At 33.3% G+C, this 57,671-nt stretch carries 48 protein-coding genes and 2 tRNA genes (2 of these 50 cut by a window edge); 38 read left to right on the top strand and 12 right to left on the bottom strand.

The window, feature by feature from the left end:
* The 31 genes from ACVC43_RS14265 to ACVC43_RS14115 all read left to right on the top strand — a co-directional run.
* Nucleotides 1–1,343 carry the 3' portion of a multicopper oxidase domain-containing protein gene (locus ACVC43_RS14265; protein WP_452225206.1) on the top strand. It extends 1,036 nt beyond the left edge of the window, so 1,343 of the gene's 2,379 nt are visible here — the last part of the coding sequence; its start codon lies off the left edge, out of view; its stop codon occupies nt 1,341–1,343.
* Between the two features lie 30 nt (nt 1,344–1,373).
* Nucleotides 1,374–1,850, top strand: a complete 477-nt coding sequence (locus ACVC43_RS14260; RefSeq protein ID WP_452225205.1) for a DUF305 domain-containing protein — start codon at nt 1,374–1,376, stop codon at nt 1,848–1,850.
* 18 nt (nt 1,851–1,868) lie between these two features.
* Nucleotides 1,869–2,594, top strand: a complete 726-nt coding sequence (locus tag ACVC43_RS14255; RefSeq protein WP_452225204.1) for a heavy-metal-associated domain-containing protein — start codon at nt 1,869–1,871, stop codon at nt 2,592–2,594.
* Nucleotides 2,594–4,849, top strand: a complete 2,256-nt coding sequence (locus tag ACVC43_RS14250) for a TonB-dependent receptor (protein ID WP_452225203.1) — start codon at nt 2,594–2,596, stop codon at nt 4,847–4,849. Before ACVC43_RS14255 ends, ACVC43_RS14250 begins: the two co-directional genes overlap by 1 nt.
* A 46-nt stretch (nt 4,850–4,895) precedes the next feature.
* Nucleotides 4,896–5,267: a heavy-metal-associated domain-containing protein gene (locus ACVC43_RS14245; protein WP_452225202.1), complete on the top strand. Its 372-nt coding sequence runs from the start codon at nt 4,896–4,898 to the stop codon at nt 5,265–5,267.
* 171 nt (nt 5,268–5,438) lie between these two features.
* Nucleotides 5,439–5,780 (top strand): ribose-5-phosphate isomerase, encoded by a 342-nt coding sequence (locus tag ACVC43_RS14240; RefSeq protein ID WP_452225201.1) that lies wholly within the window; start codon nt 5,439–5,441, stop codon nt 5,778–5,780.
* A gap of 160 nt (nt 5,781–5,940) precedes the next feature.
* Nucleotides 5,941–6,882 (top strand): polysaccharide lyase family 7 protein, encoded by a 942-nt coding sequence (locus tag ACVC43_RS14235; protein WP_452225200.1) that lies wholly within the window; start codon nt 5,941–5,943, stop codon nt 6,880–6,882.
* A gap of 21 nt (nt 6,883–6,903) precedes the next feature.
* Nucleotides 6,904–8,739: a T9SS type A sorting domain-containing protein gene (locus ACVC43_RS14230; RefSeq protein WP_452225199.1), complete on the top strand. Its 1,836-nt coding sequence runs from the start codon at nt 6,904–6,906 to the stop codon at nt 8,737–8,739.
* Between the two features lie 106 nt (nt 8,740–8,845).
* Complete coding sequence (locus ACVC43_RS14225; RefSeq protein WP_452225198.1) at nt 8,846–11,170, top strand: chondroitinase-B domain-containing protein; 2,325 nt, start codon at nt 8,846–8,848, stop codon at nt 11,168–11,170.
* Nucleotides 11,171–11,220: 50 nt separating this feature from the next.
* Complete coding sequence (locus ACVC43_RS14220; RefSeq protein WP_452225197.1) at nt 11,221–12,240, top strand: polysaccharide lyase family 7 protein; 1,020 nt, start codon at nt 11,221–11,223, stop codon at nt 12,238–12,240.
* An 89-nt stretch (nt 12,241–12,329) separates the two neighbouring features.
* Entirely contained in the window at nt 12,330–14,216 is a 1,887-nt protein-coding gene (gndA, locus tag ACVC43_RS14215; RefSeq protein ID WP_452225196.1) for an NADP-dependent phosphogluconate dehydrogenase, read from the top strand.
* 27 nt (nt 14,217–14,243) lie between these two features.
* Nucleotides 14,244–15,518 (top strand): Nramp family divalent metal transporter, encoded by a 1,275-nt coding sequence (locus tag ACVC43_RS14210; RefSeq protein WP_452225195.1) that lies wholly within the window; start codon nt 14,244–14,246, stop codon nt 15,516–15,518.
* Between the two features lie 147 nt (nt 15,519–15,665).
* A complete protein-coding gene (locus ACVC43_RS14205; protein ID WP_452225194.1) occupies nt 15,666–16,880 on the top strand; it encodes a tRNA modification GTPase in 1,215 nt (404 codons plus the stop codon).
* An 11-nt stretch (nt 16,881–16,891) separates the two neighbouring features.
* The gene (locus ACVC43_RS14200) at nt 16,892–19,162 is read left to right on the top strand and encodes a heparinase II/III domain-containing protein (protein WP_452225193.1); all 2,271 of its coding nucleotides are present in this window, start codon (nt 16,892–16,894) and stop codon (nt 19,160–19,162) included.
* A gap of 78 nt (nt 19,163–19,240) precedes the next feature.
* Nucleotides 19,241–19,612 (top strand): cupin domain-containing protein, encoded by a 372-nt coding sequence (locus ACVC43_RS14195; protein ID WP_452225192.1) that lies wholly within the window; start codon nt 19,241–19,243, stop codon nt 19,610–19,612.
* 382 nt (nt 19,613–19,994) lie between these two features.
* Nucleotides 19,995–23,090 carry a SusC/RagA family TonB-linked outer membrane protein gene (locus tag ACVC43_RS14190; RefSeq protein ID WP_452225191.1) on the top strand — a complete coding sequence of 1,032 codons (3,096 nt, stop codon included), beginning with the start codon at nt 19,995–19,997 and terminating at the stop codon, nt 23,088–23,090.
* An 18-nt stretch (nt 23,091–23,108) separates the two neighbouring features.
* The gene (locus tag ACVC43_RS14185; RefSeq protein ID WP_452225190.1) at nt 23,109–24,563 is read left to right on the top strand and encodes a RagB/SusD family nutrient uptake outer membrane protein; all 1,455 of its coding nucleotides are present in this window, start codon (nt 23,109–23,111) and stop codon (nt 24,561–24,563) included.
* Nucleotides 24,564–24,581: 18 nt separating this feature from the next.
* Nucleotides 24,582–25,439: a PKD domain-containing protein gene (locus ACVC43_RS14180; RefSeq protein WP_452225189.1), complete on the top strand. Its 858-nt coding sequence runs from the start codon at nt 24,582–24,584 to the stop codon at nt 25,437–25,439.
* 18 nt (nt 25,440–25,457) lie between these two features.
* Entirely contained in the window at nt 25,458–26,348 is an 891-nt protein-coding gene (locus tag ACVC43_RS14175) for a polysaccharide lyase family 7 protein (RefSeq protein WP_452225188.1), read from the top strand.
* 160 nt (nt 26,349–26,508) lie between these two features.
* Nucleotides 26,509–27,210: a FadR/GntR family transcriptional regulator gene (locus ACVC43_RS14170; protein ID WP_452225187.1), complete on the top strand. Its 702-nt coding sequence runs from the start codon at nt 26,509–26,511 to the stop codon at nt 27,208–27,210.
* A gap of 204 nt (nt 27,211–27,414) precedes the next feature.
* The gene (locus ACVC43_RS14165; protein WP_452225186.1) at nt 27,415–28,689 is read left to right on the top strand and encodes an MFS transporter; all 1,275 of its coding nucleotides are present in this window, start codon (nt 27,415–27,417) and stop codon (nt 28,687–28,689) included.
* Between the two features lie 10 nt (nt 28,690–28,699).
* Nucleotides 28,700–29,464: an SDR family NAD(P)-dependent oxidoreductase gene (locus ACVC43_RS14160; RefSeq protein WP_452225185.1), complete on the top strand. Its 765-nt coding sequence runs from the start codon at nt 28,700–28,702 to the stop codon at nt 29,462–29,464.
* A gap of 163 nt (nt 29,465–29,627) precedes the next feature.
* Complete coding sequence (locus tag ACVC43_RS14155) at nt 29,628–30,383, top strand: SDR family NAD(P)-dependent oxidoreductase (protein WP_452225184.1); 756 nt, start codon at nt 29,628–29,630, stop codon at nt 30,381–30,383.
* Between the two features lie 73 nt (nt 30,384–30,456).
* Nucleotides 30,457–31,479 carry a PfkB family carbohydrate kinase gene (locus ACVC43_RS14150; protein ID WP_452225183.1) on the top strand — a complete coding sequence of 341 codons (1,023 nt, stop codon included), beginning with the start codon at nt 30,457–30,459 and terminating at the stop codon, nt 31,477–31,479.
* A gap of 12 nt (nt 31,480–31,491) precedes the next feature.
* Entirely contained in the window at nt 31,492–32,160 is a 669-nt protein-coding gene (locus ACVC43_RS14145) for a bifunctional 4-hydroxy-2-oxoglutarate aldolase/2-dehydro-3-deoxy-phosphogluconate aldolase (RefSeq protein WP_452225182.1), read from the top strand.
* A gap of 5 nt (nt 32,161–32,165) precedes the next feature.
* On the top strand, nt 32,166–32,678 hold the full coding sequence (locus ACVC43_RS14140; RefSeq protein ID WP_452225181.1) for a LacI family DNA-binding transcriptional regulator: 513 nt from the start codon (nt 32,166–32,168) through the stop codon (nt 32,676–32,678).
* A gap of 75 nt (nt 32,679–32,753) precedes the next feature.
* A complete protein-coding gene (locus ACVC43_RS14135) occupies nt 32,754–33,593 on the top strand; it encodes a DMT family transporter (RefSeq protein ID WP_452225180.1) in 840 nt (279 codons plus the stop codon).
* Nucleotides 33,594–33,770: 177 nt separating this feature from the next.
* Nucleotides 33,771–34,244, top strand: a complete 474-nt coding sequence (locus ACVC43_RS14130) for a nucleoside deaminase (protein ID WP_452225179.1) — start codon at nt 33,771–33,773, stop codon at nt 34,242–34,244.
* Between the two features lie 109 nt (nt 34,245–34,353).
* Entirely contained in the window at nt 34,354–35,769 is a 1,416-nt protein-coding gene (locus ACVC43_RS14125; RefSeq protein ID WP_452225178.1) for an FAD binding domain-containing protein, read from the top strand.
* On the top strand, nt 35,762–38,086 hold the full coding sequence (locus ACVC43_RS14120) for a xanthine dehydrogenase molybdopterin binding subunit (protein ID WP_452225177.1): 2,325 nt from the start codon (nt 35,762–35,764) through the stop codon (nt 38,084–38,086). Before ACVC43_RS14125 ends, ACVC43_RS14120 begins: the two co-directional genes overlap by 8 nt.
* Before the next feature lie 172 nt (nt 38,087–38,258).
* Nucleotides 38,259–38,630, top strand: a complete 372-nt coding sequence (locus tag ACVC43_RS14115; protein ID WP_452225176.1) for a hypothetical protein — start codon at nt 38,259–38,261, stop codon at nt 38,628–38,630.
* Between the two features lie 28 nt (nt 38,631–38,658).
* Here the strand turns inward: ACVC43_RS14115 and ACVC43_RS14110 are convergent, their stop codons facing one another.
* The 6 genes from ACVC43_RS14110 to mutS form a co-directional block, all read right to left on the bottom strand.
* Nucleotides 38,659–39,144 carry a nucleoside-triphosphatase gene (locus ACVC43_RS14110; protein ID WP_452225175.1) on the bottom strand — a complete coding sequence of 162 codons (486 nt, stop codon included), beginning with the start codon at nt 39,142–39,144 and terminating at the stop codon, nt 38,659–38,661.
* Nucleotides 39,141–40,148, bottom strand: coding sequence for a hypothetical protein (locus ACVC43_RS14105; protein WP_452225174.1), 1,008 nt, complete (start codon nt 40,146–40,148; stop codon nt 39,141–39,143). Before ACVC43_RS14105 ends, ACVC43_RS14110 begins: the two co-directional genes overlap by 4 nt.
* Nucleotides 40,149–40,175: 27 nt before the next feature.
* Nucleotides 40,176–40,952, bottom strand: a complete 777-nt coding sequence (gene xdhC / locus ACVC43_RS14100; RefSeq protein WP_452225173.1) for a xanthine dehydrogenase accessory protein XdhC — start codon at nt 40,950–40,952, stop codon at nt 40,176–40,178.
* 82 nt (nt 40,953–41,034) lie between these two features.
* Nucleotides 41,035–41,118, bottom strand: a tRNA-Leu gene (locus tag ACVC43_RS14095).
* Between the two features lie 30 nt (nt 41,119–41,148).
* Nucleotides 41,149–41,220 (bottom strand) — tRNA-Gly (locus ACVC43_RS14090).
* A gap of 98 nt (nt 41,221–41,318) precedes the next feature.
* A complete protein-coding gene (gene mutS / locus ACVC43_RS14085) occupies nt 41,319–43,931 on the bottom strand; it encodes a DNA mismatch repair protein MutS (RefSeq protein ID WP_452225172.1) in 2,613 nt (870 codons plus the stop codon).
* Between the two features lie 183 nt (nt 43,932–44,114).
* Between mutS and ACVC43_RS14080 the strand changes: the two genes are divergently transcribed.
* The gene (locus ACVC43_RS14080; RefSeq protein WP_452225171.1) at nt 44,115–44,645 is read left to right on the top strand and encodes an RNA methyltransferase; all 531 of its coding nucleotides are present in this window, start codon (nt 44,115–44,117) and stop codon (nt 44,643–44,645) included.
* Between the two features lie 19 nt (nt 44,646–44,664).
* Here the strand turns inward: ACVC43_RS14080 and folK are convergent, their stop codons facing one another.
* Nucleotides 44,665–45,795 carry a 2-amino-4-hydroxy-6-hydroxymethyldihydropteridine diphosphokinase gene (gene folK / locus ACVC43_RS14075; RefSeq protein ID WP_452225170.1) on the bottom strand — a complete coding sequence of 377 codons (1,131 nt, stop codon included), beginning with the start codon at nt 45,793–45,795 and terminating at the stop codon, nt 44,665–44,667.
* Between the two features lie 106 nt (nt 45,796–45,901).
* Here folK and ACVC43_RS14070 point away from each other — a divergent pair, with 106 nt between their 5' ends.
* From ACVC43_RS14070 to ACVC43_RS14055, 4 genes are all read left to right on the top strand, one after another.
* Nucleotides 45,902–46,606 (top strand): queuosine precursor transporter, encoded by a 705-nt coding sequence (locus ACVC43_RS14070; RefSeq protein ID WP_452225169.1) that lies wholly within the window; start codon nt 45,902–45,904, stop codon nt 46,604–46,606.
* Nucleotides 46,607–46,725: 119 nt separating this feature from the next.
* Complete coding sequence (locus ACVC43_RS14065) at nt 46,726–49,416, top strand: AsmA family protein (protein ID WP_452225168.1); 2,691 nt, start codon at nt 46,726–46,728, stop codon at nt 49,414–49,416.
* 102 nt (nt 49,417–49,518) lie between these two features.
* Nucleotides 49,519–49,713 (top strand): 30S ribosomal protein S21, encoded by a 195-nt coding sequence (gene rpsU / locus ACVC43_RS14060; protein WP_452225167.1) that lies wholly within the window; start codon nt 49,519–49,521, stop codon nt 49,711–49,713.
* A 91-nt stretch (nt 49,714–49,804) separates the two neighbouring features.
* A complete protein-coding gene (locus ACVC43_RS14055; RefSeq protein WP_452225166.1) occupies nt 49,805–50,254 on the top strand; it encodes a hypothetical protein in 450 nt (149 codons plus the stop codon).
* Here the strand turns inward: ACVC43_RS14055 and ACVC43_RS14050 are convergent.
* Nucleotides 50,251–51,045 carry a DUF2797 domain-containing protein gene (locus tag ACVC43_RS14050; protein ID WP_452225165.1) on the bottom strand — a complete coding sequence of 265 codons (795 nt, stop codon included), beginning with the start codon at nt 51,043–51,045 and terminating at the stop codon, nt 50,251–50,253. The two genes, ACVC43_RS14055 and ACVC43_RS14050, sit on opposite strands and share 4 nt — an antisense overlap.
* Before the next feature lie 43 nt (nt 51,046–51,088).
* Between ACVC43_RS14050 and ACVC43_RS14045 the strand changes: the two genes are divergently transcribed.
* The gene (locus ACVC43_RS14045; protein ID WP_452225164.1) at nt 51,089–52,603 is read left to right on the top strand and encodes a GH3 auxin-responsive promoter family protein; all 1,515 of its coding nucleotides are present in this window, start codon (nt 51,089–51,091) and stop codon (nt 52,601–52,603) included.
* A gap of 336 nt (nt 52,604–52,939) precedes the next feature.
* A complete protein-coding gene (locus ACVC43_RS14040; protein ID WP_452225163.1) occupies nt 52,940–54,544 on the top strand; it encodes an OmpA family protein in 1,605 nt (534 codons plus the stop codon).
* 137 nt (nt 54,545–54,681) lie between these two features.
* Here the strand turns inward: ACVC43_RS14040 and ACVC43_RS14035 are convergent, their stop codons facing one another.
* The 4 genes from ACVC43_RS14035 to tig form a co-directional block, all read right to left on the bottom strand.
* The gene (locus ACVC43_RS14035; protein WP_452225162.1) at nt 54,682–55,203 is read right to left on the bottom strand and encodes a GNAT family N-acetyltransferase; all 522 of its coding nucleotides are present in this window, start codon (nt 55,201–55,203) and stop codon (nt 54,682–54,684) included.
* A gap of 64 nt (nt 55,204–55,267) precedes the next feature.
* Complete coding sequence (clpX, locus tag ACVC43_RS14030) at nt 55,268–56,500, bottom strand: ATP-dependent Clp protease ATP-binding subunit ClpX (protein WP_452225161.1); 1,233 nt, start codon at nt 56,498–56,500, stop codon at nt 55,268–55,270.
* Between the two features lie 69 nt (nt 56,501–56,569).
* On the bottom strand, nt 56,570–57,244 hold the full coding sequence (clpP, locus tag ACVC43_RS14025; RefSeq protein ID WP_452225160.1) for an ATP-dependent Clp endopeptidase proteolytic subunit ClpP: 675 nt from the start codon (nt 57,242–57,244) through the stop codon (nt 56,570–56,572).
* 184 nt (nt 57,245–57,428) lie between these two features.
* Nucleotides 57,429–57,671, bottom strand: the end of a protein-coding gene (gene tig / locus ACVC43_RS14020; RefSeq protein ID WP_452225159.1) for a trigger factor. Its footprint extends 1,086 nt past the window's final position; the window shows 243 of its 1,329 coding nt (coding positions 1,087–1,329); its start codon lies beyond the right edge, outside the window — the gene reads right to left on this strand; the stop codon is at nt 57,429–57,431.

The raw sequence follows: 57,671 nt of genomic DNA, 5'->3' as shown, positions 1-57,671 counted from the left end.
TGAAACAAATGGCTAAAATGGATATGAAAATGGGAGCACACGCTTTAAAATTTCAGCCAAATAAAGATGAACGTTTTAAAATTAAAGCTGAATATGGCATGCAGATGGATCATAGAGAAATGAATCATGATGATATGAATCACGATAACATGGACCATTCTAAAATGAAGAAGAATCAAGATGGCATGGAAAAACCACACATGAAACATGATTCTATGAAAATGGAGAAGATGAATCATGATAACATGGACCATTCTAAAATGAAAATGGAGAATGATACAAATCATGCAGATAGTAAAGAAATGGATATGAACGACATGGATGGTATGCAAATGAATGCCGAATACAATTACGATTATTTAAAATCTCCAGAGAAAACAATATACGATGCTGACGCACCCGTAAACGAAATTCTATTAAACTTAACGGGAAATATGAATCGTTATATTTGGAGTTTTAATGGTGTGGTTTTATCTGAAACCGATAAAATAAAGATTAAAAGTAATGAGGTAACACGTATTACTTTTAATAATTTAACCATGATGCACCATCCTTTGCATTTACACGGTCACTTTTTTAGAGTATTAAATAAAAATGGAGATTATTCTCCTTTAAAACATACTGTAAATGTACCACCAATGAAAGAGGTAACCATCGAGTTTTATGGCGATGAGTATGGCGACTGGTTTTTTCACTGTCATATTTTGTACCATATGATGAGTGGCATGACACGAATTATTAGTTACGATACGCCAAGAGACGAAAGAATGAAAGCCTATCCAATCAATAATTTAATAAAAGAAAGCAATCTTTATTATTCTTGGGGAATGGTTGATGTTGCCTCTCATATGACAGAGTTAAACTTAGTGACTTCAAACTACAGGAATCAATTTAATGTCATGGCAGAATACGGCTGGAATAAAAATTTAGAAGCCGAAGCAACTTACGAGTATTATTTACACGATTATTTAAGAGTGTTCGGTGGTGTAAATATTGAAAATGAATTAGAAGATAGTTTAGAAGAAGTAAATACAACAGCTATTGTTGGTTTACGGTATTTAACACCTTATTTATTTAGTCTTGATGTTCGTTTAGATAATGAATTACGACCACAAGTAGGTTTAAGTCGTGAAATTATGGTGTTTCCAAGAACAGCTGTTTTTGGAGAAATTGAATACCAAGCCGATTTTGGTTTAGTAAATACACTACCACAAAATTCAAATTTTGAAAAAGAATTAGTTTGGAGTGCTGGTGTTGAATATTTACTGTCAAAAAACGCATCGTTAATGGCGAGTTACGATAATCGCTTTGGCGCTGGAGGCGGATTATCTTTAAGATTTTAAAAACAATATAATTACTAAAACCATTTTATTATGAAAAATCATGACATGAAAAAAAACAGTTACACAAAATTTATTTTAATGTTAGTGGCTTCATTTATAGCTATGTATATAACCATGTATTTAAATACTTATGCAATAGACCATGTTTACTTTAGTTTAACTCGTTTTTACATGAGTTGCTTAGGTATTGCAGCAATGGCTATAATTATGTTTGTTGCTATGCGCAACATGTACCAAAACAAGAAGAAAAACATTGCTATTGTTTTAGGTAGTATTATTCTGTTTTTTGGAGCCTTAACCTTAGTAAGAATACAAAAACCAATAGTTGGAGATATTTTATGGATGAAAGCCATGATACCTCATCATTCCATTGCCATCTTAACAAGCAGTAGAGCAGATATAAAAGATCCAGAGGTTAAAAAATTAGCTGAGGACATCATTAAAGCTCAAGAAAGAGAAATTGAAGAAATGAAAGCAATGATTGAGCGTTTACAAAACGCTAAATAATTTAAAAAAACAAATAAAATGAAACACACATATAAAATCGCAGGTATGACTTGTGGCAACTGTAAAGCATCAGTTGAAAAAATACTTAATGACATGGAGCATGTAATTCATGCTTCGGTAGATTTGGCTAATGAAGAAGCCACTGTAGAAATGTCTCAACATATAAAAATGGAAACATTTCAAAAGGCATTACCAGAAAAATATTCCATTTCTGAAAAGAAAGAACAAAACGTATTTTCTTCAGTAACCAATGAAGAAGAAAAAACAGACTTACAAAAACTAAAACCACTATTTCTAATTATAGGTTATATAACCATAGCTTCTATACTTTTACATTATAAAAATTGGGATTGGAGTGGTTTTATGCTCGATTTTATGGGTCTATTCTATATTGTATTTAGCTTCTTTAAAATTTTAGATTTAAAAGGTTTTCCAGAATCTTTTAAAATGTACGATCCATTGGCCAAAGCCATTCCTGCTTACGGAAAAGTGTATCCTTTTATTGAGGTTGCACTTGGTCTCATGTTTTTAATGCGTTTTCAAATTCCTTTCGCTTTAATAATTACCATAATAATTTTAGGAATAACAACAATTGGTGTCACTAAAACGCTGTTAGATAAAAAATCTATTCAATGTGCCTGTTTAGGTACAGCTTTAAACTTACCAATGACTAAAGCCACTTTTATAGAAAATACTATTATGATAGTAATGGCAGTAATTATGCTAATAAACATATATATTTAATGAGAAAGCTATTATTTATTATACTATTAGTTCCGTTTTTAACATGGTCGCAAACCCAGCTAAAAGGTGTGGTTTTTGAAGACAATGCAAACAGGACACCGCTTCCAGGCGCCAATGTGTTTTGGTTGGACACCAAAGTTGGGAATGTTACAGATTTTAACGGAAACTTTACCATTCCATACAAAAAAGAATATCGGAAATTAGTGATAAGTTATGTTGGTTTTAAAACAGATACTTTAACTATTATAGAGCCAAAGCCAATTAAACATTATTTAAAACCAACGAGTGAGTTGGATGAAATTAAAATAACTTCAAGGAATAAAGCTACGGCAACTTCTTATTTGTCTTCGCAAAATATTATGACGATTAGTAGTGATGAGTTACTTAAAGCTGCTTGTTGTAATTTATCTGAAAGCTTTGAAACCAATCCTTCCATCGATGTTAACTTTGCCGATGCCGTAACTGGTACGCGACAAATAAAAATGTTAGGTTTAACGAGTCCGTATATATTAATTGCTACCGAAAATATTCCTTCTATTCGTGGTGCCTCTCAAGCTTTTGGGCTTAGTTTTATTCCTGGTACTTGGGTAGAAAGTATTCAAATTACTAAAGGCGCAGGAAGTGTGGTTAATGGTTACGAAAGTATTGCTGGACAAATAAATACAGAGTTGGTTAAGCCCACAACCGACGATAAATTATTTGTAAATCTGTATGGAGCAAGTAGCACAAGATTAGAGCTCAATACCCATTTTAACACTAAAGTTAGTGATAGATGGGACACAGGTTTATACCTTCATGGTAATACTCATAATAAAAAACACGATGTCAATAATGATGGTTTTATAGATATGCCACTTTATAACCAAGTCAATGTTATGAACCGCTGGCAATACACAAATCCAGAAAAAGGCTTTGTTAGTTTTATTAATTTAAAATATTTAAACGATAATAAGGAATCTGGAGAAATAGATTTTAACCCAGATAACAATAGACTATCTCCTAATTCTGTGCTTAGTGGAGACGAGGTTTGGGGAAGTGAAATCGATACAGAACGCTATGAGATTTCAGCAAAATTGGGTTACGTAAATCCAGAATTGCCATGGCAAAGTGTTGGCGTACAAGCTGCTTATAGCGGACATAAACAAAACTCATATTTTGGCTTAAATGTCTACGATATAGAACATAACAGTTTATATGCAAATGTTATATATAACTCTATTATAAGCGACTCAAGACACAAAATAAAAACAGGATTGAGTTATACTTACGATCATTATAATGAACTTGTAAATCTTACCAATTATAATAGAAACGAAAATTCTATTGGCGCTTTTTTTGAGTATAATTATTTTAATTTAGACAAGCTAAATGTGACTGCTGGCTTAAGAATAGACAGGCATAATTTATTAGGTACTTTTATAACACCACGATTGCATTTTAAATACACTACCTGGGAAAAAGGTGTGTTTAGAGCCTCCGTAGGAAGAGGTAAACGTAGCGCTAATATTTTTGCGGAAAATCAAAAATTATTCTCTACATCAAGAGTTATAAATATTCTGGATAATTCTGGCAACATTTATGGTTTAGACCCAGAAATTGCATGGAATTATGGTGTGTCTTTTTTACAAGGATTTAGAGCATTGGGTAGAAAAGGAGAAGTAATATTTGATTTTTACAGAACAGACTTTAAAAATCAGGTAGTTGTAGATTATGAAAATGCTCAGGAAGTAAATTTCTACAACCTAAAAGGTAATAGCTATGCCAACAGTTTTCAGGTTGAAGTTAATTACGAGCCTTTTAATAGTTTTGATGTGCGTTTAGCATACAAAAATTACGATGTTAAAACGCAGTACAATTCTGGTGAGTTAGAAAAACCTTTAACACCTAAACATCGTTTTTTCGCTAATACTTCTTATGAAACACATTTAGCTGAAGGAGATTCAAAACAATGGAAATTTGATGCCACCTATAATTGGTTGGGAGCACAGCGTTTTTCATCAACACAAGATAATCCTGTGCAATATCAATTACCAGATTATTCACCTACTTTAGCAACGCTTAACGCTCAAGTAACAAGAGTATTTTCTCCAAAATTTGAAATTTATTTAGGAGGAGAAAACATAACCAATGTTAGACAAAATAATCCTATAATTTCTGCAGATAATCCTTTTGGCTCAAGTTTTGATACTACATTTGTATATGGCCCAATTTTTGGATCAAATTATTATGCAGGATTGAGATATAAAATTAAATAACTTATACTTTTAAAAATAAAAAAACTAATAATTAAAAATTATAAATATGAAATCTATTAAAATACTAAAGAACACCGTAATAGCTTTAGCCTTATTAGTAACATCTGTTACATTTGCGCAAAATAAAAACGCAAGAGCATCTATAGAAGTAGATGGTGTGTGCTTAATGTGTAAAAAGAGAATTGAAAAGGCAAGTTTAAACACCAAAGGTGTTAAGTCTGCCATTTGGGATGTACAAACACATGAACTAAAACTAATTTTCGACGAGCGTAAAACAAACCTTGAAACCATACAAGAAAGTATAGTTTCAGTAGGTCATGATACTAAAGAATTAAAGGCGACAGATGAGGCATATAATTCTGTACACCCATGTTGTAAATATCGTGATGAGGAAGTCATCGACGATCATAAAAAATAAACTTTCAAATTTAATGTTGTCACTGGTTGGCAACTCATTATAGAGTTAAAAGCCTATCTCCCGATAATTATCGGTGAGAGGGGCTTTTTTATTCTGTCTATTTTGAAATAACAGCAATTTAGTCTGTGCTCATACCTACTCTATCTCAAGTACTTTTTGTAGTTTTACTGCATGCCATATAGAATATATGTTATAGAATTATCTAAACGTGTGTTTACTGAAAACGCAAAATTTAGAAAAGCAAATCCGCAATTTAATGGCGTATTACAATGTTTATACGTAGGTATGACGAGTAAAACACCAAAAGAACGCTTTCTACAGCATAAAACAGGCTATCGAAACAAAAAGGGACATAAATTGTCGTCTAATATTGTGGAAAAATACGGTATGTATTTAAGGCCAAGTTTATACAATCATATAGACCCGATTTCTAACCGAACCGAAGCGCTTAAGGCCGAAGCAGCATTGGCTTTAACCTTAAAAAGACAACGCTATGCAGTGTGGTACAATTAAATGATAAATATTTCATTTTCTCATCCTTTTTAGATTACTATCATCAAAATTCTACGTCTATTTTTTATTAATTTAATAATAGAACTCCTAATTTTTTATGAAATTCAAAAAATTATAATATATTTGGTAAACCAATTTGGTTAACCAATTTATATTTAACATGATTAGTATCCTAAAACACACGTTTAAATTTGCTCTCATATTTTTAATGTTGGCTCCAATTACATCATGTTCTACAGATAATGAAGACACTCCAGTACCAATTACTCAGGAGGCTGATGACGAAGAAAACAATGACGATGATGACGACCAACCAATTGTTTATGCAGATATCGATTTTACAAATTGGAAAGTCACACTGCCTGTAGATGAGAATAATAATGGCAGTCCGGATGAATACCAACCATCACAGCTCATTAATTATGGTTATCAAACGCTAACTGCGGTACAGCCGTTTATGTATGACGATATACAAGACGCTTCTCTTGTGTTTTACACCTATCCAGAATCCTCAACCACAAACAGTTCGTTTTCACGAACGGAGTTAAGAGAATTAATTAACACCTCTAATTCTGGCGATAACTGGACATTGGCAACTGGAGGGGAAATGATTGGAAGACTAAAAGTTGAATCTGTTTCTGTAAATAATGAATCGTCCAGCGACGACTATCATAAGGTTATTGTTATGCAAATTCATGGTATTATATCTGAAGAAGATATGAACACGCACGGCTTTTCCTCGAATAATGGTCCTCCGTTAATTAAAATATACTGGAAAGATGGCTTTGTTTGGTGCCATAAAAAATCACTAGTTGACGAAAACACAACAGGAGATGCTTTATTAGATACTTCAAGCAATACATGGGAAGATATAAAAGTAAATTTAGGCTACGTTGGCTATCAGGCTTTCGACTTTAGAATTAAAGCTTCAACTGCCAGAATTGAAGTTCAGCTTAATGACCAAGATCCATTTATATATCAGGATGTTAGCTTAGACAAGTGGCCTTTCGAAAATTACTTCAAAGCTGGAAACTATTTAACATCAACACATCCAGAGGCCTTTTCTTATGTAAAATATTATCAATTATCCCTAACACACTAACAATAAATAAATTTAAAAATCATGAAAATAAAATTACTTCTACTAACAATTCTTTTCGCAAGTTTTGCTTATTCACAATCGACACTTACACTAGGTACAGATACCTCCTCATCTGCCACCAGAGGCCCTTTTCAACGTTCAGATAGCGGATCAAGTTCTGTATTTTCTCGCGCAAGTATTTTTTATTCTGCAACAGAATTAGCTCCTTTATCACCTTCTGCAACTATATCTCAAATCAATTTCGATTTGGGTTCTACAAATATCATAACAGCTTCAGGAGATGCTACAATGGTTGTTTATATGAGAAATTCCAGTGCAACAGAAGTCGTTGCTGTAGATAGTACCTGGGACGATGCTATAAATGGTGCTACAATAGTTGGCACATACACCTTTAACACATCCAACAATTTTCCTGGCGCCGAAGGGTTTATGAGTTTTGTATTGTCTACACCATTCAGTTACACAGGCGGTGCTTTAGAAATCGCTGTAGACTGGGATTGTTCTAACTTGGTAGCTGCAGATCCAGGACAACCAAACTTATTATTTTCTGGTAACGGTTCTTTAAACTGGCATTGGACTCCTACAGCTCACCAATCGCTTAATTACAGAGCTGGATCGTCTTCTGCACCAAGCACATTAACATCAAGAAAAGCTGAGCGCGTAAATACTGAAATTGTTTATTCTGGTGCCACTACTCCACCAACAGTTGGTCAGGTTATTGGACAATTTCCAGAAATGGATGGTGGCATGGAAGCACAAACTGCAGATGCTACCATGAATTCTGCAGGAAGTGGGCAAGTTGATACTGCACAAACCGAATGGACAGTTTCTTCAACAGGTAACTCATCGGTTTATGAAATGACCGATGACGCATCATTAGCAAGAACAGGCACCTTTTCTGCCGCTTGGGCTGTTGCTTCGGGAGCTAATAATGTTCGTATGCAATCACCATCACCAACAAGTCCTACAATTCAGCCTGATACAGAATATACAGTTCAATACTTTTATTCTGCACCAACAGATCCAGGAGATGATTTAGATGCTGGTATTTATTTAAATAATACTAATGGAGGTGTTGCAAGTAACACTACAGATGTTACTCCATTTGCAGCAAATACCTATACAAAAACATACAGAACTTTAACTACAGGCTCTGTTTTTAATGCCTCGAATTGGGCTGTAGCTCGACTTGATGGTGATGATAACGGATACACAGACACAGTACGTATTGATGATTTTGTGGTATATGCAGGACCTTATGATGACACTTTACCAAACGATCCAACGGCTGGAACCTATGCAAACAATGCCGGAACAGCTTCAATTGGTTGGACTGCACCTTCTGGCGGTGTTGATGGTGGTGGTTATGTAGTTGTTAAATATGCAACAATGCCAAATGCAGATAACGATCCTAATCAAAATGGTATTTACCAATTTGGTAGTACTACTACAAATGGAACTGGTGGTTTAACTGGAACGGTTGCTTATATTGGTACAGACACCAATTTTACAGATACATATGCAGCTGGTACTTATTATAAAATTTATGCTGTGGATAAAGCGTTTAATTATTCTAATGAAATAGTAGTTTCCGATGCTACTTTAAGCGTGGTTGAAAATACAATTGAAGGCATTAAAATATATCCTAATCCAGCAAGCGATATTCTTAATATTGAAATGATAAATGCTGAAAATATTTCTACAGTAGAAATATTTAATATTTTAGGTGAGCAGGTTTTAAAATCTGAATTAAACAATAATAAAATAAATGTCTCAGAATTATCAAAAGGAATGTACTTAGTTAAAATAATTTCTGAAAATGGGAATGAAGGCATTAGAAAAATAATAATAAAATAATATTTGAATTGTCTATTAAACCTAATGTTTACATTAAGTCTTTTAGTTTTTAAAAGACTTTTTGTTTTCATTATTACTTAGACAAAAATCCTCTAATTAAATTTTTATGAGAACAATAATCGTATTCTCCATTGCATTGCTATTTTTTGCTTGTGATAAACAATCAAAAACAAATAACGCTTTAATTTCAAATGTTGAAGCGCTAAACGATGCTTTAGAAAAGGCTAAACCAGGAGACGTATTAGTTTTAAAAGATGGTATTTACAAAGATGTTCAAATTAAATTTAGAGGAAAAGGTACAAAAGACAACCCTATTACATTAAAAGCAGAAACTCCAGGAAAAGTATCTATTGAAGGGCAATCGTATTTAAAATTTGGAGGTGAATATTTAACAGTTGAAGGGTTGCATTTTAAAAATGGCTATTCACCATCTAATGCAGTTATAGAATTTAAAATTAAAAACAAAGATTCTATAGATGATATAGCCAACAATTGTAAAGTCACTAACTGCGTTATCGAAGATTTTAACAAACCAAAGCGTGACGAAGACGATTTATGGGTGTTGTTTTGGGGAAGACACAATGAATTAAGCAATTGTTACATCGCAGGGAAAACCAACAGAGGACCAACCGTTAGAGTGAGTATTGCAGGTGTAGAAAGCATTAAAAACTATCATAAAATTGTAAATAATCATTTTGGACCAAGACCTGTAAAGGGTGGCCCAAGTGGTGAAACCATTCAGTTGGGAGATAGTTACACCTCTATGTCTCCAAGTCACACTTTAGTTGCCAATAACCTGTTTGAAGAATGTAATGGTGAAGTTGAAGTCATATCCAGTAAAACCAATTTTAACGAGTTTAGAAATAACGTATTTTATAAAAGTGAAGGCTCTTTGGTAACTCGTCATGGTAATTATTCATTAATAGACGGTAACTATTTTATAGGTGATGGTATAAATGAAAATATTGGCGGCATACGTATTATTAATACAGGACATTGGGTTACTAATAACTACTTCTACAACCTAAAAGGGAAAAGCTTTAGAAGTCCGTTGGCTGTAATGAATGGGATTCCAAAATCACCATTAAATCGTTACAATCAAGTGACTGACGTTGTGGTAGCCTATAACACCTATGTAAATTGTAGCTCGCCTTGGCAATTTGGTGTAGGTACAAATATTGCACAGGCAGATGTGTTACCTCCATCTGAAATTCGTTCCGCAAGAGCCATTAGAACAACGGTTGCCAATAACGTCGTTTATAATGAAAAAGGCTTAGAGCAAATAGTCGTTGAGAACGATAAAGCAGATGGTGTCATGTTTAAAAATAACATTGTAGATAATCAAGGTGTTCCTTTTAATAATTTTAATGGTGGTTTAATTGAAGCCTCTTTAGAATTAAATAAAGTTTCCGATAATATTTTTATCCCAACAGGAATTCCTAACGATTTTGAAGCTTATAACGGTTTCGATTTTAATACCATTGAAACCGATTTATTCGGAAATTCAAGAACAGACAGTAAGCATGTAGGTGCTGTTGTAGGTGTTGATTTCGAAAATCCAAATATTTTAGATAAATCTAAATACGGAACCTCATGGTTTTCAAATGAACTTGAAGATAAAGAACCGACAACGCATAATGTGACAAAAGCAGAAGAGCTTCAAACTAAAATAAATGAAGCGGAGAATGGTGACGTTATTGCTTTAGCGGAAGGTGTTTTTAATCTAAACAAATCTTTAGTTATAGATAAAACTATTACCATCCAATCGCAAGGCGACAATAAAGCGCAACTTGTTTTTTCCGGTGAAGCGAATACACCATTATTCTCTTTAGAATCTAAAGGAAAGCTTACTGTAAAAAACTTAGATTTAAAAGGTAACCATTCAAATTACGCCTTTGCCAGTTTAAATGAGAATATGTCTAACCATTTTGGTTTAACCGTTGTAACTACTGAAATAAGCGATTTTAATTATGTGCTAAAAGTATATAAAGAATCCTTTGCAGAGCGTATCACGTTTGAAAACACATCGATTTCCGATTGTGAAAACGGCATTGAACTTTCCGAAGAAACAAACGATAAAGGTGACTATAACACCGAATATTTAACTATAAATAACTGCAACTTCAATAACGTAAAACAAAATGTTGTGGATTACTACAGAGGTGGTTACGACGAATCTACTATTGGTGGAAATCTTCTAATTACCAACAGCACATTTACAAATTGTGGTGCAAAAGAGAAGAACAAAAGGTTATTTAACCATAACGGAATTGTAAATGTAAAAATCAATAACAACACCTTTAAAAATAACAACGTAAAGTTTGTGTCTATTCTTTGGGGTGCAAAAAACAACTCAGCATCAGATAATACACTAATCAATTCTGGACTAATTAAAACCGAAGAAAACTTAGTCATGACACTAATGTATTAAACATTCCTGCGAAAGCAGGAATCTCATAAACTGTAATAAAAACGACTAAAATGAAAAAATCGCTATTTACCTTAGTTATACTTGTTTCAATCTTTTCATGTAAAAACGAAACAAAAAAGACTGAAAACAAAGCTGAAGTTGAAAATCAAAAAACAGTAAAATACCCAAGCGACGTCATTCCATTTATGGACCAATGGAAAATTCTCTTAGGTGATGGAACCTATGTTGACGATTTGGTAAACTACCAAAAAGACGATTTCTTTTATGTTGAAAATGAAAACGGAATAGATTGGGTAGTTTATAAAACACCAAATTCTGGTATTACATCCAGAACATCAAAAAACACAAGAACGGAATTAGGCCAGAAGGCACATTGGATACCAGAAACGGGTGGAAAATTAACAGGAACGCTAAAAGTACAACACGTGTCAACCACAGGAGATGCGACGAGAGCATCTTCCTATTCTGTGGTTATCGGTCAAATTCATAGCGACGAAGGACACGAAAATGAGCCACTTAAAATCTTCTACAAAAAATTCCCAGGTCAAACCAAAGGATCTGTATTTTGGAACTACGAAATCAATCCAAAAGGTAGTAATGACGGACGGTTCGATTTTTCCACAGCAGTTTGGGGACATGATTTTTCTGTAGTTGGCACAGACGCAACAACGTATCCTGAAGAACCAAAAGATGGCATTGCTTTAGGCGAAGAATTTAGTTACGAAGTCAATGTACACAAAGGCATCATGTACTTAACATTTACCAGCGAAGGTCACGACACTATAACATTTACGAAGAGTTTAATTAAATCCGATTTTCCTACGAAAGCAGATATTCCGCAGCAGGTCATAGACAATTATTCTTCAAGACGAGAGGTGAGTGAAGAAAGAGAAATTGCATATGCTGGAGAAATGAATTATTTTAAACAAGGTGCGTATAACCAAGCAAATGGAGAATCCACCAAATCGGAAACCTATGGTGGTGACATTAATAAACAATATGAAAACGGAAGTTATGCTGAGGTTTGGTTTAAAGAAGCAACCGTAGGCAAAAGCACTGAACCAAATTAAGTTTGAAAAGGTCAATTAATTGCAAATAAGTTTGTCAGGTTGAGCGCAGTCGAAACCTCTCAGTGTACTTTTCATTTTAAAAATTAAAAATGTTGAAAAAAGTAATATTTATAATGGGAGTTTCGGGTTGTGGAAAAAGCACCATCGGAAAACGATTAGCCCAAGAATTAAATATTCCTTTTTTTGATGGAGACGATTTTCATCCTGAAGCTAACATCAAAAAAATGTCAAGTGGACAACCTTTAAATGATGATGATAGAAAAGGTTGGTTAGAAACATTAAATGATTTAGCTAAAAAGGAACTTAAAACCAACAGTTGTGTTATTGTGTGTTCGGCATTAAAGCAAAAGTATCGAGACATTTTAAGTTTGCATATTGAAAGTCGAACCAAATGGGTGTATTTGTCTGGAACATTCGACCAGATTTTCGATAGATTAAAGAATAGAACTGATCATTTTATGCCTTCAACGTTGTTAAAATCTCAGTTTGACACCCTTGAAAAACCGGAAAACGCCATTACAATAGATATCAGTTTAAAACCTGAAGAAATTATAGATGAAGTGAAAAATCGATTAGAAAATAAATTGGAATTTGGATTATTTGGCTTAGGTGTTATGGGAAAAAGCCTATGTCGAAACTTAGCTAATAACGGTTTTAAAATCGCGATGTTCAATAGGCATGTCGATGGTATTGAAGTTGATGTTGCTAAAAACTTTAAAACAGAGCATCCCGAATTATCCGAGGCTACTACTTTCGATAATATTTCAGCATTTGTAAATGCATTACAAACGCCAAGAAAAATCATGCTTATGGTGAATGCAGGCAAAACCATTGATTATGTTATAGAAGATTTACTTCCGCATTTATCTAAAGACGACATTATTATTGACGGTGGAAATTCCAACTACAAAAAAACTAAAGAGCGCTTCGAGTATTTAAAAACCAAAGGCATTCATTTTATAGGAACTGGTGTTTCTGGCGGCGAAGAAGGTGCGTTAAAGGGACCATCCATAATGCCAAGTGGAGATGTTGAAGCCTATAAAAACGTACAAAAATATCTCGAAACAATTTCGGCTAAAGACAAAAACGGTTTGCCTTGTTGCTCTTATGTTGGACCCGAAGGCAGTGGCCATTTTATAAAAATGGTACACAACGGTATTGAGTATGTAGAAATGCAATTACTTGCAGAAGTTTCTACAATTTTGGAAGCTTTGGGTCAAAATCCAGATAAAGTAGCCCTTACATTAGAATGCTGGAGAGACAAAGCCGATAGCTATTTATTAGATATTACAAGCACTATTTTTAGAAAAAAAGAGGGTAAAGATTGGTTAGTAAAAAAAGTATTAGATAAAGCAGGTAATAAAGGCACAGGTAACTGGACTACGATTGCCTCGGCAGAATTAGGAGTACCCAGTACACTAATTGCTTCTGCCCTATTCTCCAGATACATTTCGTTTTACAAAGAAGAACGTGTTTTGTTAAGTAATACATTTAAAAAAACAAATGTTTCAGAATTAAACATAAGTACTAACGAAGTATTAGAAGCCTATCAATTTGCTCGAATTGTAAATCATTATCAGGGTTTTAAATTAATTGCAGAAGCCTCAACTAAATATTCTTGGAATTTAAATTTAAGCGAGATATCGAGAATCTGGACAGGCGGTTGCATTATTAAATCTACATTAATGCACGAATTGGTTGCTGTTTTTAAAAACACCTCAAACATATTAACCAATCTTACAATAGCTAGCTCGCTTAAAAAATATAAGTCATCGGCTAAAAAAGTGGTGTCGCAATCTGTATTAAATGAGTTAGCAACGCCTGCATTATGTGAAGCCCTTCAATTTTTTAACGGCATGACAACAGCATCATCTTCCGCAAATGTAATACAAGCGCAACGTGATTATTTTGGAGCACATACCTACCAGCGTAACGATGATGATTCAGATGCTTTTTATCACACAATATGGGAATAGTTCAAAACATATAAATTATTAAAAATCATGTCAGAATCTAAAGCGAATACTTCTATATTAAAAAAAATTATTGCGATCATCTTAGGTTTTGGTCCTGGAATTTTTGCAATAGGCTATACTATTGGCACAGGTAGTGTGACATCTATGATAGTTGCAGGAAGTAAATTTAATATGCAATTACTTTGGGTGCTACTTTTAAGTTGCTTATTCTCAGGTATTTTAATGTTTGTTTATGGAAATTATGGCTTAATTACTGGAGAAACCGCGCTTTACGGGTTTAAAAAACATTTAAAATTTGGAAAAGCACTGGCAATACTAATTATTATTGGTGTTACGTTTGGTCAATGGAATTCCCTAATGGGAATTTTAGGAATTTCATCCAACATTATTTTCGAAATACTAACATTAAATTTTGAAGGCTTAGCGAGCTATAAATATGAAACCGTTTTAATAATAGCCATCGTAATAATTATTACTTTTTATTTATTAATGCTCGTTGGGAAGTACACTTTTTTCGAGAAAATACTGGTTATTTTTGTAACATTAATGGGTTTTTCGTTCTTGCTATCTTTATTTTTTGTGCAACCGCTTCCTTTAGATGTTGTTAAAGGCTTAGTGCCAACCATTCCAAAAATCCCTGGAGGTAAAATGTTAGTTGCTGCCTTTGTTGGTACTACTATGGCAGCTGCAACTTTTTTATCGCGACCGCTATTTGTAAAAGGTAAAGGCTGGAGCATAGAAAATTTAGCGCAACAAAAAAAAGATGCTATAACAGCAGCCGTTTTAATATTTATAATAAGTGGTACTATTATGGCTGTAGCTGCTGGCGCTTTGTTTTATCAAGGTAAAGAAGTTACGCATGTATTAGATATGGCAAATACCTTAGAACCTGTAGCAGGAAAGTGGGCTGTTACTATTTTCTTTTTTGGCGCATTAAGCGCTGGTTTGTCTTCTATATTTCCCTGCTTGTTAATAGCTCCTTTATTAGTTGCCGATTATCAATCTGGAACGCTGGATACCAATTCTAAACAATTCAGAATTATTACTGCTATAGCGTGTCTGGTTGCTTTAATTGGTCCTGCTTTTGGAGCAAACCCAATTGAAATTCAAATTCTATCCCAAGTATTTAATGTATTTGTTCTACCATTGGTAATATTAGGGATAATTATACTAGTTAATAGCAAAAAAATTATGAAAGGCTATGAAACTAATATCTTCGTTAATACTGGGCTATTCGCAGCATTGCTTTTCTCTTTAATCATTTCTTATAATGGAATTCTCGCTTTAACAGAATACTTTTAAGAAATCGATATTTTTTATTATAATTTTTTATTAAAAATATAATTTCTATATTTGGTAAACCAATCTGGTTAACCAATTATGATATAATCACCATGTTAATTATTTAGATTTTGGTTACATTAACAAAAAGGATGATTAATTGATTTTATGAAAAAGAATTTTACATTTTTATTAATATTAGTTTTAACTAATTACGCTTTTGCACAAACAAACTTCGAAAAAGGTTACTACGTTAATAATGCAGGTGATACTATTAACTGCTTAATTAAAAACAGTGATTGGAAAGATAATCCAACAGACTTTGAATATAAAATTCAAGAAAGCGATGTGCCAAAAACAATGGACATAGTTCTAGTAAAAGCATTTGTAATTACTAATATCTCAAAATATATAAGAGCAAAAGTTGACATAGATAGGTCGTCTGACGATCTTGATAAACTCACTAACAACAGAGCGCCAGCTTTTAAAGAGGAATCACTTTTTTTAGAGGTTTTAATTGAAGGAGATGCTAATTTATATTTTTATGAAGATGGAAATTTAACCCGATTCTTCTTTAATTTACAAAATTCAGACATCGAACAACTTGTCTATAAAAGTTATTTAAGAGACACCAAAGTTATTGCAGAAAACGATTATTATCAACAACAACTATTAAATAGTTTAACCTGTCAAACTAAAAATTATAAAAAACCTAAAAACTTAGAGTACAAAAAAAACGATCTTATAAAAGTTTTTAAAGATTATAATTTGTGTACCAATTCTGAAATAACAAACTACAATGAAAAGAAAAAAAGAAAACTATTTTATTTAAGAGGTAAAGCTGGAGTTGCCTATACGTCACTTCAGGTAACAAATCCTTCTTCAGAATTTAGAAATGTCTCATTTAATAGCAAGTTATCTCTTAGATTAGGTTTAGAGGCTGAATTTGTTCTTCCTTTTAACAATAATAAATGGTCCCTTTTTACAGAACCAGGTTTTCAAAACTACACTACCACAAAACATGTAGTTAACGAGGAGGTGGTAGGTATTTTTAATAATTTTAATGTTGATGTTAATTTCAAAACCTTTGAGTTCCCTATAGGAGTAAGACATTATTTTTTCTTAAATAATCATTCTAAACTGTTTGTTAATGGTGCCTACAAATTAAAGTTTACAGGGAATTCTAATATTAAATACAGTACTGGAGCTGTTTTAGAAATTAAAAACGCCAATACTTACGAATTTGGCTTAGGGTATAACTATAAAAATAAATGGAGTATAGAGTGTAGGTACGCACTTACTTCAAATATTTTGGGTAATTATCAAACCTATTTATCAACTTATAAAAATTCATCTGTAATCATTGGATACAACATATTATAAATAATATTTAAATGAAACTATATAAACTCATCCTATTCCCAGTATATTTAATTTGTGTATTAGTTGCGTGTAAGGAGCAAAACACTACTGCTTCAGGTACTGATTCTAAAACAGAATTAATTAGTGAACATCCTAAATTAATTCTTACCGCTCAGGGTGTAAAAGACATTAGAGCACAACTTGGCAATATTCCAATTTTTGATAACACTCTAAAAAATGTTAAAGCAGAAGTTGATGCTGAAATAGCCCAAGGAATAGAAACACCCATACCAGTAGATTATTCTGGAGGTTACACACACGCAAGGCATAAACGTAATTTCCTAGTATTACAAAAAGCTGGTGTGTTATACCAAATTTTAGACGACGAAAAATATGCCAAATACGTTAAAGACATGCTTATGCAGTATGAGGCAATGTACAAAACCTTGCCACTGCACCCAAAAACACGATCGTACGCAAGAGGTAAATTATTCTGGCAATGCCTAAACGATTCTAATTGGTTGGTGTATGTTAGTCAGGCTTACGATTGTGTCTATAATTATTTAACCGAAGCAGAACGCAACACCTTAGAAACAAATCTCTTTAGACCATTTGCAGACCACATTTCTATAGATAGTCCGCAGTTTTATAACCGTGTTCATAATCATAGTACCTGGGGCAATGCAGCGGTTGGTATGATTGGTCTTGTAATGGATGACGAGGAACTCATACAACGCGCATTGTACGGAATTAAAGGAGCAGATTTAAACAAAACGGCAAAAGATGACGATGGTGGTTATATTAATAAAGACGGGAAAGCTGGTTTCTTAGCCAATATTGAAGAACCCTTTTCTCCCGATGGTTATTATACCGAAGGACCATATTACCAGCGTTATGCCATGTATCCTTTTTTAATTTTTGCCGAAGCATTAGAAAATGTAAAACCAGATTTAAAAATTTTCGAATACAAAGATGGTGTACTCTTAAATGCTGTAAATGCTTTATTAAATTTATCTGATGCAGATGGTGAATTCTTTCCACTTAACGATGGGCAAAAAGGAATGTCTTACTATTCCAGAGAATTAGTTACAGCAGTCGATATTGCCTACCATAATGGTAATCAAGATCCTGGTTTATTAAGTATTGCCAAACAACAAGATCAAGTATTACTTGATGATTCGGGATTTGCAGTTGCAATTGGTATTAAAGATGGAAAGGAAAAGCCATTCAATAAAAAATCTATTAACCTATCTGATGGGCCAGATGGTACACAAGGCGGAGTTGGTATTTTACGAAACGAAGATTTAGAATTGGTTTTTAAGTACGCCGCACAAGGTTCAAGTCATGGGCATTACGATAAATTATCTTACTCACTGTACGAAAATGGCGAAGAAATTATTCAGGATTATGGCTTGGCACGTTTTGTAAATATCGAACAAAAAGGTGGTGGCAATTACCTAAAGGAAAATAAAACCTGGGCTAAACAAACCATTGCACATAATACAATTACTCAAAATGAAACATCTCATTTTAATGCGGACTATGAAATAGGGAGTCAAAACCATTCAGTATTACATTATTTTTCTTCAAATAACGATACTGTGCAGGTAATAAGTGCAAAAGAAAAAAATGCGTATCCTGGTACAACGTTATTACGTACAATGGCAATTATTAAAGATGAAGAATTTCAAAAGCCATATATGTTGGATATTATGAAGGTAACTTCTACTAAGACCAATCAATACGATTTTCCATATTACTTCTTAGGGCAGGTATTACAAACCAATTTTGAATACGAGACGCCAAAAACTTTAAAAGCTTTAGGAACTAAAAATGGTTACCAACATTTGTTCTTAGAGGGTTCAGGTAAAGCATTATCAAAAAATACCAAACTATCTTGGTTAAATGAAAATAAGTTTTACACACTCACAACAACTACCAATGCTAATGATGAATTGTTATTTACAAGAATTGGAGCAAACGATCCAGAATTTAATTTGCGTCGTGATGCAGCGTTTATGCTAAGAAGAAAAAACGCCAAAACCACCTCGTTTGTTTCTATTATAGAAGCACACGGCAGCTACAGTCCTGTTTCCGAATTCGCCGTAAATGCTAATAGCAGTATAAAAGACTTAAAAGTAGTTTTGGATACAGAAGATTACACTGCAATTAAAATAACCAACATTAATGGCAACACTAAACTGTTTATAACAGCAAATATTAATGCTTCAGAAAAAGCAAAACATAATGTAAAAATTAATGATAAGAATTATGAATGGTCAGGTTCTTATTATTTTAAGTAGCACAAAACGGCTGTTCAAAATTCATGCATATTAATGATAAAGAGCGACAGCAAATAACCATAAAAACAAAATAAACATATGAAACGATTTAGCGAAAAGTACGTCATTACTAAGGACATGGAATGGGAAGAACTTGGTGGAGGAGTATCAAGAAAATTTTTAGGCTACGATAACCAGATTATGATGGTAAAAGTAAAATTTGAAAAAGGAGCTTTAGGTGCTCCACATCAGCATTTTCATACACAAGCTACCTATTGTGTTTCTGGTAAGTTTGAATTTGAAATTGATGGAGAAAAGAAAATTGTAGAAGCAGGTGATGGTGTTTATATAGAACCTAATCTATTACACAGTGCCGTATGTTTAGAAGAGGGTATGTTAATAGATACTTTTAGTCCAGTAAGAGAAGATTTTTTAAGTGGTGGCAAAGTATCTTATTTTGGAAATAAATAAGATTTACTAAAATTGCTACATCTGGTTATCAGGACATTAAAAAGCAGTAATACAATTCTTACGTTTCTATCAATATTTGCTATTTTAACTCAAAACGCAACTATTTTAACATTTTTAATTTACGAAAACGTTGGAATTAACAAAATTTTATATATATTTGGTTGACCAGTTTGGTTAACCAATTTTTAAACCATCAAACTGAATCAAAAAAAAAAGGACGAGTGCACACTCATCCTTTAATTAAAAAAACTTCTGTGAAGGGAAGTAATTACATATAAAATATAATCATTGCAAAGATAATAAATCTCGATGTTTCTGTAGCAATAATTATGTTTTTAGTCAAATTAATTCAATCACTAACTAAAAACTTAAAAGACAGATTATGAATTTTAAAGTAAAATCGGCATTTTTTGTGTTGTTCTTCATGAGCTTAATTTCATTTGCTCAAAATTACACACTAAAAGGACAAGTAATTTCGGGCGACGACAATATGGCATTACCAGGTGTAAACGTCATTATTGCCGGAAGTTCTACTGGAACATCGACAGATTTCGATGGTAATTATCAAATAGAGGTAAAAGACGGTGATGTCTTACAATTTTCCTACATTGGTTATACCTCTCAATTAGTACCTGTAACAGGGCAAACTACTCAAAATGTGAGTTTGCAAATAGACGCAAATGCTCTTGAAGAAGTTGTGGTTATTGGTTACGGTACACAAAAGAAAAGTCACTTAACTGGTGCAATATCTAAGGTTGTTAACGATGACTTAGACCAAATTGCCGTATCGAGAGTAGATGACGCCTTAATTGGGCAAGTTTCTGGTGTAAACATTCAAGCAACTAATGCAGAAGCTGGTGGAGCACCTACTATATCTATTAGAGGTGTAGGATCCATAGCTGCAGACTCTGGTCCTGCTGTGGTAGTCGATGGGGTGATTGTAAACCGAGATTATCTTGGGAATCTTGATATGAATGATGTTGAATCTTTTGAGGTCTTAAAGGATGCAGCATCCGCTGCTATTTATGGTAGTGAAGGTGCAAATGGTGTTATTCTTATTACCACTAAAAGCGGTAAAGAAGGTAAAACACAATTTAGTTACCAAACCTATACAGGTTTTAAGGATGCTCATGGTAGCGACGATTACAGAAAGAGTGTTAAAGATTGGGCTGAAAAAGAATTAGCTGCAACAGGTACGCTTTCTGGCGAAACCCTATATGCACAACTTTTAGTAGCGACTACAGGCGTAGATAGAGATTGGCAAGATGTTTTCTTCGATGGAGGAACAGTTACAAGCCATTCTTTTGCAGCACGTGGAGGCTCAGAAAATACTAAATTTAGCACATCCTTAAGATACTTGCATGATGAAGGTGTTGTAATTACAGATGATTACAAACTTTATACTGCTAAAATAAAAGTAGATTCTAAATTAACCGACAAGCTAAAATTTGGACTTAGCGCTACACCTTCTTATACCGATCAAAGAGTGTTACCAACATCAATACACAATCCAATTCGCCAATCTCCTTGGTTGCCTATATATCATACGGCAGAAACACTTCAATTTACAGATCCAGGAGACAATATTCAAGTGGGAGACTATTTTATGGAAAATGACCTAATTAATCTGGATTTAGATAATGATGGTAATACAGAAAGACCACGTACTTCTGGAGATTCTAATCCATACGCACAATACGTGGAGAGAGAACATTATGAGTATAACACTAAGTTATTTGGATCGACCTATTTAAGTTATGAAATTTTAGATGGATTAGTAGCAAAAACATCGCTTGGTGTTACTTTAGACCAAAGAAAGAGAACACGATGGGATGGAACTAAACATCATGCATCTGGAGCAAGTAGAGCCCAGTATTATTTACAAAATCGCTACAGAAGTAGATTTATTTTAGATAACACCTTATCTTATAGTAAAGATTTTGGTAACCATGAATTTGATTTCCTTGCAGGTTTTAACGTACAACAAAGAAAAGCCGAGTTTAGTGAAATTGTTGGAAACGGTTATACTAACGACTTACTTAAAAACTTAGAAGGAGCAACTACAATTGCAGAATTTCAAGAAATAAATACCGAAACTAAAAAAGTAGGTTACTTTGGAAGGGTTACTTATGCTTACGACGATAAATATTTAGCATCTGTTTCCTTTAGACGAGATGGTAGTTCGGTTTTTGGTCCGGACTCAAAATATGGTAACTTCCCTGCAGCCTCTATTGGTTGGAATATTCATAACGAAGATTTTTTAAGTGATAGCGATTTTATTAGCAGATTAAAGCTTCGTGCAAGTTATGGTTTTACTGGTGCCGAAAACTTTAATATAGGTAACGAGGTGGTAAATACCTGGCCATATTTATCTTTATTACAAAGTTCTAACGCCATTACCAATGGTGGAATAACAAATGGTGTTTCTGCACTTAACATTGCTAATCCCGACTTACAATGGGAAGCTTCAGAAGAATTTAACCCAGCTATAGATTTCGGCTTCTTAAACAACAGAATTTCAGGATCTTTAGATTATTACAAACGTAATAGTGATGAGTTACTCTTAGGAAATCCTGTATCTTATGTTACTGGTTTTTCAACTGGAATTGTTAACTTAGGAGAAGTGCAAAATACAGGTTGGGAACTTGAACTAAGAACTAAAAACATCTCTAATGAGAAATTTTCTTGGAGTACTACCTTAATAGCCTCTACAAACCAAAATGAGTTAATTAGTTTTGGAGACTCTAACAATGCATTGATTGAAGATACTTATGGTAGAAATTCGCAATGGATTAACAGAATTGGCGAACCTATCTCTTCCTTTTGGGGTTTTGTAGTAGATGAAGAAGCTTACAATGAAACCGCTTTTAGAACGACGTATGTAGATAATCCTTGGAATAGAATTAATGGACAAGCCGACGATACTATAGTAAAAGATTTAAATGGTGATGGTATTATTACAGATGAAGACAAAACTATTTTAGGAGACCCATATCCAGATTTAGTATATAGTTTTACCAACGAATTTAAATTCGGAGATTTTGATTTCTCTTTTATGTTACAAGGTAGTTTAGGTGCTCAGGTAAATAATATTGGAGATCAATACTTCTACAATTGGTTTGGAAACAGAACCAGAAGTGGTGGAGAGGCTCAAGCAGTTGCAGATGGATTAGTACCACACGAATCATTTATTCAGGAAAAAGTATTAACAAGCGAAGTTATTGCAAGTGCAGATTACTTTTCGCTTCGTAATGTAAACCTTGGATATAACATGCCGGATTCGGTGACTTCTAAATTAGGTTTATCTGGTTTAAGAGTATATGCCACAGCTCAAAACTTACTTTACATAACCGCAGACGATTACCATGGCTTTAACCCAGAGCACGTAGATGGAGACGACCCAAGAGCTTATGGATCTCAAAGAGCAGGTACGCCTATATACAAAACTGTAACCTTCGGTTTAAACGTTGATTTTTAATTTTAAAAAAAATAAATTATGAAACATATAAAATACTTAGTCTTTGCCCTTACAGCATTTACTTTAAATTCTTGTAGTGAAGAGTTTTTAAACCCAGAACCAGATACTGTAATTACTGTAGACGCCTTTTTTCAAACTGATGAAGACGTGCTTGCGGGAATAATAGGAATCTATGATGCCATCCAAGGCGTTAATGAGAATACCGAAACAAACATTGGTAGAGCAAACAGAGGTGTGCAGTTCGAACATCTTTTAACAGAACACCGTTCTGATAATACAAGAAACGCAACATTAGAAGGCTCTAAGTCAGATTTCCACAGATATACTATTAATCCAAACAATGTAGAATCAGAGGATTATTACCAGTCTATGTACGAAATCATTTTTAGAGCAAATAACATCTTAACTTTTATCGATGTTGCAGATGTAAATAATCAAGCAAAATATGCAGCTGAAGCTCAGTTTTTAAGAGCTTATGCATATTTTAATTTAGTGAGATTATATAGTGATGTACCGTTAGTACTTACTGTTTTAGCACCAGAAGATGAAGCCGCTTTATTTACAAGAATACCAAAGGCTCAAATCTATGCACAAATAATAAGTGATTTACAAGTGGCAGTAGATGTATTAGATAATACTTTCAAATCAAGAGCTTCGAGAGCAGCTGCTCAGGCATTATTAGCTAAAGTTTATCTATCTCAGGACAATCCTAATTATTTAGGCGCACAGGTATTGTGTGAAGCTATTATTAACAGTATGGAATTCGATTTAGAAACAAATTATTCAGATGTGTTCTACAACGAATTAAACGATGAAATCATCTTTGCTATACAATATGAATTTGCGAACGCTGCAGAAAGCCAGAGTTATTCATCAGAATTTACATCAGAAGAAAGACAAGGAAGAGAAGATGGTCAGAACATTATTAATATGAATCTTAAAGCAGATTTTGATGCTTTTGGAGGAAACAGAACGCCTGTTTCTATTACAGATTTAAATGGAGACCTTGACGATGACAATAATGAAGTCGCTAAGTTTTTACCTGAAGGGTCAGATATAACTGTCTCTCCCCCAACTTATGGTTCAAACCCTCGTAATGCTGGTAATGATTTTATTGTTCTACGCTATGCAGATGTGCTTTTAATGCACGTTGAAGCCATTTTAGCAGGTGGCAATATGACTTCAAGTTCTAATGCACTTTTATCTTTTCAAAAAATAAGAAACAGAGCAGGTTTAACAGATATAGTTACCTCAATTACTAAAGATGAACTTTTAACAGAAAGAAGAGTAGAACTGGCATTCGAAAATCAACGCTGGTTCGATTTACTAAGATTTAACGTAGCAAATACAGTATTAAGTGCACATGCAAATGCCAGAGGCTATGTTTTTTCTTCAAGAGACCTATTATTACCAATACCTTCAAGAGAGATAAACCTAAGTGATGGTCTATTAACTCAAAATCCAGGATATTAATAAATAAACAATTTAACTATGAAAAATAAAGCAACTATTTTCCGTAATACAACTTTAATACTCTTAAGCATATTTACTGCTAGTTTTATTTTTAGTTGTGAGCCAGATCTTTTTCGAGATGATCTGCCAGATTCTAATTCTAAGCCAGATACTGTCTTGCCAGAAGCTAATTTTACTTACACGGCAGATGAAGTAGATTTTACTATCATTAATTTTCAAGATTTATCTTCAGAATCTAACACCTATTTTTGGGAGTTTGGAGGTGGAGTAACCTCAACCGAGCAAGACCCAACATATGCATTTCCTGGCGAAGGCACCTACCCTGTTACACTAACAAGTAGTGATTCTAACGGAGCTTCAAGTACTATAACTCTGGATGTTATTGTAGTTGAGCCAGAAGAACCAGAAGCAATAATACCAGATATTTTAGAACCTAGTTTCGAAGACAACAGTTTACCAGATGGTACTGGCGATGGTCGTGATTCTTGGAGAAATTCAGATTTAGGAGGTGTTATTCAAATTAACACAAGTTCTACGGTGCCAGATGGCGGACAAGCTGCTAAATTTCCAAGTTCAGCAGACCGTATTGGTTATCAAGAAGTTGAAGTAACACCAAATACCGACTATAGAATTACTTACACATACAGATTAGAAAATGCAGGAGGAACTTGTACCGTAGCAATTCTTGCAGGAGGTGGTTTTACAGATACCGCAACAGCAAATGCTGCAACAATAGAGTCGTTTACTGGTAGTGAATTATCGTACACCACTGTCGATTTACTATTCAATTCTGGTGCTAATAACATAATTAGTATTTTTATTACTAATACTGGCGAAGAAGCACGTGTAGATAACTTTATCGCAGAGTTACAATAAAACATTAATAGTATTTAAATGAAATTTAAACTTATAATCTTCTTTCTTTTCGCTTCAGTCTTTATAGCTAATTGCCAGTCTGCAGATAATGCTACAAGTACAGCTAATAATAAGACAAAGAAAAAAAAGAAGAAGTATAAATTACCCGATATAGATTTATCGCATTGGAAAGTTACAACACCTTCTGGCGATGGTAAAAAACCATATGAGGTTGAACCTCCCGAAATTTTAAATTACGCCACAAATGAGAAACTTATACCATACATGTATAATGACTCTACTAAAAAAGGGGCTCTAGTATTTTACGCTTACCCAAGCAAGGCTACAACAGCTAACACAAAATACTCAAGATCAGAATTAAGGGAGCAAATGGTACCAGGAGATAATAATACCAATTGGACCTTTAAGCAAGGTGGTTACATGAAAGGTAAACTTGCAATAGATGAAGTTTCAAAAGATAAGGATGGGAAATATCACAGAATTATCATTATGCAAATCCATGGACGCTTAACAAACGAACAAAGAGATTTAATTGGAGAAAAAGACAATAATGCACCTCCAATATTAAAAATATATTGGGATAAGGGGAAGATTAGGGTTAAAACCAAAGTTTTAAAAAACTTAAACGCATCAGATACCGAAATTCTTCATGAAGATGCTTGGGGAGATGACGAAGGATTTAATTTCGAACAAGAAGTAGGATTTAGAAAATTCACACTCGAAGTTAAAGTATCAGAAGGAAAAATGGTAATTGTTTTAAATAATACTGAATATAAGGTTTACGAAAATGTCCACATGACAAGATGGGGAATATTTGAAAACTATTTTAAAGCTGGGAATTATTTTCAGACAAGAGATGAAGGCGCTTTTGCTAAAGTTAGATATTATGAATTAGAGGTATCGCATTAGTATTTTAGTTTGATTAGTCTTAATATGTGCCTTTTGCTAAATTTTGCTGACCTTATTTGGTTAGGTCAGTAAGATTTAGTTTGACAAAGATTCTTATTAAATAATCTATTGCTTTATATTTGTTTAAACAAGTAAAATGAGCTGGTTAACCAATTAAAACATGAAATTAGAAATACTCACAAAATCTGAAAATTTAAATGTTCAAAACACTATCATTTCCAAGATTGGGAAACTAATAAATGATAAAAATCTTGAGCCAGGTGAAAAATTACCTTCTGAACGTACACTTTCTGAAAAATTTGAAGTGTCGAGAAGTAATGTTAGAGATGCCATTCAGAAATTAGAATTTTATGGCATTTTAAAATCCATTCCGCAGAGCGGTACTTTCGTTGCTAACATAGGTAGTATTGCAATAAACGGAATGATTGAAGACATTCTTAGATTAGATGAGCCAGACTTTAAATCGCTGGTTGAAACCCGTATTTTATTAGAACTAAAAACATCAAGATTAGCAGCCATTAGAAGAACAGAAGAAAACTTAGAGCAAATGAAAATGGCTTTAGACGCTTATGCTCAGAAAGTTTTAAACGGTGAAAACGCAGTAGAAGAAGATTTGTTGTTTCATTTAGCAATTGCAAAAGCAAGTGGTAACAGCACCATGAATACATTTATGTTAAGTATTACTCCTGAAATTATTACAAATTTTGAAAAACATCATGTATGTGATAAAAATTTAGCGAGTCAAGGTATTAAGGAACATCAAGAAATATACAATGCTATAAGAGATCAAAACCCAAAATTGGCAAAACAAAAAATGAAAGATCATTTTAGTGTATTGTATCAATATTGTTACAATATCTAAATTGAAGGTGACTAAAATTTAAATAGTAAAGTGCACAATTTATTATTTAATAAGAAATATATTGAAGGGAAGTAAAGTTGTTTTATTCAGTTTAACAAATAGTTATACTACCTAAACCTTTACTATACTTATTTTTTTAAAATTTAAGTAACAACAAAACACTTGCTTTAGCGAGCAAAGGTAAAAACTAACAACAACTAACATATGAAACTAAAAGGCTTAAGATGGTGGATAATTGGACTGGTGTGCCTTGCAACCATAATAAATTATATAGATAGATCTGCGTTAGGCATTATGTGGCCAGCTATGAGTGAAGATTTAGGTCTAACTAAATCAGACTACGCATGGATTATAAACATTTTTACTATTACCTACGCTGCTGGTAAATTTATATCAGGAAAAGTATACGATTGGGTTGGAACCAAAATTGGCTTTGTACTTTCAATATTCTTTTGGTCATTAGCATCTATTCTACATTTCTTCGCTAAAGGCGCTATGTCTTTAGGTATTTTTAGAGGACTCTTAGGAGTTGCTGAAGCAGGTAATTGGCCAGGAGCGGTTAAAAATAATGCAGAATGGTTTCCTATTAAAGAGCGTGGTTTAGCTCAAGGAATTTTTAATTCTGGAGCAGCAATAGGATCTATTGTTGCAGCACCAACCATTTCTAAATTATTCGAAGTTTTCGATTGGAGAGTGACATTTGTTATAATCGGTGTTTTAGGATTTTTATGGATAATTCCCTGGTTAATATTTAACAAAACCAAGCCAAAAAATCATCCATGGATTACAGAAACAGAAAAAGCACATATTCTTTCTGGACGTTTGGAAAGCAGACAGGATGATGAGGCAAAAAGTCTTTCTGTATTACAAATACTTTCACTTAAGGAGGCTTGGGGAGCAATTGCTGCTCGCTTTTTTATCGAACCTATTTGGTGGCTTTTCGTCTTCTGGATGCCAATCTATTTAACAGACACGTACAATTTCGATGTAAAACAAATAGGACTTTATGCATGGTTTCCGTATGTAGGTGCCATGATAGGTAGCTTAGCAGGTGGCTGGTACGTAAAACATTTAATGAATAAATATAGTTTAGATAAATCACGAAAGACTGTTATTTTAATTGGTGCCATAATTATTGTTATTGCCATTATAGGAGCGATCTTCTTCGCAAATACACCTATAAAATTTGTGTCTTATGTATTTGTAGTGCTTTTCGGATTCCAATTCTCAATTAGTAATATCCAAACATTACCAAGCGATTTATTAAACGAAAAATCTGTGGGAACCTTGGCTGGACTAGGAGGTAGTATAGGTGCTGTTTCTGTAATTATCATGAACTGGCTAATTCCTATCATTACTAAAGAATCGTACACACCAGCATTTATAATATTAGCAATTTTAGCACCATTAGCAGTAATATCAATATTTGTTTTAATAAAAGAAATTAAACCTATAGAAAACGAAATAATTAAAGAATAAAATTTATAACATGAGTAAACAAGATAAAAAAGTAGCTGTTGTCACAGGAGCAACAGGAGGAATAGGATTTGAAGTTGCAAAAAGACTAGGTAAAGATGGCTATACTGTTATATTAAACGGTATCCAAGATGATGAAGGTTCACAAAGAGTAAAAGAACTTACCGACCAAGGTATAACAGCAGAATATTTTGGTTTCGATGTAACTAGTGAAGAAGCTGTAACTTCTAACATAGAAGCAATTGGAGATAAATTTGGAAGAATAGACGTGCTTGTTAACAATGCTGGCGGATTAGGTGGCAGATCTCGTTTTGAAGAAATGACAACTGAGTTCTACAGAAATGTCATGGCATTAAACTTAGATTCTGTATTTTTTGCTTCAAGAGCTGCGATACCTTATTTAAAAAAAGGAGAGCACCCATCAATAATTAATTATACCTCAAACGCAGGATGGACTGCCGGAGGACCTGGAGCTGGAATTTACGGAACCTCTAAAGCTGGCGTACATGCAATAACAAGAGCATTGGCAAAAGATTTGGCAGAATATGGCATTAGAGTTAATGCTGTATCACCTGGTACTATAGACACGCCATTTCATGCTCAAATTAAAGCCACAAAACCAGAAGTGTTTGCGTCTTGGGCTAATAATATTATGCTAGGAAGATTAGGGCAACCAGAAGATGTAGCTGGCGTTATTTCTTTCTTGGCAAGCAAAGATGCATCATTTATTACAGCAGAAACCATTCAAATAGGTGGCGGACAAGCTTTAGGAATCTAAGTGTAAAATGTTTTTTGAATAAAATTTAAGTAGTTTATAAATTTAACAGTAAAAAATTAGCGTTAATGTATAATTACAAAAACGCTAATTTTTTTTTAAGTTATTAAAATAACTTAATTCAACAAATTTAAGAATAGAAACCAACCACTCAAACACAAATAAAATGAGTAAATTTAAAGATAAAGTAGCAGTAGTAACAGGTGGCTCTCGAGACATTGGGAGAGCCATATCTGTTAAATTAGCAAAGGAAGGAGCCAAAGTAGTTGTAAATTTTAATAATTCTCAAGCTGGAGCAAAAAAAACATTAGATATAATTAAATCTTTTGGAGGTCAAGCTATAGCTGTACAAGCAGATGTTTCAAAACTTGAAGACATTAAAAATTTAAAGCAGAAAACAGTTGAAGCATTTGGCGATAAGGTTGATATTTTAGTAAATAATGCTGGTGGGCTTTTTGCACGAAAAACATTGCAGGAATTAGATGAGGCTTTTTATGATTTGGTTATGAATGTTAATTTTAAATCTACCGTTTTTGCAATGCAGGTCTTTGAGCCCTTAATGAGCGAAGGTGCTTCTATTATCAATCTGTCCTCACAAGCATCTCGCGATGGTGGTGGTGGTGGATCTTCTTTATATGCATCTTCAAAAGGTGCTGTAACGACTTTCACCAGAGCAATGTCTAAAGAACTCGGCCCTAAAGGAATTAGAGTAAATGCCATTTGTCCAGGATTAATAGGAACAAAATTTCATGACGATTTTACCAAAGATGAAATTCGCTCTAAAGTGGCAGCCAGTACACCTCTAAGAAGAGAAGGTAGCGCTGCTGAAGTTGCAGATTTAGTTGCTTATTTAGCGTCAGATGAAGCATCCTTTATTAACGGAAATAATGTAGATATTAATGGCGGATTAGCGTTTAGCTAAACTAAAATTTTTAATAAATTTAATAATACAGTCATTCATCTAAAATAGTAAAGGCTATAATTAAATTAATAACATGAGTAAAGTTGTCACATTTGGCGAAATCATGCTAAGACTCTCCACAGAGCGGCATTTAAGATTCTCACAAGCAAAGAAGTTTGCAGCCTCTTATGGTGGTGGTGAATTTAACGTAGCAGTATCATTAGCAAACTATGGTATTCCTGCTGAATTTGTAACCAGATTGCCTGAAAACGAAATTGGAGCTTGCGCTTTAAAAGAGATGCGCAAACTTAATGTAGAGTCTAAAAACGTTATATATGGAGGAGATAGACTTGGTTTATATTTCTTAGAGACAGGTGCAGGAACACGTGGCAGTAATGTAGTGTACGACAGAGCCAATAGTTCTATGGCCACCATTACTAAAAATGCTATAGATTGGGAATCTGTATTAAAAAATGCAACTTGGTTTCATTGGAGCGGTATCACTCCTGCTATCTCAGAATCTGCAGCACAAGCCTGTTTAGAAGCTGTAAAAGTGGCTCATAAATTAGGCATTACTATATCTTCAGATTTAAATTACAGATCTAAACTATGGCAATATGGTAAAGAACCTAATGAGATAATGCCAGAACTTTTAAAATATAGTAATATTATTTTAGGAGATTTAGATACCGCCTTTTTTATGTTAGGAAAAGAGAAAGAAAATCCTAATTATCAAGATGAAAAATCGCTGCCTGCCCTATATGATAAACTATTTAAATTATGCCCTAATTTACAAACTGTAGCAACAACCTTAAGATATTCGGTTAGTGCTTCTCATCAAAGAATTGGTGGCGTGTTGTACGATGGTAAAACTATTTATAATGCCGATATTAAAGAAGTAACGCCAGTAGTTGATAGAGTTGGTAGCGGAGATGCATTTATGGGTGGCTTAATTTATGGATTATTAAGTTTTGCTAACGATAAACAAAAGGCTCTAAACTTTGCAGTAGCAGCTTGTTGCTTAAAACATACTATTTCGGGTGATTATAATTTAATTACACTAAACGAAATAGAAAAATTACTAAGTGGTGATGCATCGGGTAAAGTTTCAAGATAAATAACAAATAAAATGGCTCAATATACAAGAATAGAAGTTGCAACCGTAATGAAGGACACTGGTTTAGTTCCTTTATTTTATAATGAAAATATAGAAATAAGTAAAAAAATAATGAAAGCGTGTTACGATGGTGGTGCACGACTTTTAGAGTTTACTAGCAGAGGCGATTTTGCCTTCGAGGTCTTTACCGCACTTAACAAATATGCAATTAAAGAATTACCTGGAATGATAATGGGAGTTGGCTCCATTACAGACGCAGCTGCGGCATCCCTTTACATGCAACTTGGCGCCAACTTTATTGTAACACCTGTTTTAAGAGAGGATATTGCTATTATTTGTAATAGAAGAAAAGTGTTATGGTCTCCAGGTTGTGCAACCCTAACAGAAATAGCCAGAGCAGAAGAATTAGGCTGTGAAATTGTAAAATTATTTCCTGGCAATGCCTATAACCCGAGTTATGTTAAGGCAATAAAAGGGCCTTGTAAATGGACGAGTATTATGCCTACTGGTGGTGTAGAACCAACTCAGGAAAGCTTAGAATCTTGGTTTAACGCTGGTGTAACCTGTGTAGGAATGGGCTCAAAATTAATAAGTAAAAACGCTGAAGGCGATTACGATTACAATAAAATTGAAAATAACACAAAAAAGGCAATCGCTATTATTAAAAACTTAAGAAGTTAATTATTTTGAGCGCTTCAATTACATTAAAAGACTTATCGTCACTATCAGGATTTTCTGTGTCCACTGTGTCTAAAGCTTTAAATAATAAAGTAGATATAAGTATAGAAACAAGAAAGACAATTAGAACAATTGCTGAAGAGCACAACTACATTCCCAATAATTTTGCAGTAGCTTTAAGAAAAAAATCGTCGAAAGTTATTGCCATAATTTTACCGCAAGTAAATCAATCTTTCTTTGGATGTTTTTTATTTAACATTCAAAAAAAAGCATCAGCATTAGGCTACAGAATGTTGTTTTTTCAATCGTTTAATGAGCATTCTAAAGAAATTGAATACATAAATAGTATTAACGATGGCAGTGTCGCAGGAGCAATAGTGCTTAGCGTAAATAAGTTTAGCAAACACAATACTAATTTTCCTGTTGAAATTGTAGCACTAAACGACTTTACCGACAAAAATGAAAGCAAATCTAAACTACACTGCTTAAAGAAATTCAATACCCTTTTAGAAAAGGTTTAGTTTAGATTTAAAATATATTGTTTAAGAACCCTTCTGATATTTTGTATTCCGAAGGGTCTTTAATTTAAAATAGCTATGCTAAAGAAAGCAGTTCAGTATATGGTAATTAGTGCAATAGCCTTCACATTTATGAATGTGTTTGTTAAGTACCTAACTAATTTTAGTGCTTACCAAATTGTATTTTTTAGATCTGTTGGCACCCTGTTTTTTACCATGCCCTTTTTACTTAAAAACAACATTTCAATTTTAGGAAACAACAAAGGGTTACTTGTTTTAAGAGGTGTTGTAGGTGCCATAGCAATGACGCTGTTTTTTGCCTCACTAAACTATCTGGCAGTAGGCACAGCTGTTTCATTACGTTACCTGTCCCCTATTTTCGCTGCAGTTTTTGCACTGTTTATATTAAAAGAAAAAATAAAGCCTATACAATGGCTTTATTTTATAATTGCATTTTTAGGTGTTGTTATTTTAAAAGGTTTTAGTGCAGAAATGAGTGATTTGGGCCTGCTATTTATCTTATTATCCGCAATATTAACCGGTTTAGTTTTTATCATCATTAGAAAAATTGGTGATAAAGATCATCCTGTAGTTGTGGTAAATTATTTCATGATTATTGCTGTAATTTTTGGTGGTATTTTATCTATAAATAATTGGGTACAGCCTAAAGGTATGGAATGGTTAATTCTATTGAGCTTAGGTATTTTTGGATATTACGGACAACTGTATATGACTAAAGCCTTTCAAATCTCCGAAACTAATATTGTTGCGCCTTTTAAATACATTGAGGTGATTTTTACTATGATTATAGGTATAATATGGTTAAATGATAGCTACACCCTTATAAGTTATATAGGCATCATTTTAATAATTGTAGCTTTGGTTTTAAACGTGCTGGTAAAATCTAAAAAGCCGTAATTTTACCCTTCTGTTTTATAATTCAAATAAAAAAACAACCTTCTCTTTAACTGTTTTCAGTTTATTAAAGATAATAAGCACTACTCCGCATTCATTATAATTTAGCAGAAAAATAACTGTAAAAAGGTTATCTTAGATGTTTAGATTTAATATGAAAATCGATTCTATAAAATTAATATGACAGATAAAGAAAAATTCATGAAAGAAGCTGTAAATGCAGCATTAAAAGGCATGAACAACAACGAAGGCGGACCATTTGGATGTGTAATTGTTAAAGACGGAAAAATTGTAGGAAGAGGCAACAATAAGGTAACTTCCAGTAATGACCCAACAGCACATGCCGAGGTTACCGCTATTAGAGATGCATGTAAAAACTTAGACTCTTTTCAATTAGATGGTTGTGAAATTTACACCTCTTGCGAACCTTGTCCAATGTGCTTAGGTGCTATTTACTGGGCAAGACCAGACAAAGTGTACTACGGAAGTAACCAAGTAGATGCGGCCAATATTGGTTTTGATGACGAATTTATTTATAAAGAAATTCCCTTACCATATGAGAAAAGAAGCATCCCTTTCGAGCAGTTAGCAAGAGAAATTGCTTTAGAGCCATTTCAAGAATGGACCAAAAAAATTGATAAGACTGAGTATTAATTTACGAAAATTGTTAGTTCGAGTATTTCTGGTGTGCGAGAAATGTAATGAAAACCATTATAAATTAACGCCTCTCGATACAAAATTCAAAAAATTGTAATAAATAACTTTGATTACCTTCATACTAAATAGCAAAACAATTAAAACATCAGAACATTCTGGTGTAACTTTATTAGATTTTGTACGCTACCAACAACGCCTTACAGGTACTAAAATTGGTTGTCGTGAAGGTGATTGTGGCGCGTGTACTGTTTTAGTTGGTTCGCTAAAAGCAAACGGAATTGTAGAATACAAAAGTATCACTTCATGCATTTCGCCATTAGGCAATGCGCATGGCAAACACATTGTAACCATTGAAGGCACCAACCTTAAAAATAAATTAACCGTTGCACAAGAAGCCATGAAAGCCAATTTCGCTACCCAATGTGGCTTTTGTACGCCAGGTTTTGTGGTGTCTTTAACTGGCTTTGCATTGTCTCATTCAGAAAAAAACTATACTAAAGCATTAGATGCAATTAGTGGTAATATTTGCAGATGCACAGGTTATAAATCTATAGAACGAGCAGCACACCAAGTGGTGGAACGTTTACAGGAACACAAAGACTTTAAGTCTTTTGGCTGGCTAATTGATAACGCTTTTATTCCAGACTATTTTAAAACCATTCCAGAACGCTTAAAAGCATTAGAAACTAAAGACCTGAAACAGGCCAAAGGCAAATATGTTGCTGGTGGTACCGATTTGTACGTGCAACAAGCAGATAATCTTATGGATAATCCAGTACATCTCATTGCTGAAAAAGATTTTTTAAAGAGTATTAACATTAAAGGCGGAATCTGTACAGTAGGTGCAAATACCACTGTATCAGATTTATGGAATCATACCAAATTAAACACCTATTTTCCGCATTTAAAAAAACACTTAAAACTGGTCTCATCAGAGCAAATTAGAAATATGGCCTCCTTTGGAGGAAACTTAGTCAATGCATCGCCAATTGGTGACATGACTATTATCTTTTTAGCATTAAATAGTACACTTACAATTACGAATCGGGACCAACGAGAACGCACCATAGCGCTTAAAGATTTTTATACAGATTATAAAAAATTCGATTTAAAAAAAGGCGAACTTTTAAAAGACATTCAATTTAAATTACCTACAAAAGATTCATTTTTTAATTTTGAAAAAGTTTGCAAACGTACCCATTTAGATATTGCAAGTGTAAATTCTGCCATCCATGTTATTGTTGAAAATAAAACAATTATAGAGGCTCACGTATCGCTTGGTGGTGTTGCGGCCATACCAAAATATTTACATAAAACCTCAGCATTCTTAAAAGGAAAAGCATTGTCCGCAGAAATAATAATTGAAGCCAATAATATACTTCAAAATGAAATTTCTCCCATTAGCGATGTTCGTGGCTCAAGCGACTATAAACGCTTGTTAGCAAGACAATTATTTTTTGCTCATTTTACCGAATTATTTCCGAAGCAATTCACCTTAAACGATTTTCTTCAGCATGCATAAAAACAAATCAAATAACGCCTTAAATTCTAAATTAGAAACGGTTTCTATTGCTTTAAAAAAGAGCATAAAAAACTTAGATTCTTACACACATGTTCGTGGCGAATCTTTGTATGTTGACGATGTTAACATCAGGCAAGGAACGTTTCATGCTGTAGTATTCGATTCGCCTGTGGCACATGGAAAAATAAAACATATCGATTATTCTAAAGCTGAAAAGTTAGAAGGCGTCGAGCGTATTTTTACCTATAAAGACATTCCGGGAGAAAATGAAATTGGTGGCATTATTGCCGACGAACCTTTATTCGCCGAAGATGAAGTTCATTTTTGGGGCATGCCAATTGCTTTAATTGTTGCGGAAACGGAATTTATTGCCAGAAAAGCACGCGCATTAATCGAAATTGACATTGAAGCGCTTCCTGTAATTACAACAGCAAAACAGGCTAAAGCAAAAGGTAGTTTTATTAATGCACCTCGCTCCTTTAGTTTAGGGAATACCGAAAAAGCATTTGCAGATTGTGAGTATGTGTTTGAAGGTGAAACCTTTTCAAACGGCCAAGAACACCTCTATATCGAAACGCAAGGTGCTTATGCAGAACCTTTAGAAAATGGCAACATAAAAATCACATCATCTACACAAGGACCAACTGCGGTACAAGCTACAACAGCAAGGGTTATAGGCATTGCAATGCATAAAATAGAAGTGGATGTAACGCGTCTTGGTGGTGGATTTGGTGGTAAGGAAGACCAGGCCACACCTTGGGCAGTAATGGCTGCGTTGGCAACTTACTATTTAAACCAGTCGGTAAAATTAATATTAAATCGTCATGACGATTTAAGAATGACTGGCAAACGCCACCCTTACGAAAGCACTTATAAAATAGGCTTAAATAAAGATTTAAAAATATTAGCTTATAAGGCAGAATTTCTTCAAAATTCTGGAGCAGCCGCAGACTTGTCTCCAGCAATTGCAGAGCGTACATTGTTTCATGCCACTAACAGCTATTATGTTCCTAATGTTACAACCACAGTATTTAGTTGTAAAACCAACTTACCGCCTAATACAGCGTTTCGTGGTTTTGGCGGACCGCAAGGCATGTTTGTTATTGAATCTGCTATTGCAAAAGCTGCCCATGAAATCGGAGTCTCCCGAACCGCAATACAAGAAGCTAATTTATTAGATGAAAACGATACGTTTTCTTATGGACAAATAGCCAAGCAAGCAGAAGCTAAAAATGCATGGCATTCGGCAATTTCACTTTTTAACAGTAAAGCTTTAGAGCAAGAGGTTAACGACTTTAACAAGACCAATCAAAATTTTAAAAAAGGCATTGCTTTCATGCCTATTTGCTTCGGGATTTCATTTACCAATACACCAATGAATCATGCACGTGCGTTAGTTCATATTTATTTAGATGGTAGTGTTGGTGTTAGCACAGCAGCAGTAGAAATGGGACAAGGCGTAAATACTAAAATCATGCAAATTGCTGCGGATGTATTTTCTATTCCTATTGAAAAAATAAAAATTGAAACCACTAATACAACCAGAGTTGCCAATACCTCACCATCTGCAGCAAGTTCTACTGCAGATTTAAACGGAAAAGCCACTCTAAAAGCTTGTAATGCCCTTTTAAAACGGTTAAAAAAAGTGGCTTCAGAAGCATTAAACACTTCAGAAAAAGAGATTAGTATAAAAGATGAATTAGTTTACGCTAACAACAAAAAAACCGATTTATCATGGACAGCACTCATTAGCAAAACCATGCTAAAACGCGTTGCCCTAACCGAAAACGCACATTACGCCACACCAGAAATCCACTTCGATAAAACTATAGAAAAAGGCCATCCGTTTGCCTATCATGTTTATGGTACAGCAATAACCACTGTGACAGTAGATTGCACGCGTGGTATTTATGACTTTGATAGCGTAAAAATTGTTCACGATTATGGTAAAAGCATGAGTAAAGGCATTGATTTAGGACAGGTTGAAGGTGCTCTGGCGCAAGGTATTGGTTGGATGACTATGGAAGAAATAGCTTATAATGAAGAGGGCAAATTACTTTCTAACGCTTTATCAACCTATAAAATTCCAGATTTATTTTCGGTACCAAAAATAGTTGAAACGGTGCCTTTAGAAACTCAGGGTCATGACTTGGCAATTTTAAAATCGAAAGCTGTAGGTGAGCCTCCGTTAATGTATGGTATTGGTGCTTATTTCGCTATTCAAAATGCGATTAAAGCATTCAATCCAAACTATAATTTAAAATTTCATGCTCCAATGACGCCTGAAAAAGTTTTAATGGCTTTGTATGAAAAATAAATGTGTTGTTTTCAATTCCTAATTTTAATGTATTAAACCAATAACAAAACGCCCTATCGCACTGCACTACAAAAAACAAAACATCTTTAAAGGCGCACTAATTTACAGTGCTGGTGATACTATCGCTGCTTTGTTATTACATGAATTTTCTATTTACCGCTTGCTTGGTATAATGTTTATAGGTGCCACTTTCTATGCTTTTGAAATCCCTAATTTTTTCGATTGGATAGTGAAAAAAACTCGTTATTTACAAGGTATTCAAGCCACGCTTACAAAAACAGTGCTTGCCGTTATGTATTTCAATCCGCTTTGGATTGCCAGACATTTATTATTTATTAAATTGTTTTCTTGGCAAATAGACGCTATTGGTTGGAATCTATTAGTCATTGCCTTCTGGTCTTTTCTGGTTAATATTCCACTTTCTTTTGTTGCGAATTATATTATTCAAAACCGTTTTAAAATGAAGTGGCGTTTTTTAGGAAGCGCCCTTTTTTCAGCATTAATGGCTATTTATTATGCGTTAAGCGAAACGTTTTTTAGTTAAAATGAACAAACGTATTGAGAACGACAATTTATCTTAATGATTTTAAATCGTCTTTTTTTAAAATAGTGTAGTCAGCAATATGATAATGTTTTAAAATAGCACCAACTAAATAATCTCTTACCACAAGAATAGCATGGGTTGCATTATCTTTTTTTAATTTTGATATTAAGATTTCTGCTGATGTATGTAAACCTTCATTTTTCAATTCTAGTTTACCAAGTTCATCAATAATTATAAAGTCATTTTCAGTTTCAGATGTTATCGAAATTAAATACGCATTAGCTTGATAAAAAGCTGCAGTTAAAAACTTAAAATTTCCTATTTCTATTATTTCTTCAGTTTTATTTTCAGCCTCAAGCTTAATAACTTCATTCAATTTTATTTTCAAACAATAACGTATTCCATTTTCATCGTCGGGACACAGCAAACCATCAACTTTATTTTTGCCATTTACCCACTCTAATAAAGCAGATGTTTTTCCAGAACGAATACTTCCTGTTAAGATATAAATCATTCTGAAATAACTTTAAAATGAATACAATTTATAATGCTATTCGCCATAAAATATTTAAAACGTGTATAGCCTTTTAAATGGCTGGTTTGTTTCCATGTTGTGGTAATAATATACCTGAAATATGGAAATAAATCCATAGCATTAGAAATATCGTTTTGGTATTTAGATTCTTTTTTATCCAGATATTTCCGAATTAATTTTAATACAAAAGGACCTAAAACCAAATACCACAACATGAGTACTAAAAAGCTTCGTAGAATGATATAGACTGCTTTTTGCCAACCAAACAAGGCATTTGTAAACACTGTAAATGCTAAAACGATAACAGCAACGGTAATTAACCAAATCCAAATGACTTTAGATTTTATTTTCCTTTTAGATTGTTTTGTTTTGGTTGACAATTCAGATGGTGTAAGATAAAAATCGGCAATCTCTATTTCAGAAATAATTTTAATCATACTTTTAATAAACAGTCCTGCTAAAAGTCCGCCAACGGCATAAACCAGCAAGTATATGGTAATTAAAACTGCTGTTGCAGACGTTTGGGTGATATAGTTTATTTTTTCTTGTATCCATGCACCGTAAATATTGATGGCCTCCCAAAATTCGGTGCCATAGACAATAGTTAATTTCAATAATTTTTGAAGCGCAGATTGCAGAAAAGTAACCATGCCATAGACTATTAAAGTTGCGCCTTTCCAAGAAAAATTAGAAAATAAAAACGCGCCTAAAACAGCTTGAAAACTTACAGAGATGTAGGCTGTTAATGGCGAATAAGGACTCACTGCCATTTTTATTATGAGTACAATAACTAAGGCTTTTAAAATGGCCTGCCATTTGTTTTTAGCATAAAAAGCGATTAAACTAATAAGAAGAATAGCGATGCCTCCAACAATTAATCCTGTAAATGGCGAATTAAATACATGCAAAAAACCACCTAACCCAGACTCGTTTAAAGCCCAAAGCGCTGTTAATTTATCGATGATGGATTTATTATTTTTCATCTATAACTGCTGTGAAAGCACAATTTTTTATGCTTCCTCTTTATAATGCATCTGTAGTAATTGTGCTACAACACTAATCGCAATTTCTTTTGGTGTATCGCCACCAATGTTTAATCCTATTGGGCAAGTTACATTTTGCATGCCTTCTGGAATATTCATCTCATTAATTAACATAGTATTGAAACGCACTTTTTTAGTCTTGCTACCTATTAATCCTAAAAATTTAGTTTCGTTTTGTAAGGCCATTGCAATAATATCAAAATCGATAGCGTGATTATGGGTAAGCACCAAAATGTAACAATTATCTCCCCAATTTACGGCTTCTTTAAAAGTTTTAAAGTCGGTTTCTGAGACTTGATGAGTTGTTACTGATTGGTCTAACTCTAGATTAGCAAACCAATGCTCCCGCGAATCGATGAGATTAACTTTAAAAGGTGTGTTAACTAATAATTTGGCGATTTCTATACCAATGTGTCCTGCTCCAAATAGAAATAATTCTGGTGATTGGTTCATGGGTTCTATAATAAATTCTACTTTTCCACCACAGCATTGCTCAAATTCGGGACCTAAAGTATAGTTAGAGGTTATAACTCTATTCTCATTTAAAGCTGCTAAAGCTTCGTCTGTGGCTTTAAATTCTAATTTACCACCACCTATGGTACCAAATATTTTTTTGTTTTTAGTAACAATCATTCTGGAACCTACCACGCAAGGTGTTGAGCCTAAACATTTTGTTACTGTTACTAACGCTACAGGCTCTTGTTTGGCTTTAAAGTCGTTTAAAAGGGTAATCCAGTTTTGCATAACAAACTAATTAGGTAAAGCTAATAAGAAAATCCTAAAACAAAAAAACCCTTGAAAATCGAACGATTAACAAGGGTTTAAGTACTGAAGACGGGACTTGAACCCGTACGTCCTAATGGACATTGGATTTTAAGTCCAACGTGTCTACCAATTCCACCACTTCAGCATTGGAATATTTTTAGGAAAAAATTCTCAGAGCGAAAGACGGGATTTGAACCCGCGACCCCCACCTTGGCAAGGTGATGCTCTACCCCTGAGCTACTTTCGCAGTCTTTTAATGAACGTGCAACATTGCTATTGCGGATGCAAATTTAAGTCTTTTTTATAAATACCAAAGTGTTTTTATAAAAATTATTAAATAAATTTTTATGCCTTTTGCGTCTTTACTAACATACGTTTTATTTCATTTAATTTCATGAGCGCTTCAACTGGCGTAAGTGTATCAATATCAGTTAATAATATTTCTTCTTTTATTTGTTCCAGCAATGGATCGTCTAAATTAAAGAAGCTCAATTGCATTTCGTCTTTTATCGATTTTACTTTATCTGTAAGTTCTTCACTGGAATGCGATTTTTCTAATTTCTTCAAAATCTTATTGGCGCGATGCAAAACCTGCTGTGGCATGCCAGCTAATTTCGCTACGTGTATTCCAAAACTATGCTCGCTACCTCCTTCTACTAACTTTCTTAAAAAAAGCACATTGTCTTTTAATTCCTTAACCGACACATTAAAGTTTTTTATGCGACTAAATGTTTCGGTCATTTCATTTAACTCATGATAATGCGTTGCAAATAGCGTCTTTGCTTTTGCGGGATGCTCATGCAAATATTCGCTAATAGCCCAAGCTATTGAGATACCATCATAAGTACTTGTTCCACGTCCTATTTCGTCTAAAAGCACTAAACTTCTTTCAGAAACATTATTTAGAATGGATGCGGTTTCATTCATTTCTACCATGAAAGTAGATTCTCCCATAGAAATATTATCGCTCGCTCCTACTCGCGTAAAAATTTTATCTACCAACCCTATTCGGGCTGCTTTTGCTGGCACAAAACTTCCTATTTGTGCTAATAATACAATTAAAGCGGTTTGACGTAAAATGGCAGATTTACCAGACATATTAGGCCCAGTGATCATGATTATTTGTTGTGTTTCCCTGTCTAAAAACACATCGTTTGCAATATATTGTTCACCAATTGGCAATTGTTTTTCTATTACAGGGTGACGTCCTTCTTTAATTTCTAACTCGTGAGAATCGTCCATGGTTGGATATACATAGTTATTATCGTTAGCTAATTGCGCAAAGCCGCATAAACAATCTAATTGGCCAATTAAAAACGCATTTTGTTGTACTGGTTTTATGTATTGATTCATCCAGGTGACTAAATCACTAAACAACTGTTGTTCTATGGCTAAAATGCGTTCTTCGGCTCCTAAAATTTTAGATTCGTATTCTTTTAATTCCTCTGTGATATAGCGCTCTGCATTAACTAAAGTTTGTTTTCTAATCCATTCTTCAGGTACTTTATCTTTATGGGTATTACGTACTTCTATATAATAACCAAAAACATTATTAGATGCTATTTTAAGCGATGTAATGCCTGTGCGTTCGCTCTCTCTTTTTAGCATTTTGTCCAGATAATTCTTCCCGGAAGTCGATAAGCCTCTAAGCTCATCTAACTCGCCAGAGAACCCTTCGGCAATGGTGTTACCTTTTAAAACATTTACAGGCGCTTCTTCATTTAGAGTTGCTTTTATTTTATCCCGAAGCACATCGCAACCTTGCAAAGTATCTCCAATAATTTTTAGAGATTCGTTGTCACAGTTAGAGGCTAATGCCTTTATTGGAACTATTTCTTCTAAAGAGTTTTTTAGCTGAATAACCTCTCTTGGGCTTACCTTTCCTGTTGCTGTTTTAGAAATTAAACGCTCGATATCACCAATATTTTTAATATGATTTTTTATTTTTTGGTGTGTGGTTTTGTTTTGCTTTAAAAAAGACACAACTTCATGACGTTGTTTTATTTTTTCAACCTTTTTTAAAGGCAATGCCAGCCAGCGTTTTAATAAACGTCCTCCCATAGGAGAACTTGTTTTGTCTATAACATTAAGTAAAGTTACTGCGTTGTTATTTGTAGAATTATAGAGCTCTAAGTTTCTAATAGTAAAACGGTCCATCCAAACATATTCATCTTCTGCAATTCTTGACACCGAAGTAATATGCTGTAATTTATTATGCTGCGTTTCGTCCAGATAATGTAAAATTGATCCCGAAGCTATAATACCTTCAATTAAGTCTTCAATACCAAAACCCTTTAACGATTTTGTATTAAAATGCTTTAAAAGTGTTTCGTTTGCATAATCGGTTTGGTATACCCAATCCTCTAAATTAAACGTGTGAAAATCGGGACCAAAACTCTCGTTAAAATGTAATCGTTTTTGTTTGGATACGAGCACTTCGCTAGGACTAAAGTTTTGAAGCAACTTATCTATATATTCCTGATTGCCTTGTGATGTTAAAAATTCGCCTGTGGAGATGTCTAAAAATGAAATACCAATAGTATGCTTTCCAAAATATACTGAAGCTAAAAAATTATTGGTTTTAGATTGAAGCACCTCGTCGTTAAGTGCAACTCCTGGAGTTACTAATTCTGTAACACCACGCTTAACAATGGTTTTTGTTTGTTTTGGGTCTTCTAACTGGTCGCAAATAGCCACACGCTCACCAGCTTTTACCAGTTTAGGCAAATACGTATTTAAGGAGTGATGTGGAAAACCAGCTAATTCTATTTCACTTTCGCTTCCTGCGCCTCTTTTGGTTAATATTATACCCAAGATTCCTGCAGCTTTTATAGCGTCGCTTCCAAAAGTTTCGTAAAAATCACCAACACGAAATAATAATAAAGCATCTGGATATTTTGCTTTTATAGCATTATATTGCTTCATTAAGGGTGTTACTTTTTTCGTTTTTGCTGCCAAAGAAATTTAGTTTTTAAGTAAGTTTGCAATGTAACTAAATATTGATTTTTTTTGAAGTCAAATTAACTTTAGTTATTGTGATTTATTCACAAAAGGTATAGCATTCCATTTAAAAAAGATTATTACACTTCGACTGCCCTTAGTGCAGACTTTGTAAACTCCTCGCAATGACGAGACATTTTTATGCGAAAATTAAAAAATAGTGAACTTGATAGATTAAGTATTGAAGGCTTTAAACAAGCAGATAAAACTCCAATAATTGTAATTCTTGACAACATTAGAAGCTTAAATAACATTGGCTCTGTATTTAGAACCAGTGATGCTTTTTTAATTGAAAAAATTTACCTCTGTGGCATTACAGCTACTCCACCACATAAGGACATACATAAAACAGCTTTAGGAAGCACAGATACTGTTGCTTGGGAACATGTAGAAAACACTTTGAACCTAGTTGAAAGTTTAAAAGTTAAAGGTTATAAAGTAATTAGTATTGAACAAGCCGAAAACGCTGTAATGTTAGACGCATTTACAGTAAAGAAAGACGAAAAATATGCAATTATTTTTGGAAACGAAGTTAAAGGTGTAGCACAAGATGTGGTTAACGCAAGCAATTATATAATAGAAATTCCACAATTTGGCACAAAGCATTCGCTTAACATCTCTGTGAGTTGTGGCGTCGTGATTTGGGATTTGTTTTCGAAATTAGCCCGTTAAGCACCAGTTTTTTGAAGCATTACTCTTGACAAACAGCATCTAAAATAAATAAGTAATCCTCTCTGTTTTTTACAAAATCACGATCTGAAATATCTATTATTTTCACATTTAATTCGGTTTGGTTTTTAAGAAAATCCAGATAACCCGAATTGATTTTTTCTAAATAATCGCTATCGATATTTTGTTCGTACTTTCTGCCGCGTTTTTTTATGTTTTCTTTTAACCTCTCTGTATTTTGATACAAGTAAACGTACAATTCTGGTTTTGCTATGTCTTTATACATTAAGTAAAACAATTTTCGGTAGAGTTTAAACTCGTCTTGATGCAATGTTATTTTAGAAAAGATTAGCGATTTAAAAATATCGTAATCACTAACAATAAAATCTTTAAATAAATCGAGTTGCGATAAATCGTCACTAATTTGCTGGTAACGGTCGGCAAGAAAAGACATCTCTAACGTAAAGGCATATCTTTGAGCATCTTCGTAAAACTTTGGTAAAAATGGATTATCTGCAAAACGTTCTAAAATTAATTTGGCATTATAATCGTAAGCCATTTTTGTAGCCAGACTGGTTTTTCCTGCTCCTATGTTACCTTCAATAGCAATGTAATTGTATTTTGAAAAATCGTGTTGTTTACTTGGGTTTTTTAACCAAATATTTACTGGTTCTAAAACACTTTTATCCTCACATGTTTCAAGCAGGACAGTGATTTCTTTTTCTAAAACTGGATGTTTAAATTTTGAAGCAATATGGTATAACGGTTCTAAAACGAATTTACGGTTGTGTAATTCTGGATGTGGTATTTTTAAGGTCTTGGTTTCTATAACCTCTTCTTCAAAAAACAAAATATCTAAATCTATGGTTCGCGATTGGTAACCATCAGTTTTACTTCGAGTACGACCTAAACTGGTTTCTATTGCTAATAATTCTTTTAAAACTTTATTAGGCTTTAAATAGCTTTCTACCAGCAAACATGCGTTAAAAAAATCGTCTCCTTCAAAACCAAAAGCAGGCGTTTTAAAGACTTTAGAGATTATTTTAACCGTTCCAACTTTTAAATAAATAGCATCTATAGCAGCCTGCAAATTCTTGAATTTGTCTCCTTTATTGCTTCCTATAGAAAGGTATATTTTTTTTGGCTGCTCCATATTGGGAAAGCAAAATAACTAAAAGTAAATGGTTTCCTTTATATTTACTTAAACTATTTATTAACGAATTTAGCTCTCGACTGCGCTCGAACAGACAAACCGGAAAATGACCTTAAAAAACAAACTTAAAGCACAACGCATTTACTTTTTATTAGGCGCTTTATTTATTACATCTTTAGTAGTCTCGAATTTAATTTTTCAGAAGTTTTTTTATTGGTATCCTTTTAATGTTGAAATTTTTGGATTTAAACTTTTTGAAATTTCTGTTGGTATTTTACCTTATCCTCTTACCTTTTTAATTACAGATTTAATAAGCGAAATCTATGGTAAAAAACGTGCTAACGACGTTGTCATCGCTGGTATTTTTGCCTCCTTGTTTTCGTTGTTAATAATTTTGGTTGCCAACGTTGTTCCTGCTACGTCTTGGTCTTATGTTAACGATAGTATGTTCACTACTGTATTTGGGAACTCTGTAATAGCTGTATTTGCAAGCATGGTTACGTATTTATTTGCCCAATTTGTAGACATCCAAATTTATCATTTTTGGAAACGCTTAACCAAAGGAAAACATTTATGGTTACGCAATAATTTTTCGACTTGGTTATCTCAATTTATAGACACCTTTACCATTTTAGCACTACTCTGTTCTTTTGGTATAATAGACTGGAGCAACTTTAAGGGACTATTAATCAGCGGGTTTTTATTTAAAGTACTTGTGGCCTTGTTAGACACTCCTTTTTTATATTTAGGCGTTTATATTTTCAGAAAAACATTTAATTTAACCATAAACGAAGAGATAGAATTGTTATAAAATTCTCTTAAAAAATGGGCTTTAATTGAAAATTAGTCCGAATTTTACGTATTATAAATATAGAATAGAAAAATTATTAATAACTATTAAAAACGATTACCGCTTTTGCGGAACCAAAGATGAAAAAATTCTTAAAAATTACAGGCATCACTTTATTAATTGTCATTGTTCTGCTACTGGCAGCTCCCTTTATTTTTCAGACGCAGATAAAGAACATGGTGCGTAATTTCATTAATAATAATGTGAATGCCAACGTTGAATTTGCAGATGTAAGCTTAAGTTTTTTAAGCAGTTTTCCTCAGGCACATATTACTGTTGATGAACTAAAAATAACCAATTTTGATCCTTTTAAAGACGAGACGCTCGCTAATGTAAAATCCTTATCGTTTGATATGTCTGTAAAAGAACTTTTTAAAAAGGCGGATGAAGGCCCAATAGTGGTAAACTCAATTTATGTTAATGAAGCCTTGGTTAATTTAAAAATCAACAAGTTTGGTGATGCGAATTATGATATTGCAAAAGAACAAACGGCTAAAACGAATACAGAAGAATCTGGTGAAGGTTTTACTTTAGACATACAAGATTATGCCATTAAAAAGAGTGCATTAACTTATTTAGACGAAGGCTCGAACACTACATTTCACATCACAGAATTAGACCATTCTGGCAAAGGAACATTTTCTGAAACCTTGTCTGAATTAGACACTAAAAGCGAAGCCAACGTAACACTAAGTATTGACAGCACAGAATATTTAAGCAACAATCGTGTAAAACTGGATGCGCTAATAGACCTCGATTTAAAAAATAGCAAATATACTTTTAAAGAAAATAGAGGCTTTATAAACGATTTACCGCTTGAGTTTTCAGGCTATGTACAACAATTAGAAAATGGCCAGGATATTGATATTTCTTTTGAAAATCCCGGATCTGATTTTAAAGATTTTTTGGCTGTTATTCCCAAAACCTATTCTAAAAACATTAGCAATGTAGAAACCAGCGGAAACTTTAAGGTAAGTGGCAAGATTAAAGGTATGGTTACTGAGGAAACCATCCCTACTTTAGATATTTCATTAGCTTCTAATAATGCATCGTTTAAATATCCAGACCTGCCTAAAAGCGTAAAAAATATAAATATAAACGCTGTAGTAAAAAACACTACTGGAAATGTAGATGATACGTATATCGATTTGAAAACATTAAATTTTAAAATTGATGAGGATGTATTTAAATCCTCGGCAGTTATTAAGAACTTGACAAAAAATATACTGATAAATGCTGACATTGATGGTGTCTTAAATCTGGCAAATATTACAGAAGCTTATCCTATAGAATTAGATAATGAACTTAGCGGCATCATTAAAGCGAAATTAAACACTAATTTCGACATGGATGCGATAGAAACTAATGCCTATGAGCGTATTAAAAATAATGGAAACGTTAGTGTAAATGATTTTATCTTTTCTTCGGCAGATATCATTAACCCTATTCAAATTTCTCAAGCCAATGTTAGTTTTAACCCAACAACCATTACTTTAGAAAATTTTAAAGCGCGAACTGGCAACACAGATTTAGATGCCACTGGAACCATAGATAATTTACTTGGCTTTTTATTAAGCGATAAAAAGCTAAAAGGAAACTTTAATGTAAAGTCTAATAAATTTATGGTTAGCGATTTTATGGTTGAAGGCGGAAGCGACAGGCCAGTTAACCAAAGTACAGAGCCAAGCGACGCACTTAAGATTCCTGCATTTTTAGATTGTACTATTACAGCAGATGCAAATACGGTTGTTTACGACAATTTAACACTAACCAATGTAAAAGGTAAATTATTAATAAATGATGAGAAGGCAACACTGTCTAATATGACTTCAGATTTATTTAAAGGTAAATTAACCATGTCTGGATTAGTAGACACTAAAAGCAAAACGCCAACCTTTAATATGGATTTGGGCATAGAAGGTTTCGATATTTCTCAATCTTTTAGAGATTTAGATATGTTGCACGCTATGGCTCCAATAGCAAAAGTGTTACAAGGAAAATTAAATAGTGCCATTTCTGTAAACGGTACGTTAGGAGACGACTTTACGCCAATTTTAAACTCTATTTCTGGTGGTGCTCTGGCTGAATTGTTAACTACGAAAGTTGAACCAAAAAATGCAGAATTATTTGATGCTTTAACAAGTAAACTTAATTTTATCGATTTTGATAAACTGGATTTAAATGATTTAAAAACGACCTTAACATTTGAAAATGGTCGTGTTAATATAGCGCCTTTCGATTTAAAATATAAAGACATAGGTATTACTGTAGCTGGAGCGCACACGTTTACTAATACCATGGACTATAACATAGTATTTAATGTACCTGCAAAATATTTAGGAGGTGAGGTTAATAGATTAATTGGTAAAATAAATGACAACGAGGTTAATAAAATTAGTATTCCAGTAACCGCAAATCTTACAGGAACATTTAGTAGCCCAAAAGTTCAAACCGATTTAACCAGTGGTGTAAAAAACCTTACCACACAGCTCATCGATATCCAAAAAGAAAAACTGCTAAATAATGGTAAAGACAAAATTAAAGATTTGTTGGGTGGTCTTGGCGGTAACCAAACAGCAACAGACAGCACAAAAACGCAAAATAATACACCAGTTAAAGATGTTATTAAAGACATTATTTCTGGAGGGAACACACCAAGCACCAACCCAAATAACCCAACAGATTCTACAAAACAACCTGGCAATGTTGTTAAAGATGTTTTAGGAGGTATATTTGGTAAAAAGAAGAAGAAAAATGATACGATTAAATAAAATGAAAATAAAACTGCAAAAAAATTATAAGTCTATTGTATAAATTAAAAGTTAGACGTACATTTGCAACCTGAATTTTAAGAATACACATAATATATAGATATGTTAAGAATAGAAATTAAAGACGGAGAGAATATAGAAAGAGCTTTAAAACGTTACAAAAGAAAACACCGTAACATTAAAGTTATGCAGAACTTAAGAGAGAACCAATTCTTTACTAAGCCTTCTGTTACTCGCAGACGTCAAATTCAAAAAGCAGCTTACATCCAAGGATTAAGAGACGCAGAGAACGTATAATACGTTTTTTACCACCATATATATAAACCTCGCTTTCTTTTTTTGAATGCGAGGTTTTTTTGGTTTGTACCTATCTAAAATTTAATCTCTCATGAAAATTATTGTTGGTTTTATATTTTTAATGCTATCTATTGTAGGTAATTCTCAAATTGGTTCTCCATACAAGGATGTACAAAAACTATTTGGAGCTGATAATGTTAACGCAACAACAATTAACACCTCCTTTACAGAAATAAAACAATTAAGTAAAACCGAAATTATAAAATTTAAATACAACGCTGAGAATGTTGTGGATTTAATTGAAGTTGAGAGCAAACAACCCATTAGTAGCGAAAGGTTTCATGAATTAAGCACATTACTAAACCCCAGATTTAAAATAACTTCGGCTGGAAATCATGACAATTTAAAATTGTATTTTGACTCTAAACATCAACTACTTAATATTAAGTCTTACAAAGGCGTTATATTAAATAAAGTTATTTTTATCTCAGACACCGAAATGATTTCAGAATTAATACCAGATATAGAAAACTGGCATTAAAAAATTTCAATACTAACTACACTGCCTTCATTACCACGTATGTTACAAACTGCATCATCTTCAAAAATAAGATACTGTCCTTTTATACCTTTTAATACACCTTTATAACTTCCTGCCTTTTCAATATTTAAACTTTTTGGTTTTTTAGGATAGGCTAAAACGGGAAAATCGATTTCTGTTTCGGCATTATTTTCTAAGTAATACGCTAAAGCTTCAGCAGGAATAAATGGCTTTAATTTATCTCTCCACTCTACCAGATTTTCATCTACAACATCATTCTTTAGCATGGTTCGCCAATTGGTTTTATCTGCCACATGATCTTTTAACGCCACCTCTGTGATACCTGCCAAATAGCGATTTGGCACCTCTACAATTTCAATAGCTTCATGTGCGCCTTGGTCTATCCAACGTGTAGGCACTTGTCCCTTTCTTGTAACACCTACTTTTATGTTACTAGAATTTGCCAGATAAACAATATGTGGCTGTAGCTGCACTTTTTTTTCATATTCCAAATCACGATCTTCTTTATCTAAATGTGCCGTACTTAATTCGGGTCTCATAATCCAATCTGCAGCCTGCGGGATATCGAAAAAGCAACTTTTACAAAAGCCTTGTCTATATATAGGTTTGTCTAAACCACAGTTTAAACATTGGTGTTTAATAAATTTAAACTCAAGCGTTTTATTTAGTAATTGATTAATATTTATAAAATCGTTTTCAAAAACTAAATAGTATTGAATTGGCGTAGAAAATTCGGTTGCCATTTTTGTTAGAACACCTTGGTAGGTCATGAAAAAAAGTATTATTTTTAGTGTCTAAATATAGCAAAAATATATGCCAATTCCTTTAGTAAATTCTATCGCTTCGTGGTTTTTAAAGAAACGATTTCATCAAATCGATTTGTTTTTAAAGTACCCAAACGAAGTGCAGGAAGAGCTTCTGTTTCAACTAATAGAAACAGCTAAAGACACAGAAATAGGCAGATTACATGACTTTGCTTCTATAAAATCTTATGCTGAATTTGCAGATAGAGTTCCCATTCGAGATTATGAAAGCTACCAGAGTTTAATAGAACGATCACGCTTGGGAGAAAATAATATTTTCTGGCCCTCGCAAATAAAGTGGTTTGCAAAATCGAGCGGTACTACCAATGCAAAAAGTAAGTTTATTCCTGTAAGTTATGCCTCGTTAGAAGATTGCCATTATGCAGCAAGTAAGGATTTACTGTGCATGTATTTAAACAATAATGAAAACTCACAACTCTTTACAGGTAAAAGCTTAAGACTTGGTGGCAGTAAAGAATTATATAAAGAAAACGGTACTGCTTTTGGCGATTTAAGTGCTATTTTAATAGATAATATGCCATTTTGGGCAGAGTTTAGCAGCACACCTAGTAATAGAGTATCTTTAATGAGCGACTGGGAAACCAAAATGGCTGCCATTGTAAACGAGACCGTAAATGAGAATGTTACCAGCTTGGCTGGTGTACCTTCCTGGATGTTAGTTCTACTTAACAATATATTAGATAAAACCGATAAAACCTCATTGTTTGACATCTGGCCCAATTTGGAGGTATACTTTCATGGTGGCGTGAATTTCAATCCGTATGTAGAGCAGTTTAAAAACATATTGCCAAGAAAGAGTTTTAAGTATTATGAAATCTATAATGCTTCTGAAGGATTTTTTGCTATTCAAGATAAAAATAACTCCAGTGAATTACTGCTAATGTTAGATTATGGCATTTTCTACGAATTCATTCCTATGGATACCTACGGAACGCCAGAAGAACATATAATACCTCTAAGTCAAGTAGAAAAAGATAAAAACTATGCGCTTATAATTACCACTAATGCTGGTTTATGGCGTTACAAAATTGGAGATACGGTTAGATTTACTTCAATTTCTCCCTATAGAATTAAAGTATCTGGAAGAACAAAACACCATATTAATGTGTTTGGTGAAGAACTAATAATTGAGAACGCCGAAGATGCTTTAAAAAAGGTTTGTAAGAAAACAAAAAGTGAAATTATAGATTACACTGCTGCACCAATTTTTATGGAAGGCAAGGAAAAAGGATCTCACCAATGGCTAATAGAATTTAAAACGCCACCAAAAGATATCGATTATTTTAACGAGTTATTTGATAATGCTTTAAAATCTTTAAATTCTGACTATGAGGCTAAACGTTACAATAACATGACCTTAAATAAACCAAAAATTAATGTTGCCAGACCGCAGTTATTTTACGATTGGTTAAAACAAAATAACAAACTTGGCGGACAACATAAAGTGCCTCGACTATCCAACACAAGAAACTACATCGACGAGCTCTTAAAATTAAATTCTTAATTTACCATTTACCGTTAGTCGATGACTAACTGTTCGGTAATTTAAATTTTATTAGTTTAATTACATATTCATCAGTCTATTTACTTTCATCGTTAAACAGCAACATCGTCAGATTGTATATTTCTTAATATTTAGTACAAAATAAATATTATTCTTATTAAATTTCTATAAAAATAATAATTCAATAATTTTATTTAGGCTTCTTTAAACATTCGACAAAATACATTTTGTGTAAAAATCCTCAACGAATATCCCTGCTTTTTATCTAAAAAATAATTATTTATTAGTGGTCTCGCTATACATTAACTAAAAATTAAATCCCTCAACCTTTTAGTTATGAAGACTATAATCTTAACATTCGCTTTTTTATTTTCTATAACACCTTTTTTTGCCCAAGATTATCAAGACCATTTATTGGCAGAATTAAACACTAATAATTATACTAATATCGAAGATGAAATTGGCTCAAACGGTTTCGATTTCACCACTTTAGATACTGGTATAAATACTAAATATTCTGAATACGGTTCTGGTTTTTTTATGAATAAATTTATTATGGTGTCTTCAAAAAAATTAGGAGCGTTATCTAAAACCGATAAACAGACTGGAGAAGGCTACCAAAACTTATTTTGTTTAGATATTAGTAATGATGGTTCTTTAAAAATGCCATTATTATTTTCACGAATAATAAACACCTTTAATAATAATGAAGGTCAATTAAGCTTTTCGCCAGACGAACACACCATGTATTTTACACGCAGTACAAAAGAGGATACTTCAATATTTAAATTGTATAAAGTGAGCTTAGAAAAAGATTCTCATGGCAATTGGGTTGACCAAGAATTGCTGCATGTTAATACTGAGGGAGCATCAGTAGAAAATCCTTTTGTGTCGCCAGACGGCACACAGTTATACTTCTCTTCTAATAAAGAAGGTGGTTTTGGTGGTTTCGATTTATATGTAGCCACCATCAATGCAGATGGTTCTTTGGGAGATGCTGTTAATTTAGGAGATACAATTAACACGCAATACGATGATAAGTTTCCATCTTTATCTACAGATGGTAAAGATTTGTATTTCTCATCTCGAGGTCACAATAATATGGGAGGCTTTGATATTTTTAAAAGTAAAATAATTAAAGATGGCTACAGATTGCCAAGAAATTTAGGAAACACAATAAATTCTAATTTAGATGACGTTGCTTTTTTTATGGCCTCTCAAAATAGAGGATATTTAGCCTCGAACAAAGCGTTTGGAAAAGGAAAACTTGATATTTTTAGCTTTACTTTAAAAGATGTTTCGCAAAGTCTTGAAGGGATGATTGTGGATTTAGATTCCAAAATCCCTTTACCAAACACTTTGGTAATATTATTAAATGAAGAAGGCGAAGAAATTGCAAGACAAACCACTAACCAAGATGCTAAATATACATTTACTGTAAATCCTTTTGAAACCTATACTATTACAACTACTAAAGAAGGGTTTAATGATAAGACATTTGATTTTGTTGCAAATATTGGAAATGATAATGTATATAATAAAGACTTAGAGTTGGAAGCTACTGAGGCTGTAATAGAAACAGTAGAAGAGAAGAAAATGATTGTTGTAAACAACATTTACTTCGATTATAATAAATGGAGTATTAAAGACGAATCCTTGGTACAATTAAATAGTATTGCTCGCATATTAAAAGAGCATCCAGAAATGAAAATTGAAATTGGTGCGCATACAGATAATAGAGGAAACGACAAATACAATTTAAGTTTGTCTAAAAAACGTGCAGCTTCTGCTATGTCTTATTTAATTGAAAGCGGAGTGGACCCTACTAAACTATTTTCTAATGGTTACGGAGAAGCACAACCTCTTGTTGATTGTAAAACGAATTGTAAAGAAGAAGATCATCAAAAAAACAGACGCATTGAATTTGTAATTATAGATTAACCAATATAAATACATGATAATCAAATAATTATTACTAAATTACATTGCTATTAATCAATCTATTCTATTTGAAGATGTATTAATTAGTTAATCCAAATTCAATGAAAACCACTCATAACTTTATTGTGAGTGGTTTTTTATTGCTGCAAAGTGTAGATCCTATTTTTAGAAAACTCAGGATCTTTTCTGTGTGGTTGTAAAACAAAACCATTGGATGTTAACAGTTTTTTTGAGCTTTCGTTTTCGTTATGTGTAAACGCTTCTATAGTTTCAAGCTTAAGTTCTTTAAATCCGAAATTTGTAACCGCCTTAAGCGCTTCAGTCATCAACCCTTTTTTAAAATACTCTGGTAATAGATCGTAACCGACTTCTGCTGTTTTTTTGTCTTCAGAAAAATTCCAAAAGCATATGGATCCTATCTTGGTGTTGGTCTCTTTATGCGTTAATATCCAAAGTATACCTTCATCAGCTTCAGTTAGTTTTAATACTTTATTTATATGTGCCAGTGCTTCGGCTTTACTTTTGCATAACGGTTTGTCTATATATTTTCTAACTATAGCGTTCGATCTTAAAGCGAAAACAACATCTACATCGCTTAAATTTGCGATATTTAATTGTAGTCTTTGGGTTTCTAAATCTGGACAGTCTATTAATTTCATTTTAAAAAATAAAAAAAGCCTACTTGGATAAAAAGTAGGCTTTAAATTATAAAATTGTTCTTATTTAAGAAACAGCTTTTAATTTCTTCAACGTTGTTTTAGATAATTTTTGTTCTGCATAAGCTTTAGTAACGTTCAATTTCTTGTTATCACTACCTGGCAATTCGAACATGGCATCAGTTAAAATTTCTTCGCATAATGAACGTAACCCACGCGCGCCTAATTTATACTCTATGGCTTTGCCCACTATAAATTCTAAAGCACCATCGGTTATTGTAAACTCGATATCGTCCATTTTAAACAACTTTTTATATTGCTTAATAATGGCATTTTTAGGCTCGGTTAAAATGGCTCTTAGTGTATCGCCATCTAAAGGATCCATGTGTGTTAACACAGGTAATCTACCTATAATTTCGGGTATTAGACCAAAATCTTTTAAGTCTTTAGGAATAATATATTGTAATAGATTATCACTATCAACTACCGCGTCACTAACAGATGCACTATACCCAACTGCCTGCATATTAAGGCGTTTTGAAATAACGCGATTAATACCATCGAATGCACCACCTGCTATAAACAGGATGTTTTCTGTATTCACTTCAATAAACTTTTGGTCTGGATGTTTACGACCGCCTTTAGGTGGTACGTTAACAACTGTGCCTTCTAATAATTTAAGTAAAGCTTGCTGCACACCTTCTCCCGAGACATCTCGTGTTATAGATGGGTTGTCACTCTTTCGGGCTATTTTATCTATCTCATCTATAAATACAATGCCTTTTTCGGCTTTTTCTAAATTATAGTCTGCTGCTTGTAATAAGCGTGTTAAAATACTTTCTACATCTTCTCCTACGTAACCAGCTTCGGTTAATACTGTTGCATCTACAATAGCTAAAGGTACATTTAACATTCTTGCTACTGTTTTAGCCATTAATGTTTTACCTGTTCCTGTTTCTCCCACCATGATAATATTCGACTTTTGTATCTCAATATCATCATTAGTTGGCGGCTGCAATAGACGTTTGTAGTGATTATAAACCGCAACAGACATTACCTTTTTGGTATATTCCTGGCCAATTATGTATTGATCTAAAAAGCCTTTAATTTGTTGTGGTTTACGCAGCATTAATTCTGCAGACAACTCACTATTATCGCTCTGCTTAGACTCTTCTAAAACAATACCATGCGCCTGCTCAATACAGCGATCGCAAATGTGTGCATCTAGCCCTGCTATTAATAAACTTGTTTCTGGTTTTTTTCTCCCACAAAACGAACATTCTAATTCTTCCTTTGCCATTTTTGTTTGCTTAATAGTGCTAAGCGAAATGTTTTACTTTAACCCTAATACACTAATACTTATTTCATTTTAATTGCGAGTTAAAATCTCGTCAATCATTCCATATTCTTTAGCCTTATCTGCTTTCATCCAGTAATCACGATCACTGTCTTCGTATACTTTGTCGTAATCTTGCCCAGAATGCTTACTAATAATGCTGTAAAGTTCTTCTTTTAAAGTTATAATTTCTCGAGCTGTAATTTCTATATCACTAGCTTGACCTTGCGCACCACCTAAAGGTTGATGAATCATAACACGAGAATGTGTTAATCCGCTACGTTTCCCTTTTTCTCCTGCACATAATAGTACAGCTCCCATCGAGGCTGCCATTCCTGTACAAATAGTTGCAACATCCGGCTTAATAAATTGCATGGTATCGTAAATACCTAAACCAGCATAAACACTTCCTCCTGGAGAATTTATGTAAATTTGAATGTCTTTAGAAGCATCTGTACTCTCTAAGAACAACAATTGTGCTTGTATAATATTGGCAACAATATCGTTAATTCCCTGACCAAGAAAAATAATACGATCCATCATTAAACGTGAGAATACGTCCATTTGAGCGATGTTCATTTGGCGCTCCTCAATAATGTTTGGTGTTAAGTTTGTAGGATACATACTTCCAATTATTTTATTGTAGTATGTACTGCTAATTCCTTGATCTTTTATGGCGAATTTTTCGAATTCTTTTCCGTAATTCATATGTATGTCTTGAATTTGATAATTTAGTTAAGCTTCTGAATTGCTTCAGAAAAAATTAAATATATTGTAAAATCAGCGGTTTTCAAACTTTTTATGTGAAATTTAACGCTAATAAAATAGGCATTGAATCTTTAAAAATTCAACGCCTAAATATAATGATTATTCTTTAAAAAGAAGGTTAGACTTATTTGTCTCCGTAAACTTCTTTTACAAACTTATCGTAAGACAGTTCTTTTGTTTTAATATTGGCTTTTTCTTTGTAAAGATTAAGTAGTTTCTGGCTAACAACCTGCTCGCTTAAACGTCTTACCTCATCTTGATTAGATAATACTCGAGCTGCAATATCGTCTAATTCTTTATCTGTAGGATTCATTTGACCAAATTGCGCCATTTGCATTTTAATCATGTTCTTTGCGCTTTCTTTAAC

The sequence above is a fragment of the Lacinutrix chionoecetis genome (assembly GCF_053604665.1).
The sequence above is the reverse complement of the archived record's forward strand: the minus strand, read 5'-3'. Positions and strand labels throughout refer to the sequence as shown.

Excerpts from the sequence above, each read along its gene's own strand:
- ACVC43_RS14070 (WP_452225169.1), top strand. The coding sequence starts at position 45,902 with ATGACCTTAAAAAACAAACTTAAAGCACAACGCATTTACTTTTTATTA.
- ACVC43_RS14110 (WP_452225175.1), bottom strand. The coding sequence starts at position 39,144 with ATGATTTATATCTTAACAGGAAGTATTCGTTCTGGAAAAACATCTGCT.
- ACVC43_RS14050 (WP_452225165.1), bottom strand. The coding sequence starts at position 51,045 with ATGACCTACCAAGGTGTTCTAACAAAAATGGCAACCGAATTTTCTACG.
- ACVC43_RS14175 (WP_452225188.1), top strand. The coding sequence starts at position 25,458 with ATGAAATTTAAACTTATAATCTTCTTTCTTTTCGCTTCAGTCTTTATA.
- ACVC43_RS14145 (WP_452225182.1), top strand. The coding sequence starts at position 31,492 with ATGGCTCAATATACAAGAATAGAAGTTGCAACCGTAATGAAGGACACT.
- ACVC43_RS14240 (WP_452225201.1), top strand. The coding sequence starts at position 5,439 with ATGCCATATAGAATATATGTTATAGAATTATCTAAACGTGTGTTTACT.
- ACVC43_RS14150 (WP_452225183.1), top strand. The coding sequence starts at position 30,457 with ATGAGTAAAGTTGTCACATTTGGCGAAATCATGCTAAGACTCTCCACA.
- clpX (WP_452225161.1), bottom strand. The coding sequence starts at position 56,500 with ATGGCAAAGGAAGAATTAGAATGTTCGTTTTGTGGGAGAAAAAAACCA.
- ACVC43_RS14190 (WP_452225191.1), top strand. The coding sequence starts at position 19,995 with ATGAATTTTAAAGTAAAATCGGCATTTTTTGTGTTGTTCTTCATGAGC.
- ACVC43_RS14235 (WP_452225200.1), top strand. The coding sequence starts at position 5,941 with ATGATTAGTATCCTAAAACACACGTTTAAATTTGCTCTCATATTTTTA.
- ACVC43_RS14230 (WP_452225199.1), top strand. The coding sequence starts at position 6,904 with ATGAAAATAAAATTACTTCTACTAACAATTCTTTTCGCAAGTTTTGCT.
- ACVC43_RS14195 (WP_452225192.1), top strand. The coding sequence starts at position 19,241 with ATGAAACGATTTAGCGAAAAGTACGTCATTACTAAGGACATGGAATGG.
- ACVC43_RS14200 (WP_452225193.1), top strand. The coding sequence starts at position 16,892 with ATGAAACTATATAAACTCATCCTATTCCCAGTATATTTAATTTGTGTA.
- ACVC43_RS14040 (WP_452225163.1), top strand. The coding sequence starts at position 52,940 with ATGAAGACTATAATCTTAACATTCGCTTTTTTATTTTCTATAACACCT.
- ACVC43_RS14035 (WP_452225162.1), bottom strand. The coding sequence starts at position 55,203 with ATGAAATTAATAGACTGTCCAGATTTAGAAACCCAAAGACTACAATTA.
- folK (WP_452225170.1), bottom strand. The coding sequence starts at position 45,795 with ATGGAGCAGCCAAAAAAAATATACCTTTCTATAGGAAGCAATAAAGGA.
- ACVC43_RS14255 (WP_452225204.1), top strand. The coding sequence starts at position 1,869 with ATGAAACACACATATAAAATCGCAGGTATGACTTGTGGCAACTGTAAA.
- xdhC (WP_452225173.1), bottom strand. The coding sequence starts at position 40,952 with ATGCAAAACTGGATTACCCTTTTAAACGACTTTAAAGCCAAACAAGAG.
- ACVC43_RS14115 (WP_452225176.1), top strand. The coding sequence starts at position 38,259 with ATGTTTATAGGTGCCACTTTCTATGCTTTTGAAATCCCTAATTTTTTC.
- ACVC43_RS14065 (WP_452225168.1), top strand. The coding sequence starts at position 46,726 with ATGAAAAAATTCTTAAAAATTACAGGCATCACTTTATTAATTGTCATT.
- ACVC43_RS14220 (WP_452225197.1), top strand. The coding sequence starts at position 11,221 with ATGAAAAAATCGCTATTTACCTTAGTTATACTTGTTTCAATCTTTTCA.
- ACVC43_RS14155 (WP_452225184.1), top strand. The coding sequence starts at position 29,628 with ATGAGTAAATTTAAAGATAAAGTAGCAGTAGTAACAGGTGGCTCTCGA.
- ACVC43_RS14210 (WP_452225195.1), top strand. The coding sequence starts at position 14,244 with ATGTCAGAATCTAAAGCGAATACTTCTATATTAAAAAAAATTATTGCG.
- gndA (WP_452225196.1), top strand. The coding sequence starts at position 12,330 with ATGTTGAAAAAAGTAATATTTATAATGGGAGTTTCGGGTTGTGGAAAA.
- ACVC43_RS14180 (WP_452225189.1), top strand. The coding sequence starts at position 24,582 with ATGAAAAATAAAGCAACTATTTTCCGTAATACAACTTTAATACTCTTA.
- ACVC43_RS14045 (WP_452225164.1), top strand. The coding sequence starts at position 51,089 with ATGCCAATTCCTTTAGTAAATTCTATCGCTTCGTGGTTTTTAAAGAAA.
- ACVC43_RS14185 (WP_452225190.1), top strand. The coding sequence starts at position 23,109 with ATGAAACATATAAAATACTTAGTCTTTGCCCTTACAGCATTTACTTTA.
- ACVC43_RS14225 (WP_452225198.1), top strand. The coding sequence starts at position 8,846 with ATGAGAACAATAATCGTATTCTCCATTGCATTGCTATTTTTTGCTTGT.
- ACVC43_RS14170 (WP_452225187.1), top strand. The coding sequence starts at position 26,509 with ATGAAATTAGAAATACTCACAAAATCTGAAAATTTAAATGTTCAAAAC.
- ACVC43_RS14160 (WP_452225185.1), top strand. The coding sequence starts at position 28,700 with ATGAGTAAACAAGATAAAAAAGTAGCTGTTGTCACAGGAGCAACAGGA.
- ACVC43_RS14130 (WP_452225179.1), top strand. The coding sequence starts at position 33,771 with ATGACAGATAAAGAAAAATTCATGAAAGAAGCTGTAAATGCAGCATTA.
- rpsU (WP_452225167.1), top strand. The coding sequence starts at position 49,519 with ATGTTAAGAATAGAAATTAAAGACGGAGAGAATATAGAAAGAGCTTTA.
- ACVC43_RS14260 (WP_452225205.1), top strand. The coding sequence starts at position 1,374 with ATGAAAAATCATGACATGAAAAAAAACAGTTACACAAAATTTATTTTA.
- ACVC43_RS14250 (WP_452225203.1), top strand. The coding sequence starts at position 2,594 with ATGAGAAAGCTATTATTTATTATACTATTAGTTCCGTTTTTAACATGG.
- ACVC43_RS14105 (WP_452225174.1), bottom strand. The coding sequence starts at position 40,148 with ATGAAAAATAATAAATCCATCATCGATAAATTAACAGCGCTTTGGGCT.
- ACVC43_RS14135 (WP_452225180.1), top strand. The coding sequence starts at position 32,754 with ATGCTAAAGAAAGCAGTTCAGTATATGGTAATTAGTGCAATAGCCTTC.
- ACVC43_RS14080 (WP_452225171.1), top strand. The coding sequence starts at position 44,115 with ATGCGAAAATTAAAAAATAGTGAACTTGATAGATTAAGTATTGAAGGC.
- ACVC43_RS14205 (WP_452225194.1), top strand. The coding sequence starts at position 15,666 with ATGAAAAAGAATTTTACATTTTTATTAATATTAGTTTTAACTAATTAC.
- ACVC43_RS14055 (WP_452225166.1), top strand. The coding sequence starts at position 49,805 with ATGAAAATTATTGTTGGTTTTATATTTTTAATGCTATCTATTGTAGGT.
- ACVC43_RS14165 (WP_452225186.1), top strand. The coding sequence starts at position 27,415 with ATGAAACTAAAAGGCTTAAGATGGTGGATAATTGGACTGGTGTGCCTT.
- ACVC43_RS14245 (WP_452225202.1), top strand. The coding sequence starts at position 4,896 with ATGAAATCTATTAAAATACTAAAGAACACCGTAATAGCTTTAGCCTTA.
- ACVC43_RS14120 (WP_452225177.1), top strand. The coding sequence starts at position 35,762 with ATGCATAAAAACAAATCAAATAACGCCTTAAATTCTAAATTAGAAACG.
- clpP (WP_452225160.1), bottom strand. The coding sequence starts at position 57,244 with ATGAATTACGGAAAAGAATTCGAAAAATTCGCCATAAAAGATCAAGGA.